The organism is Brevibacillus sp. SKDU10, from assembly GCF_001645205.1.
Classification (GTDB): domain Bacteria; phylum Bacillota; class Bacilli; order Brevibacillales; family Brevibacillaceae; genus Brevibacillus_B; species Brevibacillus_B halotolerans.
On sequence record NZ_LSSO01000141.1, the window covers coordinates 1 to 57671 of the forward strand.

The window sequence follows — 57671 nt, forward strand, 5'->3', positions numbered from 1 at the left end:
ACTGTTCAGTTTTCAAAGAACACAATCAGCTTCATCATTATAACATTTTCTTCTTTGTTTGTCAAGAAGTTTTTTGTTAAGTTTTTCAGAAGCAACTTTTTAATCATATCAGCTTAAACTTTTCTTGTCAACAACTTTTTTTAAAAGATAATTTCTTTAAGCAGTTGTTTTCTTTACTCAGTAACCGCTGTCTCAACCTTATGGACTTAGTCTAACACACAGACACAATAAAAATCAATAGTTTTTTTAAATAAAATTAAATTTTTTTCAGTATCAAATAAAAAAGATACTTATAACCTAATCGTTATAAATATCTTGGCTTCATAAAAGAATGATCTTAAACCAGTGCTTTTACAATCCAAACATTTCTCTTGTCAGCTAGATTAATGATGTTTTGATTGATTTCTACCATCGGTCGGGTTGGATAGTTTTGATTTATAAATACCACTTTCCCGACTGTTCCATCACTTAATTCTACTTTACTTCCTATAGAGAACTGCGTAATTCCATTAACAAAAACCCGAACTACCTTTGGATCTAACTTACCGAAACTATCCTGCAACAACTGCTCTACTACTAGAAATGGAGAAGTTGCCTTTTGATGTAAACGGTCAGAGCACATCGCATGATACATATCAGCCACAGCTATTATTTTACTGTAGGTATGTATTTTATCACCTTTTATACCAAATGGGTACCCACTTCCATCTTCTCGTTCATGATGCTGTAGTGCTGCTAATCCAACACCCTGTGTGAGGCCCTTTGCCGATTTAATTAACTCATAACCATAAACAGTATGTTTTTTCATCTCTTCGAATTCACTAGAAGTTAACTTGTCTGGCTTCCACAAAATTTTAGGGTCAATTTTTGTTTTTCCTATATCCATAAGCATCCCTGCTAAAGCTACCTGCATCCATTCTTTTTCCGGAAGCTTCATCCACTTTGCCATAATATAGCTAAGTAGCCCCACACCTACACAATGCTCATACAAGTAGTTATTTGGATTATCTGCTTTTTTCAGGATAAATAGAAGATTAGATTGCTCCTCTACTTCTTTAATAAGTGTAGTCATAACATTCCGAACTTCTAATACAGGAATGCTTTGTCCCCCTTGTACATGTTGGAAAAGGTTTTTAAAAGAAGAGACTGCCTTCTCTAAATGCTCCACAATTCCCGACTCTGATTGTCGCTTTCTTATCGGTTTACTTGTCTCTTTTCCTTCTGCGGATACCTGCTTTTTCCCATCGGCAAATCCTTCTGTAGTAACAGTTCCATCTACTGCAGCTTCAACAGAAACCTCTTCAATCATAAAAGCATCCAAAATTTCTAATTCTCTATCCTCTACAACGGTTCCTTTTGTAAAAAGCAATCCTCCTAACGGTGTATAAACATCTTCCGTTAAACGAGATCCTACCGGTATGTGTTTAATCTGACAAACAGGCATATCGATCCCCCTATATATCACTAAGAAATTAGACCTATATCTTTAGAATTATCTTCTATTATAAAAGCGATGCACACAAAAGGATAGGGAAAACTTGATTATATTTCCAAAGGAATTTATGTAAAAAGGTGATCCCATCATGGAATCACCTTTTTACTTATTACTTATTCTTCAGATGTATCATCAGCTACATCTACATCGGCATCTGCTTCTGTAGCATCTGCTTCTGTAGCCTCGTTAACGTTGTCCGTCTCAATCGCTTCGGCTTCTGCAGAAGGATTATTCTCAGAGTCCTCCTCGGAAGCTTCTACCGTTGCAATTGAAACAACTTCCTCTTCATCACCTAGACGAATTAATTTTACACCTTGCGTATAGCGTCCCATAACGGAAATCCCTTTTATCTCCATGCGAATAATGATGCCAGTTATTGTGACAATCATTAAGTCTTCATCAGCCTGCACAACTTTTAAGCCAACAACCTGACCGCTTCGCTCTGTAACATTATGGGTTTTAATTCCTTTACCTCCACGCGTCTGAATACGATATTCAGACACAGGTGTACGTTTACCGTAGCCTTTTGCAGTTACAATCAATACCTCAGCATCATCACGGATGACATCCATACCAATTACTACGTCGTTAGAATCTAGGGTTATCCCCTTAACGCCTGTAGCAGTACGTCCCATGGTTCGTACGTCGCCTTCGTTAAAACGAACGGACATTCCTTGTTTTGTACCCATGATGATTTGTTGGTTGCCATCTGTCAAACGAACATTAATCAGCTCATCATCTTCCCGTAGATTTACAGCAAAGAGACCGCCGCGTCGAATATTCTCGAACGATTTTAAGTCCGTCTTCTTAACAATACCCTGTTTAGTGGCAAAGAAGATAAACTGATCTTCTCTAAATTCCTTCACAGGAATTACAGCACTGACTGTCTCACCCTTTTCAATTTGAATCAAATTGATAATTGGTGTTCCTTTAGCTGTACGACTCAGATCAGGAATTTCGAATCCTCTTAAGCGATACACTTTTCCCTTACTTGTAAAGAACAAGAGCGTATCGTGGGAATTCGTGATGCAAAGATGCTCGACGAAATCGTCGTCTTTGGTTCCAATTCCTTGAATACCACGACCTCCGCGCTTCTGGCTACGATAGGTGGTTACAGGCAAACGTTTCACGTAACCGCTATGAGTTAAGGAAATAACAACTTCCTCTTCTGGAATCAGATCTGCATCCTCAATCATATCTTCGCCAATCGTTATTGCCGTGCGACGGTCATCTCCGAATTTCTCTTTGATGGCATTCATCTCTTCACGAATGATCGAGTAAATTTTATTATCATCAGCAAGAATGGATTTTAATTCAGCAATCTTGATTAAAAGCTCTTGGTATTCCGCTTCAATTTTTTCGCGTTCCAGACCAGTAAGACGTTGGAGACGCATGTCCAAAATCGCTTGAGCCTGTTCATGACTCAATCCAAATCGCTCGATCAAAGCATTGCGCGCTTCTTCTGCCATGCGAGATGAACGAATGAGACTGATGATCTCGTCAATATGATCAAGTGCAATGCGTAATCCCTCTAAGATATGCGCACGCGCTTCAGCCTGACGCAATTCGTATTCAGTGCGTCTGCGAACAATGACGCGTTGATGCTCCAAGTAATGGTAGATCATTTCGCGTAAATTCAATGTTTTTGGACGTGAATTAACAAGCGCCAGCATATTAACCCCAAAGGTTGATTGCATTTGGGTATGCTTAAACAAATTATTTAACACTACTTTTGGAACAATATCTCGACGAAGTTCAATGACAATACGCATTCCTTTGCGGTCAGATTCATCACGCAAATCAGTTATGCCATCAATCTTTTTCTCACGTACTAATTCTGCAATTTTTTCAACAAGTCTAGCTTTGTTCACCTGATACGGAATTTCCGTTACAATAATGCGGGCTTTCCCATTGTTCTCTTCAATATTGGTTTTGGCACGCATAACAATGGAACCGCGTCCTGTTTCATAAGCACGGCGAATACCAGAGTAGCCTAAAATTTCACCCGCTGTTGGGAAATCCGGCCCCTTAATGATTTTCATCAGTTCTGCAACAGTAATCTCAGGATTATCAATCATGGCACTAACACCATCAATGACCTCCCTCAGATTATGCGGTGGTATATTAGTCGCCATCCCAACCGCGATACCTGCTGAACCATTTACTAACAAATTCGGAAAACGAGAAGGGAGAACGGTAGGTTCTTCCTCGTGTCCATCGTAGTTTGGTATAAAGTCTACTGTATCTTTATCAATATCCCGAAGCATTTCTAAAGCAATTTTTGAAAAACGGGACTCAGTATAACGCATAGCTGCCGCCCGATCGCCGTCCACAGAACCAAAGTTCCCTTGGCCTTCAACGAGCATATATCTCATATTGAAATCTTGTGCCAACCGAACCATGGTCTCATAAATTGCCGTGTCACCATGAGGATGATACTTAGCCATTACTTGACCGACAACGTTTGCGGATTTACGGAAAGCCTTATCAGGAGTAAGCCCCATATCATGCATGGCATATAAGATACGGCGATGAACTGGCTTTAGTCCGTCCCTTACATCAGGTAAAGCGCGACTAACGATGACACTCATCGCGTAATCAATGAACGAGTCACGCATCTCTTGGCTAATGTCAATTTTTGGAAACCGAGATGTTTGTTCTGCCATTTTAGGTTACCCTCCAACTCGAAATTACAACGCTTTATTATAACATATAAGTGCGATTTACGTCCAAACGGCTAGAGTGAAAAGGCGATTTATTATATAAATCCCTCTGTTTTCCTCTGAAAGTTCTTCATGAGTTTTTGCAGGTAGGGGGATACTTTTACATATCAAAATTTCGCACACGATACGTACATCTTGTTCCATAACCTAAGGAGGAGAAGTGTATGCGGTGGTTGAAGGTAGCCTTGGTAGGCTTGCTGTTGATGGGCCTTCTCCCTACTGATGCCAGAGCAATTAGCTCCGAGCATATACCAATAGAAATCATTATTGATGCAGGACACGGCGGCATAGATGGAGGAACCTCTTATCAAGGAATTTTAGAAAAGGATATTAATTTGCAAATTGCCAAGCTATTGTATAAAGAATTATTGATAAAAGGCTATCAGGTTTTGCTAAATCGCACAGGTGATTACGCTCTTAGCGATGAAAATAAATGGCTGCGTTCTCCCTCACGTCATATTCGTGATTTAGCCCAGAGACGACATTTGGCTAAGGAAATTCATCCACAAATGCTAGTTAGCCTCCATGTTAATTGGTCAAATAGCAAATCTATCCGAGGCCCGCTAGTCCTTTATCAAAAAAATAATCAAAGCTATATTCTAGCTGATATCATCCAGCACCATTTAGATCAGTTGTATAAAACCAAAGGTGAGCCATTGCCTGGCAAGACCTATTATCTGCTTAAGCAATCTATATGTCCGTCAGTTATTGTAGAGATGGGCTATCTAAGTAACTCGCGTGACCGCCATTTTCTAGTAAATGAAAAAAAGCAAAAACAAATTGCTAGATCCATTCAAGAGGCTATTTCTGAATATATGCTTATTATGAACCAAATTCAAGACCAGGAAACCTGGGATGTGATCGAAAGACCCGGAAAAAAACATAAATGAGCAAAAAAACAGGGGAACAGAAAGTGCTGCTCCACTAATCAGTAGCCTTCCCGTTTCCCCTACATTTGTCAGCCTTACATCATGAATTTCTTATGCCTGCGTTTCTCCTTATATTGCTACGTAAAGGAGATCGTAGACAATGCCTGCTTCAACACGTCCGCAGAATGCTTTAGTTTAGCCTTTTCTTCCTCATTTAACGTGATCTCAACAACCTCACGTACACCGCTGCGATTTACTACAGCCGGAACTCCTAAATATGTATCGTGCAAACCAAACTCCCCCTGTAAAAGAGTGGAGATGGTCAAAATAGAATTTTGATTATATAAAATCGCTTTGGTTAAACGAGCCAAGCTCATTCCAATTCCGTAGTATGTCGCACCCTTTTTCTCGATAATGTGATAAGCCGCATCCCGGACATTAATAAAAATCTGGTCTAATTCCTCTTTGGTAGGCCCTACCCCTTGCTTTAAGCATTCTGTAATCGTCTTGCCTCCGATACTGGCCTGGCTCCAAACAGGCAATTCCGTATCTCCGTGCTCTCCCATGATATAAGCATGGACACTGCGGGAATCCACCTCAAAAGCTCTGCTAAGCAAGTAACGAAAACGTGCAGTATCAAGCAATGTGCCGGAGCCGATTACCTTTTCATGAGGTAACCCTGAAATTTTCCACGTTGCATAGGTCAGAACATCTACTGGATTACTAGCTACGACAAAAATACCCTGAAATCCACTCTCCATGATGCTCGTTACGATCTTGTTAAAAATCCTAACATTCTTTTCAATCAAATCTAAACGTGTCTCGCCAGGCAATTGATTTGCCCCTGCTGTAATGACCACAAGATCAGCATCCTTACAATCTGAGTAGTCACCTGCCCAAATCTTCATCGGAGAAGTAAACGGTAGACCATGACTTAAATCCATGGCATCGCCTTCTGCTTTGTCCTTATTAACGTCAATAATAACTAACTCGTTAACAATACCTTGATTCAATAGCGCATAAGCATAGCTGGATCCAACAAATCCAGAACCAATCAACGCCACCCGTGAAACCTTACGTGTTAACATACATTTCCCTCCCACTACACAATAGAAATATTTTCTCTATTCTATCCTTACTTTATTCATTCTCATTTTTCATCTTCTAGCTATTCTGTTATATTTGTCAAATTTTAATGTGCATCCTTAATCGTTTACAGGAAAAAAAAGCTATGCTATATTTCTAACTATATTTGTAAACTAAATAATAAATTAGGTTTACAAAAAAGAAGAAAGGAGATCCTACATGATTTCAACACCCAGCTATGCTGAATTAGCCAGTAAAAATAAAAAATATTTGTGGCATCCCTTTACTCAAATGAAAGACTACTGTGAGAATGATCCTTTAATCATCGAGCGAGGAGAGGGCGTTACATTAATCGACGTGAACAACAAAAAATACTACGATGGATTTTCCTCTGTCTGGCTTAATGTACACGGGCACTGCGTACCTGAATTAAATCAAGCCATAACCAAACAATTAGAACTCATCGCCCATTCAACCTTGCTGGGTATGGCCAATGTACCAGCGATTCAATTAGCAGAAAAACTAGTCGAGATCACCCCAGAGGGGCTTACGAAGGTTTTCTATTCAGACTGTGGAGCTACAGGTGTAGAAATTGCTCTAAAAATGGCCTTTCAATATTGGCAAAATAAAGGGATTAGCGGGAAGACTCGCTTTATTACGATGAATCAGGCATACCATGGAGATACAATTGGGGCCGTTAGTGTAGGCGCAATCCCCCTTTATCATCAGGTGTACAAACCACTGTTATTCTCTCCCTACACCATTCCTTATCCAAATACATACAGGGAAGAAAAGGATGGAGCGGCACTGGAGCAAACACTTCAATCTTTGGAGAAGCTGCTACAAGAAAAATCGAGTGAAATCGCTGCGATTATTGTTGAACCAATCGTGCAAGGCGCTGGTGGCATGATTGTAATGCCAGAAGGTTGTCTAAAAAAGATCGCTGAGCTAGCTTCTGCACACCAGGTTCTTTTTATTGCTGACGAGGTTGCTACTGGTTTTGGGCGCACAGGTAAGATGTTCGCTTGTGAACACGAGGAGGTTATGCCTGACATCATGGTCATTGCTAAAGGGATTACCGGTGGATATCTCCCCTTGGCGGCCACTCTTGCAACAGATGAAATCTATCAAGGTTTTTATGCGAATTACGAGGAACAAAAAACATTTTTCCATGGACATTCCTATACCGGGAATCCGCTAGGCTGTGCTGTTGCTCTTGCCAATTTAGAGCTATTTGAATCAAAAGGACTGGTAGATAAAGTAGCTGCTGATGCAAAGTGGCTCACACAAAAATGGCCTGCATTTTTAGAGAGAAAGCATGTAGGAGACATTCGCCAGAAAGGTCTGATGATTGGTATAGAGCTGGTGGTAGATAAACAGAAGCGAACTCCTTATCACTGGAATGACAGAATTGGAGTAAAAGTAAGCCAACGCTGCAGAGAACTAGGCTTATTAACACGTCCACTCGGAAATGTACTTGTATTTATGCCTCCACTCTCAAGTACACGCGATGAACTAACTGAAATGATTCAAATTTTATATCAAGCGATTGTCGAAGTTACAGAGGATAGAGAAGCATGAGACATACCAACGGCATTTTTATTGCGGGAACTGATACAGAGATAGGTAAAACCATTATTACAGCTAGTTTAGCCGCAACACTTCTTCAGAAAAATTTGGACATGGGAGTATGGAAGCCTGTGCAATCAGGAGCGCGGGCAGATGACATAGATAGTGACTCCTCACGTATAAAAGCTCTGGCTGGCTTAGAGGATGCTCCACATGAAATTGCTCCCCTGTCCTTTGTAGAACCAGTTACACCACACCTAGCGGCAATTCGAGAAGGTACCATCTTAACACTCCCCGGCATTATACAGGCTGGTCAGCTTCTTTTTGCTAGACATAAAAATCTGCTGGTAGAAGGTGCCGGTGGATTATTAGCTCCCTTGACAGACACAAAGCTAGGGATTGATCTCATTAAACAGCTTGGCTTCTCTGTTCTACTGGTTGCGCGCGGGGGCTTAGGAACGATTAATCATACTCTTCTCTCCATAGAAGCCTTGCGCACAAGAGCAATTCCTATCTTAGGCGTTATTCTAAATCAAACAGAAGCCGCACTCTCTATGACAGCAATCAGGAAAAATGCTGACTACATTGAGGATTTTGGTAAAGTTCCCGTTCTGGGGCTGTTTCCTTACCTTGCGGAGCCAATCACTAAAAATCAACTTATCGAAGTGATAGAAAAGCATATTCAGCTAACACCCATTCTACGCGAATTTCAAGATTAGTTCCTGCTTTATGAAAATGATGAAGTAATACTCTTGAGGGGGATTTGTGCTATGAGTATATCAGCTATTGGCTCTATATATGATTGGTCTATTTTGGCTCAAAAATCTATAGCTGGCGAGCTTCTCACCAAGGAAGAAGCTCTAAGAGTTTTACAAGCGACCGACGATGAATTATTGCCTATCCTGCAAGCTGCCTATCAGGTACGCTATCGCTTTTTTGCCAAACGAGTGAAGTTAAACATGATCATGAATGCGAAAAGCGGGCATTGTCGGGAGGATTGCGGATATTGCTCTCAATCAAGTCGTTCGTCAGCACCTATTGAAAAGCACACAATGTTAGACAAAGAAACTCTGTTAAAAGGGGCACAGGAAGCGATCACGCGAAAAGCGGGAACCTATTGCATCGTGGCCTCTGGTCGTGGGCCAACCGAGAGAGAATTACAACAAGTAATCGATGCAGTAACAGAGATTAAACAAACCTCATCATTAAAAATTTGTGCCTGTTTAGGATTGTTAACATCAGAACAAGCAAGTCGTTTAGCGGCCGCTGGGGTAGATCGCTACAACCACAACATCAATACAAGCAAAGAGAATTATGCTGCCATCACTACTACTCATACCTACGATCAACGGACCGAAACAATCGAACATGCAAAAACAGCCGGAATGTCTCCTTGCTCAGGAGTCATCATTGGGATGGGAGAAACACTGGAGGAAATTGTAGAGATGGCTTATACTCTGCGGGCAATCCATGCTGATTCTATTCCCATTAATTTTTTAAATCCGATACTGGGGACTCCATTAGCTCATATGGAACGAAATACACCACGTTTTTGTCTGAAAGTAATCGCCTTGTTCCGTTTTATTTGTCCGACCAAAGAAGTTCGGATCGCGGGTGGGCGCGAGCTAAACCTTGGACACCTACAGCCTCTGGCATTATACGCCGCTAATTCTGTATTTGTTGGTGATTATTTAACCACTGCTGGACAATCGATACATGCCGACCATCAAATGATAGCAGACATGGGCTTTGAAATTGAAGAAAATGCATTTGCTAACGACCACGTACATGAATAGATATCCCCAGTTGCGGCATGAATTAGATGAATTGCATCGTATGGGGCTTACACGCAGTCTTCGTCAAACCGAATATGTGGCTAAAAGCCAAGGAACATGGATTGTAGCAAACGGTCAAAAATTACTGAACCTCTCTTCTAACAATTACTTAGGATTATCATATGATCCTCGGATACTACATTCATGGGAAATGACATCACAAGCCTTTGGAGCAGGAGGAACCTCATCCCGTTTGGTCGTTGGTAACTTTTCATGTTATGACCATACGGAGAAAATGATAAGCCGCTGGAAGGAACGGGAGGCAACCCTGTTATTTGCAAATGGCTACATGGCTAATTTGGGCTGTCTTACTGCACTGCTAGATCGTCATGGAGCTGTTTATAGCGATCGTCTTAACCATGCCAGCATAGTAGATGGTACGATTTTAAGCCGGGCCGACCATTATCGTTACCGTCATAACGATTATGAGCACCTACAGTATCTTCTGCGAAAACATAAGGGAAACCACCGGCGGAATGTAATTGTTACTGATACCGTCTTTTCGATGGATGGCGATAAGGCTGATGTAGAAGAGCTGGTAAGAATCAAACATGATCATGGTGTATTTTTAATGGTGGACGAAGCACATGCAGGCGGTGTTTACGGAAAATCAGGTGCTGGTTTATGTCATCAATACGGCGTTCATCAAGAGGTAGATATCCTGATGGGAACATGCAGCAAAGCCCTTGGTTTGTATGGGGCATATGTATGTGCTGATCAAGTAGTAATTGATTACTTGGTACATACCTGCCGTCCGCTCATTTATTCAACCTCGCTACCACCTGCTCTAATCTCAGCCATTGGTCAATCTGTTGCCATTGTTCAACAAGAGGATTGGCGCAGAAAGGAGCTTTACAGAAAGAGCAAACAATTCCGCATGGAGCTACAACAGGCTGGTTTGCTTGTCCCTGCTGGAGATTCTCCCATTGTCCCTCTGCTACTTGGCGATAATCAGACAGCCATTCAATATAGCAAGCTTTTAGAGCAAGAGGGGATTTTAGCTGTAGCAATACGTCCTCCTACTGTTCCCGAAAATTCGGCACGCATCCGTTTTTCCCTAATGGCAACGCATTCAGATGAAGATTTAGCTAGGGCAACGCAAAAAATCATTCGGACAGCAATAGAACTTGGAGTGATTACATGAGAACCAATGAAACGATACTTTGGGTACCAGGTTGGGGAATGCCGTCTTTCATCTGGGATAACTGGCAACAAAGCTTACCCGAGTATCATCATGTTTCCGTCGATTTCTCTCAATCGGACTCTCCCTCTGCTTTTTATCAAAAAGTGGAAGAAGCCTATTTTCAAAATCAGCGAAAACACTCTTCTCCTGTCTCAGTTGTTGGCTGGTCATTAGGCGGAATGTTAGCACAGCATCTAGCTACTATCTTCCCTGTCCAAAGTCTTGTCCTCATAAATACAACAGCGCGTTTTGTCCGTGATCAAACAGAGAACCAGCTAGGCTGGCCAGCGACCTCTCTTGTTCGTATGAAACGATTGGTTAGAAAAAATCGACATGAGGTGCTAGAACGCTTTTATCAAAGTATGTTTCCCTCATCAGAGAAAGGGCTTGGCCTTGAAAAAAGCCGTATCTTGCTTCAGCAATGTAATTGGACAGAAGAAGCTTTGGTAGCCGGGCTGGAAATTTTACTCTCAGCAGACTGCCGTCCACTTTTAGCTGACATACATTGTCCTTGTCTACTCTTCCATTCCTTGTATGACCCGGTTATTCCCTATGCAGCAGGGCTGAAACTAGCAGAGTCTTTACCAAACGCTACAACTCTTTCCCCTGACTACCAAGGTCATTATCCATTTGTAGCAGATTCTTCTTATCTAAGTAACGAAATAAGGAGGTTTCTTCGTGCCAAATAAACTGCACATCCAACAGCGATTTAATCGAAAAGCCAGCTCGTATAACCAGCATGCAATTGTGCAAAAGCAGATGGCCGATCAACTCCTTCAATCGTTTCAAAGTGAATTTTCCTTCTCCCAAGCACTTGAGATTGGTTGTGGAACAGGCTATCTCACTCAGAAGATGCTGGCTCACTCCCCCTCACTACGAAGCTATACTGCTCTCGATCTGGCAGATAAAATGCTAAGGCAAACAGAGCAAGCCATTCGAGAAAGCCAGCAATTCATGATTCCAACAGCTCTTCAATTCATATGTGCTGATATTGAAGAGTGGGCTAAGACTGCGCCTGAATCAAGCCATGACCTGATTCTCTCGAATGCTTGCTTTCAGTGGCTCCACTATCCACAAAAAACCCTCTCTTTCTTGCACAGAATTTTGCAGCCTGAGGGACATCTGTTATTCTCAACATTTGGTCCTCTTACTTTCCATGAGCTACACGATTCCTATGCTGCAACGTATGCTAATCTGGGAGAAAAAGCTCGCCGGCATATTCTTCGTTTTGAAAGTTGTTCCACATGGACTTCTTTTTTAAAGAACGCTGGTTTTCAAAATATAAAGGTCCACGCTTATTCCATCACTCTTTATTACTCAACTGTCCTTGATTTTTTACGCTCGATTAAAGAAATAGGAGCCACTGTTTCTTCCCCTACGCACGGCTTAGGAGACAGACGATTTCTATTGCCGATGATGAATTATTACAAAGATACGTTTCATCAGGACCAGGGGATACCAGCTACCTATGAGATTTTCTTATTTACGGCTCAAAGGTAATACACAGCACTATCATATCCAGCATACAAGTAAAAAAGCAGAACCTCAGGATCATCCCCCTGAAGTTCTGCTTTTCGCATGAAAAATAGCTTATTGTTACGAATTATTGTGATCCAAGACAATATTACTGTAGGAACGAACAGTCATAAAGTAGTATCCAACATAGATAACCAGATACACTCCCATACTCACCAATACAGGCATCAAGATGTTCATTCTAAACATTGCCGACATCGTATTAAGTGCAAACAAGCTATGACTAATTCCCAACAGAAGCGGCCCTCCAAAAATAAAAGCTATTTGTTTACTAATGGCCTCTTTGCTCTCACGTTTCGTAGCACCAATCTTGTGTAGAATTGTATAGTACTTCTTATCGTTATGAGCTTCTGTAAGTTGTTTGAAATAAATGATTGAGCCTGTCGCAAGCATGAAGACTAACCCAATGAATCCACCAATAAAGACCATGACCCCTGTTGATTCCATCAGAGCTTGGTATTGGGTATAAAAATCCTGTAGCTCCTCGCGCTCCGGCATCACTTTATGCAGGTTTGCAGACAACTCACTTGCTTTATACTGATTTTCAACATTTATATTTTTAATCAAGTAAGGCTTTCCATACTCCTGAGCTGCTTGATAGTCAGCGTCAGATACTACAAAGGTCGTTTTCCTTAAATTACTTACTGCCACTTTCTTAGCATCTACTAAGGTCAAGGTTTTGACTTGATCTCCTAGCCTGTAAGACACCTGCTTGTTAAGGACATCGCTATGAAACATTTTGTCATAAAAACCATCCATCATTACCATTTCACCGGGTTTAACCTCTACAGACTCCCGATTCAAAGCTTTAGCCAATTCATTATATTTCGATTGCCCTAATAAAAACATTCCCTCTGAGGTGCGATATTGTAAGGAGAAGCCTGCTTTCTTCTCATCCTGCGTTTTTACAACGATATAAGGCACTTCTGTTTCCAATTGGATTGGATTCTTATCCTTAGCATTTGCGAAGGTTTTCTCTACTTCGTTATTCCACTCCTTACCGTCCTTATGATAGGAATAACTATACGGATTACTCTGCGCCGTTACATCATTGACATTGAAATAGAAGGTCGCTGCCGTTCCAACTGCACAGATCGTAATCGTACTTACCACAGTAATAGTAGCAAGCGCAGTGGCATTTCCTTTAATGCGATACAGCAATTGACCTTTACTTACCATGTTTAATCCATTGTAGAAGGAACGCTTGTTTTTACGTGCCCGTTTAAAGTAAAAGATCATGAAGTAATGGAACAATATATAAGTTCCTAGCACAGTACCACCAATGATATAAAAAGCTACTAAAACATCAAAGTAATTCATGAAGTTAGCCGCTAGGAAATAGGCAGATCCAATCAGAAATACAGAGAAGAGTGCTAGAATTACTGAACCTTTTGGAACGGTTTCCCCTTCTTGCTCAGCACGGAATAGCTCAATTAATTTAAAACGGTAAATTAATATATATCCCTGTAGCGACGTAAAGAGAATCAAAACAAAAAACACGGTAGCTGTTTGCTTGATTGCCTCTAACGGAATTTCGAAGTTTACCTGCATATCAATATTCATGAGATAAACGAGTAAGGACAAGAAAGCTTTCGATAAAAAACCACCCAGAATAATTCCTAGAATTAAAGCTCCGATTCCTAGGAAGAGGTTCTCAAAAAAGAGCATCATTCCAACCTGTCTTTTTCTAACCCCTAGTAATGAATAAAGACCGACTTCCTTTTTCCGTTTGCGAGTAAAAAAGCTGTTTGAATACACCATAAATATAGCGACAAACAATAAGAGCAAACCACTAGAAAATTCAAATGCTTTTTTTACATATGCATCTCCACCGCTTACTTCAGCAATTTGCGCATTAAATTGCAAGGACATAAACGTATAGTAAATAACAATACTAAAGATCATGGAGACGAAATAGATCAGATAGCTTTTCATGTTTCGTCTCATATTGCGTAAAACGAGATTAAATAGCGTCACTCATATCACCCCCAAGCTCAGCCAGCACATCCATAATGCGTTGGAAGAACTCTTTTCGAGTTTGTGTACCCTTTTTTAATTCAATTGAAATTTTTCCGTCTGTAATAAACAAAATACGTTCACAGTAGCTTCCTGCATTTGCATCATGTGTAACCATTAAAATCGTCGCTTGTTCCTCTTGATTTAATGTCTGTAAGCATTGCAACAGGTCAGCCGAGGACTTGGAATCAAGAGCCCCGGTAGGTTCGTCTCCAAAAATCAGACTTGGATTAGTGACAATCGCCCGAGAAGCTGCACAACGCTGTTTTTGTCCCCCGGAAATTTGGTATGGATACTGCTCTAAAATGTGTTCAATTCCAAATCTTTTAGCAATATCCTCTACGCGTTTATCAATTTCCTTTGCCTTCACCTTTGTCAGGGCTAATGGCAGTGCTATATTCTCACGTACTGTTAACGAGTCTAGCAGATTGTAGTCTTGAAAAATAAAGCCTAGCTTCGTGCGACGGAACATTGCCAATTTGTCTTCCTTCATTTTGACAACATCACTTCCATCAATCAGGATCTCCCCGGATGTAGGCGAATCAATCGTAGAAATAATATTAAGCAGCGTAGTTTTACCTGCGCCTGATGGTCCCATGATTCCAACAAATTCACCCTGCTGTACGTCGAAACTAACATGGTCTAATGCTGTATAGCTATTTGTCTTTCCTCCGTATATTTTGGAAGCATTCTTTACTTGCAACACTTTTTGCATGTCATATCGTCCCTTTCCAATGATTATGTGAACAGTCGTTGGTATTGCTCATACTTTTTCAAAATCGCTTCATATGCTGTTTGAAATGTTCTATCTTGTTTAAACTGGCCATCTTTGTTTCGTAATAAAAAAGCACGAATAATCTCTTGCTGTGTTTTACCTGCCTTTTCCCAATGGCTTATCATAAAAGCCCCCATATGGATCGCATGATCGGGATTGGCTAGCATATCTGGTGTGAATCCTTTCCAATCCATAATCTCAGCGAATACCTGAGCCGTAGTATCTTTCAAAAGGATCAATCCATTTAACTGGCTTGGCTGGTATTCTTTATTTTTAAAATTTGTTTCATAAGAGATTAAAGCAGCTAGTAATGCTGGATCAGTTCCATATTGTTTGGAATAGGCTAGTATCTCTTTTTCATAAGGAACATTGTATTTCAAAGTTTGATACTTATAAAAGCTAGCACCTGAACCAATGATTGCAGCAAGTACAACAAAAAAAATAATGGATATAAGACCCATCCTTCTCTTTCTGTGTTCTTGTCTCATTATGTCTCACCCTCGCTTCCTTTCATAAGCTCATAGGTGAATGCGAATGATTGCTTCGCGATATAGGTTTATTTTATAAATCACTTGATTTCATTCCCATCGGTTTAGCTTTCATCAATCTTACATTTTTGTAAGGGATCAATCTGATTCACATAGGCAAAATCGAATGTCGTCGAAGACTCGGATAAATTGCGCTTTTTATTGCTTTTGTTTAGTTTTAATTAAATTGTTTCACGTGAAACTTACTTTATCTTCTCTAAGCTTTCACGAAATATCATGCTTCGACAAACATGAAAAAGAGCCATTCTCAATTAAGAGTAATGGCTCTTCTCCTGTATTTCCCAGTTATATACGCAATAACCCCATCGCATCTTTTACACGATTGCACGTCTGTTCTGCAATCACACTGGCCTTTTCAGCACCAGCTCGCAGAATTTTGTCCAGCTCTGCTACGTCGTTATACTCATTAAAACGTTGCTGAATCTTACTAAGCTGCTCGGTTACAACCTCTACTAGATCTTTTTTCAATGTACCGTATCCTTGCCCCTGATAACGTTCTACTAGCGATTCAATAGATTCATCAGCAAACATACTATAGATTGTTAGCAAATTAGAGATACCAGGCTTATTTGTTTCATCAAAAGCAATGGAATTCTCGGTATCGGTTACTGCTCGCATAATCTTTTTCTTAAATACCTCTGGGGTTTCCAAAATCGCAATGCGACTCGCTTCACTCTCTGCTGATTTGGACATTTTTTTCGTCGGTTCGTCGAGAGCCATGATGCGTGCCCCAAATTCCTGGATTTTTGGCTCTGGAATGACAAAGGTCTCGCCATATTTATTATTAAATCGTTCTGCGATATCACGAGTTAACTCAATATGTTGCTTTTGGTCGTTCCCTACAGGTACGTGGGTCGTATCATACAATAAGATGTCAGCAGCCATTAAGACTGGATACGTAAACAGACCAACATTGACGTTCGCTTTTCCTTCTGCTTTATCCTTAAATTGTGTCATACGATTTAGTTCGCCCATGTAGCTAGCGCATTGCAATAACCAGCCAAGCTCAGCGTGTTCTTTTACATGTGACTGAATAAATACAGTAGCTTTCGCAGGATCAACACCGCATGCTAGATAGATTTGAGCAATTTCACGTGTACGTCTGCGCAGCTCTTCTGGATCTTGAGCAACTGTAATCGCATGCATATCTACTACGCAATAAAAGGCTTCTGCATCTGGCTCATGCTGTAATTCTACAAATTGCTTAATTGCACCTAAATAGTTACCTATTGTTAGGTTACCAGATGGTTGCACCCCTGAAAAAAAACGTTTCAATGTATCCACCTCTCTACTTTTGACAGAAATAAGTCTTATCCTGATTTTATTTTCGTTTTTCTTTACATAAATTATAGCATGAGAGGGTTTTCTTCCGATAGTTGCGTCTTGGTTTAACACCAATTAGCATCATTTCAATAATAAGATACTACTTATCCTTTCAAGCCAAGATAATAGGCTAGGACTGGTTAGAATCCCAAGCTCGAAGGACAATGACTGCATTATGTCCACCAAATCCAAAGGAATTGGACATTCCTATTCTCATTTCTGCCTTGCGAGCTTCATTAGGAACATAGTCTAAGTCACAAATAGGGTCTTGGTTATCCTGGTTAATGGTAGGTGGGATAATTCCTTCTTGCAGAGTCTTTACCAATGCGATAGCCTCAACAGCACTGGCTGCCCCTAGCATGTGTCCGGTCATGGATTTATTTGCTGTCACAGGAATTTCATATGCTTTTTCTCCAAAAAGCCGTTTGATTGCCGCTGTTTCTGATCGATCCCCAACCTCGGTACTGGTAGCGTGTGCGCTAATCACATCGACCTGCTCCGGTTGTACTCCAGCCTCTTGTAAAGCTAGCTTCATAGCCTGATAAGCACCTTTTCCTTCTGGATGAGTAGCTACAATATGATACGCGTCCGAGCTTGCTCCATAGCCCAGCACCTCAGCATAGATACAAGCATTTCTTTTTTTCGCATGCGCTAAGGATTCAAGAATCAGGATACCTGCCCCTTCAGCCATAACAAACCCATCACGATCAGCATCAAATGGCCTGCTTGCCAATTCTGGCTGATCATTTCGGGTAGATAGTGCCGTTGCATTTCCAAAACTAGCGACAGCTAATTCTGTAATAGCCGCTTCTGTCCCTCCCGCAAAAACTACATCAGCGCCACCAGATTTGATCAGGCGCATCGCTTCGCCAATAGCTGTATTTCCTATTGAACAAGCTGTTACGGGAGACATACTTGGCCCCATCGCTCCATATTTAATGCTAATCATAGAGGACGCCATATTGGCAATCATCATGGGAACTAATAATGGACTCACACGATCTGGACCTCTCTCCTTTCGTATTTGCTCTTGTCCCATCATGGTTTGAATGCCGCCAATGCCAGAGCCAACATATACGCCTAAACGCTCTAAATCAATTTCATCAAGTACAAGGCCAGAATCTATTAGGGCCTGCTCAGCAGCTACCAAAGCAAACTGACTGAAGCGATCCATGCGCCGTGCCTCTTTACGTCCAAAAATGGAATCTGCATCAAAGTCCTTAACTACCCCAGCAAACTTGGTTTTATACTTGCTAGTATCAAATGTATCTATATATGAAATTCCGGATGTACCTTGTACTAAATTACTCCAAAAGCTCTCTACATGATTTCCCATTGGTGATACAACACCCATACCAGTAATTACTACTCTTTCCATAGGCACTCTCCTTTACTTACATATTTGGAAATGTTTCAATTTCTTCTTATTTCTATCTTGGCAAAGCCTCTATCCTATTACAAGTTGTTATTTATCCTAGTATAATTAGTACCAGTATAAGCAGACAGTAAGGAGGGATCATAGAATGAATAAAAATGCCCGACTTCAAGCACTTTCTACCTTTTTAAAAAATCAAAGAGCAAAGATTTCTCCCGAGTCGGTTGGCCTCGTAGCAGGTGTCCGCAGAAGAACGCCAGGGTTACGCAGAGAAGAAGTAGCCCAGCTAGCTGGCGTTAGCACCACCTGGTACACCTGGCTGGAGCAAGGACGTGACATCACCGTCTCCAAATCAGTAGTCGATGCTATCGCTACTGCCTTACAGCTAACAGTGGATGAGCAGAAATACCTACATTCGTTAGCACTTGGAGCTGGACCCGTTATCTCAAAAAATACGGGGGAAATCACGGAAATTCCGCCTTCTTTGCAAAAAATTTTACAAGAGCTGCATTTTTGCCCCACGATCGTCTCGAACAGCAGAAGTCATATTTTGGGCTGGAATGCAGCAGCTTCCCATGTATTTTTGGATTTTAACCAGATTCCCTACGAGGAGCGTAACTTATTAGGCCTGATATTTACCAGAAAGGAATTGCAACGGTTAGCTGTTAATTGGGAGCATTTTGCTAGTGGCTTTTTATCTATCTTCCGGGCCTCTTATGGGCAATATGTCGAGGATGAATGGTATAGTCAATTCGTAGAGAAAATGAAAACCGTCCATCCTGATTTTCAGCGGTTGTGGGAACAGAGCGAGGTCAGCTCTGCGCCGGAGGTTTACATTGAATTTAGACATGCTAAAGCGGGAAAGATGTTATTCCATCTTACCTCCTTGCAGGTTCATGGCAGCGGGGACTTACGCTGTAGTATTTACACCCCTGTGCCACAGTCTACGACGGAAGCTAAGTTAAGGAAGCTGATGGAGGAAGTGCTATAAAATTTATCAAATAATGATAGCGCTAGCTTTAGGGGTAAATAATCGGGAAAAGGGGAAGCTTAACCAATAAGTACAAAAGCAAATAGAGATGGATCAAATTCCTTTTTCCTGCAAAAAAAAGCTTGCCCCGTAAAGGACAAGCTTTTTGTCTTCTTATTGAATGAATTGAATTCTGGTGCTTCACTCCGAGATAGACGGAGCCCACCTTAAATATCCAAATTGCGTACGTTACGAGAGTAGCTTTCAATAAAGTCACGACGCGGCTCTACTTCATCACCCATTAGAGTTTGGAAGACCATATCTGCATCAATAGCATCTTCTAGGTCTACCTGTAGCAAAGTACGAACTGAAGGGTCCATTGTTGTTTCCCACAATTGCTCTGCATTCATTTCCCCTAGCCCTTTGTAACGCTGAACGTTAGGCTTAGGAGTCTCTTTTAGCTGGCTTAAGATTTGGTCGCGTTGACGATCATTAAAGGCATACTGAATTGTTTTTCCTTGCTTAATACTAAAGAGTGGCGGCTGTGCAATATACACAAATCCAGCTTCAATTAGTTGACGCATATAGCGATAGAAGAAGGTTAACAATAGCGTACGGATGTGAGCACCATCGACGTCGGCATCTGTCATGATGACGATTTTATGATAACGCGCTTTGCTGATATCAAAATCCTCACCAATACCGGTTCCAAGTGCAGTGATGATCGTCCGAATCTCGTTGTTACCTAAAATTTTATCTAGTCGGGATTTCTCTACGTTCAATACTTTACCACGCAACGGTAAGATCGCCTGGAAATGACGATCGCGTCCCATTTTGGCAGAACCACCCGCAGAGTCCCCCTCTACAATAAACAATTCGCTCTCGGATGCATCTTTGGAGGAACAATCCGCTAGCTTACCGGGCAGGGCACTTACTTCCAAGGCATTTTTACGGCGAGTAAGCTCACGTGCCTTACGAGCCGCTTCACGCGCTCTGGCAGCCATCAGGGACTTCTCTACAACCTTTTTGGCTACAGCAGGGTTCTGTTCCATAAATTCCTGGAATCGCTCAACAAAGACCGATTCTGTGATGCTGCGAGCTTCAGAGTTCCCTAGCTTGGTTTTGGTTTGTCCTTCAAACTGCGGTTCAGGAATCTTAACGGAAATAATCGCTGTAATTCCCTCACGTACATCATCACCAGACAAGTTTTGATCTTTTTCTTTCAGGAAATTAAATTTACGGCTGTAATCGTTAATTACGCGAGTTAAGCCTGCTTTAAAACCAGCCTCGTGTGTACCACCCTCATGCGTATTAATATTATTGGCGAAAGAATAGATATTGCTTACATAGCTATCATTGTATTGAATGGCTACCTCTACCTGCAATCCATCTTTTTCGCCTTCACAGTAGATCACTTCATCATGCAGGCTTTCACGGTTTTTATTCAGAAACTCCACGTAGGATTTAATTCCGCCCTCATAATAAAAATCATCACGGCGTTCTTGACCCTCGCGTTGATCCTCTAACGTAATCCGCAAGCCTTTATTTAGGAAAGCTAATTCACGTATCCGCTTTTGTAGCAATTCATACTCGTATACGGTTGTTTCCGTAAAGATAGTTGGATCTGGTTTAAAGGTAATGGTGGTACCAGTTGTATCTGTTTCACCAATGATTTTCAGTTCTTCCTCCGGCGCACCAACATTAAAGCGCATGGAATAAATGTTTCCGTTTTGTTTAACAGTAACAGTCATCCATTCTGAAAGAGCATTAACAACAGAGCTACCTACTCCGTGCAATCCCCCAGAAACCTTATATCCGCCACCCCCGAATTTACCTCCGGCATGTAGAACGGTTAGAACTGTTTCTACTGTGGATTTCCCCGTTTTTTCATGAATCCCTGTAGGAATACCACGCCCATTATCAACAACGGTGATCGTATTATCTTTATGAATCAATACGTTAATTTCCGTACAATAACCTGCCAGTGATTCGTCGATAGAGTTGTCTACGATCTCCCATACCAAGTGATGTAGACCTCGACTGCTAGTAGAGCCAATGTACATACCTGGGCGTTTGCGTACCGCTTCTAAACCCTCCAGTACCTGTATCTGACTAGCATCATAGTTTTGATCTTTAGTTGTTACATCCACTACTCAGTCAACTCCTTACTATCAGTTTGTACAGAGGGAAACAGCTCACTGTGCTGTATAAACTGCGCACGTTTTTTCAAGGTAAGCGAAGAAATGGGCGAACAGTAAATAGCACGATCCGTAATTACGTAGGATTTAATCTCTTCCGACTGCTGATCAATCAGGCGTTTTTCTTTCTTCTGATCTCCCATAAATGTGAGGGATATCTTCGAGTGCTTGACCGTTTGATGATCGATGATAGAGATAACCTCCTTCATACTAACAACCGTATCTCCTCCCACGTGCAGAAACATACACTTCACCTTACCCTTCTTTGGAAATGGACCCCTCTTGCACATTGAAGCGAGTTGCTTGCTGTAAGACCTGATGCTTTAATCCTTCCACACCTGTTGTCGTTACAAACGTTTGAATTTTATCTTGTATCGTTTCAAGTAATAATGTTTGTCTATGCTCATCCAGTTCTGACAAGACGTCATCAAGCAAAAGAATCGGATATTCCCCAACTTCTTGCTTAATCAACTCAATTTCGGCTAATTTCAAAGATAAAGCCGTTGTTCGCTGCTGACCTTGTGAGCCAAATGATTGTACATCCATCTCGTTTACCAAAAGAGAGAAATCATCACGATGAGGTCCGATTAGTGTGCTACCTCTCATCTTTTCCCGTTCAAATATCTCTTCATAAGCAGCCAGTAGCGCTTGAAGAGCTTCTTCCTCTTTCATCTCTTTGGTAACAGGAGAACTATTCACATAATGCAAACTCAGCTTCTCTTTACCATCTGTAATTCCAGCGTGGATTTCTTGAGCCCATTGCTCTAATTTAGTGATAAACTCAAAACGCTTCCTTAGTAATTTTACAGTTAAATCAGCTAATTGTGTATTCCAAATTGCCATAAGGTCAATCTGACTACTCTTTTTCATGGCAAGGTCTTTCAATAGCTGATTTCTCTGAGCTAACACTTTATTGTAATTGCTCAAGTGGTAGATATATGTTGGAGAAACCTGACCAATTTCCATGTCTAGAAAGCGTCTGCGTTGGGCTGGAGCGCCCTTTACGATTGCTAAATCCTCTGGCGCAAATAACACAACATTTAAAGAACCGATATAATTACTCAATTTTTTCTGCTCTAAACTATTAATTTTAGCCTTTTTACCTTTATTGGTCAACTGCATCTCTAAACGAACAGATCCGTAGCGTCGATTGACTTCACTACGGATCGCCGCATAATCTGCATTCCACTTAATCAGTTCTTTATCCTTGGAGGTTCGGTGGGATTTGGCCAGAGCAAGTACATAGATAGATTCTAATGCATTAGTCTTGCCCTGCGCATTATTCCCAATGAATAAATTAATCGGTCCTGTAAAATCCAGTGAAAGCTCTCTGTAATTTCGATAGTTAGTCAAAAACAGATTACGTAAGAACAAAGGGCTTACTCCTCTCAGCGTACAGCCACTTGATAAGAGCCGTACCCTTCAATAACCACTAGATCATCTGGATATAGCTTACGACCACGGCGGTTTTCTTTTTCTCCATTTACCATAATGGGAACCTCAGCTAAAAAAGGCTTAGCCATTCCACCCGTATCAATTACTGAACTTAGTTTTAAAAACTGTCCAAGCGTAATATATTCTGTAGAAATGTAAACTTTATCTGCCATGTGGGAAAACTCCTTTAGGGGTGGCTACCTCTTAATACGTACGAACTGGCAAGATTAGATGTAGACTCCAATCATGATCAGTAGGCTGAATAATAAATGGGCTCATTGCCCCAGTAAAGCTAGTTACAATCTCAGAGCTGTCAATGGAACGAAGGGCATCAATCATAAACTTTGCGTTGAAGGAGATTTTTAACTCCTCCCCAGTGCATTGTTTTGGCTGAATGGTTTCCGTTACTTTTCCGATCTCTGGTGCATTCGATGAAATTTCTACATTTCCATCTGGCAATGTTACCAATTTTACCACATTGGTTTTTCCTTCACGGCTTAATAAGGAAGCACGCTCAATGGATTGTAAAAATTCTTTGGTTGATAAAACAATCTCAGTTTTACAGCCCTGTGGAATAATACGATTTGTATCTGGATAAGTTCCCTCCAACAGTCTGGAATAGAATAAGATATGATTTGATTTTACTAAAATTTGATTGTCGGCTACAACGATATCAACCAAATTCTGATCATCATCTATAATCTTTACCAATTCATTACAACTTTTACCCGGTACAACAATATTATAGAATCGCAGGGATTCAGAACACTCTACTTTTGCATTGCGAGAAGCAAAACGATGGCTATCTGTCGCTACAAATTTTAGTATTCCCTCTTCTAATGTCCACATAATCCCTGTTAAGATGGGACGCATTTCAGAAGTGGCAACTGCAAAGGATGTTTGGCGAATCATTGTTTTTAATAAATCGCTTGGAATGCTGAAAACCTTATCCTCTTCTAATTGAGGTAATTGAGGATACTCATTAGCATTTAGACCGTTGATTGTAAACTCGGCTTGACCTGAACGAATCAACGTAAGTAAACGATCATCTACGCTAATATCAATTTCATTAGCTGGCAATTTACGTACAATTTCACTAAAAATACGTGATGGCAGCACGATGCTACCTGGTTCGTGTACAGTAACTCCCCAATTTTCTCCCTCTTCTAATGGAACATGCACCTCAATAGAAATATCTGAATCACTACCAGTTAATGTTAAGCCTTCTTCATTTGCTGTTAGCTTAATACCTGTCAAAATTGGAATCGTTGTTCTAGTTGAAACAGCTTTAGCCACATGTGAAACAGCAGTTGATAGTTTGTCACGTTGGACTGTAATTTTCATTATACCTTACCCCCGTATACAAGGATTTGTTCTATAAAAGAATTATGCATAGTTCCGTATGCTGTATGCATATATAGTAAGTAATCTTTTATATTAAAAAAATAATAGTAGTAATAGGAACTGTGGATTTGTGGATATCCGCCAAAAACGCTGAAAAGTAAAGCCTATACACATGTGGATAAGTTGTGTATAGGCTTTTTAGGTTATTCACAAATGTACACAGGAATAATAGTTTAATGGCCAGCCTTCAATTTTTCAATAAGGTTTTGGATGGTGGCCTGCAATTGAGGATCAACTGCTAATGATTTCGAGATTTTTTCATGGGCATGGATAACCGTTGTATGATCTCGTCCGCCAAATTCGTCCCCGATTTTAGGGAGTGAGGCATCAGTAAGCTCACGAGATAGATACATGGCTATTTGTCTTGGAAAAGCAACCGATTTTGTGCGTTTTTTTGCTTTAAAATCCTCTAATTTTAACGTGTAAGCTTCACCAACTGCACGTTGAATATCAATAATTGTAATGATTTTTGGCTTAGAGGAAGGAATGATATCCTTGAGCGCCTCTGCTGCCAATTGTGTATCAATATCGCGATTAATCAGAGAAGAATAAGCAACAACGCGAATCAAAGCACCTTCTAACTCACGAATGTTGCTATCAATCTGGTTGGCAATATAAATCATAACCTCATTCGGAATATCCAGATTCTCGGCTTTGGCCTTCTTACGCAGAATGGCAATTCGAGTTTCCAGATCAGGTGGTGAAATATCTGTAATCAAGCCCCATTCAAAACGGGAACGCAATCGATCCTCCAAAGTAGGAATTTCCTTTGGCGGTCGATCGGATGAAATGATGATTTGTTTGCTTTCTTCATGCAGGGCGTTAAAAGTATGGAAAAATTCTTCCTGCGTTGATTCTTTTCCAGCCAAGAATTGAATATCATCTATAAGCAAAACATCTACACTACGATATTTATTGCGGAATTCAACCGCTTTATTATCGCGAATGGAGTTAATAAACTCATTCGTAAATTTTTCAGATGATAAATAGACCACTTTCGCAGATGGATTATGCTGAACGACATAATGGCCAATCGCATGCATTAAGTGTGTTTTACCAAGACCTACACCACCATAAATAAACAGTGGATTGTATGCTTTCGCAGGTGCTTCAGCTACGGCTAGTGAAGCTGCATGGGCAAAACGGTTCCCCGAACCAATTACAAATGTGTCGAATGTATACTTCGGATTTAAGATACTAGGCGGTTGATCGTCGCCAGCTAGAGGTTGAGATACTAATTTTGCTTTCGCCATAGGTAACTCATCAGTAAGACCGAAGTCGGGATTTTGGGGAACGACAAACTTCACCTTCATATGGATGCCTGTCGTTTCATAAAGCGTTTCTATGATAAGTGGTGAATAGCGAGATTCGAGCCAATCACGAGCAAATTCATTTGGAGCGACCACAATCAAAGAGTCTTCCTCTAATGCAGTTGCCTTTGTCGCCTTCAACCAGGTGTCGAAGCTAGGCTTGCTTAATGTTTTCTCGATTTTAGCTAAAACTTTTCGCCATAATTCAATAATAGTTGCGTCCACCTAGTAAATCCCTCCTTTCAGCGCTACACAGGCATTGTGGATAATTAAACATGCTAAATCATATGTCATCACGGACTCCCGTACCTTCTGAGAAAAAAATAAGACAATTATCCGCATAGCTGTGAGTATCTTATTCACAATGCGGAATATCTGTCCACAACCTTATCCACATGCTGTGGAAAAGTAAAAATCTGATTTCACTTATCAACGGATCAAAACAAAAACATGATATCAAATAAAAGCCATGATATCAATGGTTTTTTAATAGTTATCCACAAACACAACAAATAGTAGCCTTATTCTATCAACACCCCTATATTTTGTGTGCAACCTGTAGATAAATTTGTAGAAAACTTTTCTGTGGATAAAAAAGATATACACAGGGGCGGGAAATAATCTTTTGTGGATAGTTATTTATAGTAGAAAATAGACGATGAATAGAAAAAAGATAGATGTAGGAAGAAGAGAATGTAAAAGTAGAGGGATTAATTTGGCAAAAGGGATTAGATAACGAGTAACTTGACTTTTTGATTATTTCTTTATATAATTCCAAAGAATGCTTGGAGGACGGAGGTGTAACTTCAATATGAGACCTACATTTAATCCTAACAACCGTAAACGTAAGAAAGATCACGGGTTCCGCAAACGTATGAGCACAAAAAATGGCCGTAAGGTTTTAGCTGCCCGTCGTCGTAAAGGTAGAAAGGTGCTTTCCGCTTAGGCCACATTTTAAAGTGGCCTTTTTCTATAGATACTACTTAAGAGTACTTCTATAGAAAAAGGTGAGAGAATATATGTGAGGAGCCAGCCCTGTCTGGCTTCTTCCTTTGTTTCTTGGTAATACTAGAAGCAGTGGAATGCGCCCTTTTTTTCCACTATAATGTTGATGGTAGGGGTGTCCACCAATGCATCGCTCGCATCGATTGCGAAAAAATGAAGAGTTTCAGAAGGTTTTTCAAAAGGGAAAATCGGCTGCTAACAAACAATTTGTTATTTATACATTAGAAAATCAGGGACAAGCCACTTTTCGAATCGGGATCTCTGCTAGTAAAAAAATTGGCAACGCTGTCACGCGCAATAAAGTTAAGCGACTTTTAAAAGAAGCGATTGCTGCGATTGAGGATCGAATCAAGCCTCATTTGGATATCATTGTAATTGTGAGACCAGGGGTAGAAGAGATGCCGCTTGCTTCCATACAAGGCTCTTTAATGCATGCTTTAAAAAGAGTAAAAGCAATAAAGGCGGTTGAGATACATAACGAAAAAAGAGGTTAGATGATAATGAAGAAATTTTTGATTGGGTTTATCCGCTTTTATCAGAAATTTATTTCACCATTAAAGCCTCCAACCTGTCGATTTGCGCCTACGTGTTCCTTTTATGCGATTGAAGCCATACGCCGTTTTGGTGTATGGAAGGGTGGGTGGTTAGCTATTGTGCGAATTGCTAAATGTCATCCCTTTCATCCAGGAGGAATTGATCCAGTACCAGAGAAACATAAATAATATAACTTTCCTTAACTAAAGGAGGAACATGTCTTTGAGTAGTCGTATTCGCTATGTCCTTCTGCTTGGATTGCTTATGGTAATTCTGGCAGGATGTGGGACTGATATTGCACATCCTCCGCCAATTGGTCCTGAATCAACTGGAATCTGGGATAAATTCTTCGTTTATCCGCTATCTTGGCTGATCAAGGAATCCGCACTTTTACTTGGCGGTAGCTTCGGGCTTGGAATTTTGGTTGCGACGATTTTAATTCGTACGTTGACATTGCCACTTAACGTGAAGCAAATTAAATCTTCCAAGGCAATGCAGGTCATTCAACCGGAACTTCAAAAAATCCGAGATAAGTACAAAAATGATCCACAAAGAGTACAGCAAGAAACCATGTTATTATTCCAAAAAAATAACATTAACCCACTGGCAGGATGTTTACCATTATTGGTTCAAATGCCTATTCTTATTGCTTTTTATAATGCGATTATTCGCACGAGCGAAATCCGGGAGCAATCGTTTTTATGGATGCAGCTAGGTGAAAAGGATCCGTTCTTTATCTTGCCTGTTTTAGCTGCTCTGACAACATTCCTGCAACAAAAAATGATGGGTTCTGCCATGCAAAACAACCCTCAAATGCAAATGATGTTGTACATGATGCCTATCATGATTTTGGTAATTTCTATGACGTTACCTTCTGCCCTTGCTTTGTATTGGGTATACGGTAACATCTATATGATTATCCAAACGTATTTCTTATACAAAGATAACCGTACTACTCAGAAAAGTCCCAAGGGGGGAGCTTCCAAGTGAAAAAAGCGCTAGCTTCAGCCAAAACGATTGATGAAGCTGTTGAAAAGGCACTGCGAGAACTTGGAGTATCAAAAGACAGAGTAAATGTTCGCGTACTAGAAGAGCCAAGTAAAGGATTTCTTGGTTTGATAGGTACGAGAGATGCAAAAGTAGAAGTGGAAGTGCAGTATGATCCGATTGAAGAGGGACGCGGATTTTTAGCTGATGTGTTAAAGCAAATGAACCTCAATGTGAAAATCGATTCCCAAAAACAATCAGAAGGTACCGTTTTCCACATGATTGGTGAAGATCTGGGCATGGTAATTGGTCGACGTGGTCAGACATTGGATTCCTTGCAATATTTGGTTAACGTTGTAGCCAATAAACATGCAGAAAAGCACGTTCGCATTATTTTAGATGCAGAAAATTATCGAGCAAAGCGCAGAGAGGCACTAGAGAAATTAGCTTATCGTCTTGCTCAAAAAGCGATTCATACCAAACGAAACGTACGTTTGGAACCAATGACAGCGGCAGAACGAAAAGTGATTCACGCCTTTTTGCAAACACGTACGGATGTCATTACATTTAGTGAAGGTGAAGAACCGCATCGCTACATTGTGGTTGCACCGAAAACAAAGGAAAAAGAAGCCTCACGCTAGGCTTCTTTTTTTTGTGCGTTTTACTTGATTTGATTTTGCCAATACTGTGGATAAGTCTCAATGGCAGGCGCTCTATTCATTGTGGGAAAAATGTGATATGCTAAGGCGTTAGGAAAAGAATGCCTACTTCATAGTTTTGAGGTGAAATATAGTGAATATGGATACGATTGCAGGTGTGGCCACGCCCATGGGGGAAGGTGGAATTGCAGTCATTCGTGTGAGTGGCGATGATGCAATTTCGATTGTGGATAAAATCTATCGAGGCAAAAATAAGTTATCCACTGTGGATAGTCATACGATACATTATGGTGCGCTGGTAGATCCAGTTGCTAATGAGCAAGTAGAGGAAGTACTAGTTTCTGTTATGAAGGCACCACGTACTTTTACACGGGAGGATGTAGTGGAAATCAATTGCCATGGAGGTTTGATTTCTGTAGAGAAGGTCCTCGATCTGGTGCTGGAGCATGGAGCAAGATTGGCAGAACCGGGGGAATTTACGAAAAGGGCCTTCTTAAACGGCCGTATTGATTTATCACAAGCGGAAGCCGTTATTGACCTGATTCGGGCTAAAACGGATAAAGCTTTAAAGGTAGCCTTATCACAAGTAGAGGGAAAGCTGTCCAAGCTAATTAAGGGCTTGCGTCAGGAGTTAATAGAAGCAATGGCTCATATTGAGGTAACGCTTGATTATCCTGAGCATGATGTAGAAGAGTTTACCCAGAATTTCCTCCTAGGTAAGTGTGAGGAGGTAAAACAACAAGTAGCTCGTTTACTACAAACGGCTAAACAAGGTAAAATCCTGCGCGAGGGATTATCTACTGCGATCATCGGAAGGCCTAACGTTGGAAAATCGTCATTATTAAATAGCTTTGTACAGGAAGATAAAGCGATTGTAACAGAGATTGCTGGGACGACTCGCGACGTTATCGAGGAATATGTAAATGTAAGAGGGGTTCCTCTTCGTCTAATTGATACAGCTGGAATTCGGGAGACAGATGACATTGTTGAAAAAATCGGTGTAGAAAAGTCTCGCCAAATTCTTCAACAAGTCGATTTAGTGCTGCTTATGGTAAACTATAATGAGTTTTTAAACGATGATGATCTAGCTATTTTTGAGGCTGCTAAAGGCTTGCAGGTAATCATTATCGTCAATAAAACTGATTTACCGCAAAAGCTGGATATAGATAAGGTAAAAGAGGCTTTTCCGAGTGCGCCTTTGATTTTAACGTCCATCAAGGAAGAGAAGGGAATCGATCAGCTAGAGCAAGCTATCGCCCATCTATTCTTTACAGGTCGTGTCCAACAGGAAGATATGACATATGTCAGTAACGCTCGCCATATTAATTTGCTGCGTCAGGCCGAACAGGCTATGGCAGATGCTATTGACGGCGTTCATCAACAAATGCCGGTAGATATGGTGCAGATAGATATTAAAAAGGCATGGGAGTTATTAGGAGAAGTAATCGGAGAGAGTGTTGGCGAGGACTTAATTGATCAGATTTTCTCCCAATTCTGTCTCGGTAAATAGGAGGTAGAAACATGAGCACAACATACAACGGCGGGGAGTTTGACGTAATTGTTATCGGAGCAGGTCATGCAGGGTGTGAATCTGCGTTGGCGGCTGCTCGTATGGGATGTCAAACCCTGCTTATCACGATCAATCTAGACGCTGTAGCCTTCATGCCTTGTAACCCATCAGTAGGTGGCCCTGCAAAAGGCCACGTTGTTCGTGAAATTGATGCTTTAGGCGGCGAGATGGGTAAAAATACAGATAAAACCTATATCCAAATGCGGATGCTTAATACAGGAAAAGGCCCGGCTGTTCATGCCTTGCGTGCGCAAGCGGATAAGTTTGCATACCAGCATGAAATGAAGAAAACGATTGAAAATACGCCAAATCTCATTTTGCGTCAAGCGATGGTTGAGGAGCTAATTGTAAATAACGGCGTGTGTGAAGGGGTTATTACGAACACTGGGGCACAATATAAAGCGAAGGCAGTCGTCGTTACCACAGGAACATACTTACGTGGAAAGATTATTATTGGTGATCTTCAGTATGAAAGTGGACCAAATAACATGCGTCCTTCCGTGCGTTTGGCTGAGCATTTAAAAGAATTGGGCTTTGAGCTTGTTCGTTTTAAAACCGGGACACCGCCTCGCGTGCATAAAAGCAGCGTTGATTTCTCCAAGATGGAAATTCAGCCAGGTGATGAGGAGCCACGTGCATTTTCATATGAAACAACAGCTTCGATTCCTGATCAATTACCATGCTGGTTAACATATACGAATTTGGAAACTCATGAAGTGATCCAGGATAATCTGCATCGTGCTCCGATGTATTCTGGTGCAATTGAAGGAACCGGGCCACGTTATTGCCCTTCTATAGAAGATAAAGTAGTACGTTTCAACGACAAACCGCGTCATCAAATCTTCCTGGAGCCAGAGGGTCGTCATACAGAAGAGATGTACGTACAAGGTTTGTCAACCAGTCTGCCTGAGGATGTTCAGTTAAGCATGCTTCGTTCTATGGACGGTATGGAAAATGCTAAAATGATGCGTCCTGGTTATGCCATTGAGTATGATTCCATTGTGCCTACACAATTGTGGCCTTCATTGGAAACCAAATTGATAGAAGGTCTGTTTACAGCAGGACAGATTAATGGTACATCAGGCTATGAAGAGGCAGCAGGGCAAGGTCTAATGGCAGGGATAAATGCAGCGCGCAAGGTACAGGGAAAACCTCCAGTGATTCTAGGTCGAGAAGAAGCATATATGGGTGTTCTTATTGATGATCTAGTTACCAAGGGGACGAATGAACCTTACCGTCTGTTAACCTCTCGTGCGGAATACCGTCTCTTGCTTCGTCATGATAATGCAGATATGCGTTTAACTGACATTGGTTACGAAATTGGTTTAATCAGTGAAGAACGCTACAACAAATTTCAACAAAAACGCGAGCTAGTAGCAAAGGAAAAGGAACGTTTGCATTCAACTCGGATTCGTCCAGAAAACGAATTGGCTCAGGAGGTACTTCGAGAAGCAGGTACTCCTGAACTGGCAGAGGTGATTGATCTAGCTCAATTATTACGTCGTCCAGAGGTAACGTATGAGCATATCCACCGCATTTCTCCTGCTCCAGAAGAGTTAGATATAGATGTTCGCGAGCAAGTAGAAATTCAAGTCAAATACGACGGATATATTCGTAAATCGTTAGCTCAAGTAGAAAAAATGAAAAAGGTGGAGGAAAAGCTCATTCCGAAAAGTATCGACTATACCGTTATTTCCGGTATGTCGAAGGAAGCGCGTGAAAAGCTACAAAAAATTCGTCCACTAAACATTGGTCAAGCATCACGTATTTCCGGTGTAACGCCAGCTGATATCTCTGTATTGATGATTTATATGGAGCAATTTCATCGCATGCTAAACCAAGCCGCTGAATAGAGGAGACTGGAATGAGCAAACAGGATTTTTCTGCACGCCTACAAGAAAAAGGGATTGTGCTTACTTCCGAACAATTGGACCAGTTTGATCAATATTATCGTCTATTGGTCGAATGGAACGAAAAAATGAATTTAACGGGCATTACCGAAGAGGATGAGGTATATAATAAGCACTTTTACGACTCCATTTCTTTAGCGTTTTATGTTCCGTTGCAGGATATGAAGAAAATGGCCGATGTAGGAGGAGGTGCTGGTTTTCCAAGCATTCCGCTGAAGATTTGCTTCCCTCATTTACAGATGACCATCATTGATTCCTTGCAAAAACGCATGAATTTCCTAAGTCATGTAGGTACAGAACTAGGCCTGACGGATTTGTACCCTGTGCATGGAAGAGCAGAAGAGGTTGGACAGGATAAAAAGTACCGTGAACAGTTCGATATCGTATCAGCCAGAGCAGTGGCGCGATTGAATTTATTAGCAGAGTTTTGTCTGCCTTTGGTTAAGCAAAACGGCTTGTTCGCTTCCATGAAGGGGCCAGACGTTACGCTTGAACTAAATGAGGCGAAACGGGCTATTAAGCTACTTGGTGGTAAAACCCGTAAGGTAGAGAGTTTTGAGCTACCTGACGAAGCGGGGGAGAGAAATATCATTCTTATCAACAAAATAGAGACAACTCCCAAAACATATCCGCGTCGTCCAGGCATTCCGGCTAAAAAACCATTGCTATAGTAGCTAGTTAAAGCATGTATATCACGGAGAAGTTGGTCCCAATGGGGCTAACTTCTTTTTATATGTGAGCATAGGAAGGATAAATGACTCTATTTTCCATATAAAAAATAAAAGAAAACAGGAAAAGTTTTAGCCCAATTAGCCGTTATACAAAGAGAGATATTTCATCCAGATTTTGTTACTCCCCAATGCGAACTAAATTCCTGTGTCTGTAGGAGAGGGCGAAAGAAGTGCATGGATGCTATTATGCAAGAAATAGTTCCACCTGAGCTACCTGGATTAACAACAGCGGCCGGAATGTGGGTAGCTTTTGCTATTGGATGATTATTTAGTGCTGGCATGTATATAACTGCTATTGTTGCTGCTTTTTTTGCCTATCTGGCTTTGGATTTTCATTGAATTTTTCCTGGACTGTTTCAGTACTTTAGAAATGAACGAACAGAAAAAGATGAAGTGGAAAAAGAAGAGAAAATATTTGTATCAAAGGTAAAGCGTAGGAAGAGAAAAAGACGTAATGAAGAGAAATAAGACATCGCCATGTTTCACGTGAAACACAAAGATTATCTGTTTCGTTGGCAGGATTTAAGCTTATGATGAAGAATACTTTGAAGCATAGAGGTGCCGGTTCTATCCGACATCGTCCTGTGCGAAATGTATAGTAACAAAAGCCTTAAGCCAGAGAAGAGATGTTCATATTCTTCTCTCTTTGCTTGTAAAGCGATAAATGTTGGGGAAATGATAAACCTAAGGCTCTATCATCGCTGAATTTTGGCCATCAATAAAGAATTGGCCACCAAGAGTTTTTCTAACAGTGTGTAAAGAAGTGGGGGATTTCAGAATGACAGTAAAAAATCAATTTTCACGTTTGTTTGGTCTCTCGGATAAAGCGGAAAACGAGGAGATTAAGCAAATTCCAGTTGATGAGATTGTCCCCAATCCTTATCAGCCTAGAACTGTGTTTGATGATGAAAAAATTGAAGAATTGTGCCAAACCATTAAGACACATGGTATTATTCAACCGATTGTGGTTCGTGTTCGTAATAACCAGTTTGAGATCATTGCGGGAGAGCGCAGATGGCGTGCATCAAAGAAAATCGGTATGGAACGGATACCCGCTATTGTAAAAGATTTTAATGATACACAGACAGCTTCTATTGCTTTAATCGAGAATTTACAACGTGAAGGATTAACGGCCATTGAAGAAGCCTATGCTTATCAAAAACTTATTGATCTTCATAATCTAACGCAGGAGAGCTTAGCGCAACGATTGGGCAAAGGGCAATCCACCATTGCTAATAAATTACGGCTTTTACACTTGCCTCAACAGATTCAGGAAGCTCTCATGGCAAGACGGATTACAGAGCGACACGCACGAGCTTTGATACCGTTAAAGGATGCAGAGCTACAAATTAAGCTGCTAGAAGAGATTTCTCTGCGTGAGCTTAATGTGAAGCAAACGGAAATCAGAGTGAAGCAATTATTAGAAATGATGGAAAATCCTAAGCCTGAGAAGGAAAAACGAGGAAGATTTAAGGCCTTTTCACGTGATTCGCGCATTGCTATCAATACTGTGCGTCAATCTATTGATATGGTTATTCAAACAGGGTTGCCTGTGGAAACCGATGAAGAGGATTACGATGAATATTATCAATTTACGATTCGTATCCCTAAAAATCAAAAACCTCAGTCATAAAGCGGCATGAGCCGCCTTTCTTTTTCTGTATGATTATGTATATATGGAATACGGGCATCATCTAAAATGTGTACTTTATCAACAAAATCGTTCTTACAAACAGCTAATTTTGCGCGAACAGCGTCAGGAATACGACAAGCTGCTCTCACAAGTAACATGTACAAATGAGGTGGAGATTTTGGGGAAAGTAATTGCAGTAGCCAATCAGAAAGGCGGCGTTGGTAAAACAACCACTGCTGTGAATCTAAGCGCTTGCTTGGCTAGTATAGGCAAAAAGGTTTTATTGGTGGATATCGATCCGCAAGGGAATGCTACAAGTGGTGTTGGTATTAATAAAGCCGATGTACGTTATTGCGTATACGATGTACTAATTAATGATATCAGCCCAATCGAAACAACTCTGCCTACTGAGATTGAGGGGTTATCTATTATCCCTGCTACGATACAATTAGCAGGTGCAGAAATAGAGCTAGTACCTACCATTTCACGAGAAATTCGCTTAAAAAAGGCACTAGAGGTCGTGAAAGATAACTATGATTTTGTTATTATAGATTGCCCTCCGTCTTTGGGGATTCTTACAGTCAATTCGCTGACAGCCTCCGACTCGGTCATCATTCCCATTCAATGTGAATATTATGCGCTCGAGGGGCTTAGTCAGCTTTTAAATACAGTTCGATTAGTTCAAAAGCATTTAAATGCTAATCTAGCTATTGAAGGAGTATTGTTAACGATGCTAGATGCGCGTACGAATTTAGGCATTCAAGTAATTGATGAGGTAAAGAAATATTTCCAAGATAAAGTGTATCAAACAATTATTCCACGCAATGTGCGACTAAGTGAAGCACCATCGCATGGACAAGCAATTATCAGCTATGATCCACGTTCGAGAGGGGCCGAAGTTTATACTGAATTGGCTAAGGAAGTGGTCGGTATATGAGTAAACGCTTGGGAAAAGGGTTAGGCGCCTTAATAACCTCTAATTTGATTGAAGAGAGTGAGCAAGTTACAGACGTCGAAATCAGTGAGATCCGTCCCAATCCATACCAGCCTCGTAAAGAATTTGAACCAAAAGCTCTGCAAGAACTAGGAGAATCTATCAAGATTCATGGCATCATTCAGCCTTTAATCGTCCGAAAGAGTATTAAAGGATATGAGTTAGTGGCGGGAGAACGACGTCTGCGTGCTGCTAAATTGGCAGACTTAAAGAAAGTCCCTGTAGTTATTAAAAGCTATACAGACCAACAGATTATGGAGCTTGCTCTTATTGAAAATTTGCAGCGGGAAAACTTAAATCCGATGGAAGAAGCCGAGGCATATTTTAAATTAATGGAGCATTGTTCCTATACCCAAGAGGAATTAGCGCAAAAAGTAGGGAAAAGTCGTCCCCATGTAACCAATATCATGCGATTGTTACAGTTGCCTGATAAAATAAAAGAACTAGTCGCTATGTCTTCCTTATCCATGGGACATGCGAGAGCGTTGATTCCTGTAGAAGATACAGATTTACAATGGAAACTGGCTTGCGAAGTGATTAAGTACGAGTGGACAGTACGCCAATTGGAGGAAACGGTGAAACAACTGCATGTTTCACGTGAAACCAAAAAGAAAAAGCCTGCTACAAAAGAAAAGGTATACGTTCAATGGGAGCAACGTCTACAGAATCGTTTTGGAACGGGTGTTCAAATCAATAAAACGAATAAAAAGGGAAAGATAGAAATAGAATTTTACTCCGACGACGATCTGCAACGCATTCTTGATATTTTGCAAATAGAAGAGTAAAGGAGCTTTTCCTATGTCAGTGACTTATTTGGATAATGCCGCATCTTCTTGGCCAAAGCCATCCCAGGTAAAAGAAGCAATGATAGAAGTAATAGACGATTACGCAGCTAATCCTGGTCGTGGAGGACATGCACTGGCGATGAAGGCCAGTAAAGCGTTGTTTCGGACGCGTATACAACTTGCTAGGTTGTTCGGGATCGAGAACCCGAATAACCTCTTTTTTTACCAAAATGCAACTCAAGCGCTCAATCAGGCGATAAAAGGCTTTCTACAGCCGGGGGATCATGTAGTAACCTCATCGATTGAACACAATTCTGTACGCAGGCCACTTGAATATTTGCGCGCGAAGCTTGGAATTGAAATTACATATGTCAGGCCGCGTGAAGATCAGTTATTTTATGCTGAGGATTTTGCCCAAGCATTTCGGAAAGAGACTAAATTGCTTGTGGTTAGCCACGCTTCTAATCTAACAGGTATGATCTTACCCATTAAGGAGCTAGGTCAACTGTGTAATCATCATCGGCTTACTTTCTTGGTGGATGCTTCGCAGACAGCAGGTGTTCTGCCTATAGATGTTGCCGATATGAAGATTGATATGTTAGCTTTTCCTGGTCATAAGGGGCTATACGGACCACAAGGAACAGGATGCTTATTTGTCAGAGATGAGATTAATCTGGAGCCATTACTACATGGTGGGACAGGAAGTCAATCCGAGGCTATTGAGCAGCCAACGACCAGACCAGACCGCTATGAAAGCGGAACAGCTAATACGGTTGGTATTGCGGGGCTAGGTGCTGGTGTATCATTCGTCCTGGAAACTGGAATTGAGAAAATTCATCAACAGGAATGGGCGTTAGCAAAAATGACCCTCGAGGAATTAATGAAGATAGACGGGGTAGAGGTATATGGACCTGACCTGTCAATCGAACGGGTTGGGCTGGTTGCGTTTAATATAAAGGGAGCAGATGCTTCTGAGATTGCCTTCATTTTAGACCAACAATACCAAATCGCTGTGAGGGCTGGTTATCATTGCACGCCGCTGGGCCATGAGACAGTTGGAACTGAAAAAAGAGGCGCTGTGAGAGCCAGCTTTGGGGTATTTAACGACGAAAATGACGTGAGGCGACTGATTTCGGCAATCAGGGAGATTTCCGAGGCATTTTATGTCGGATAAAAGAGGATGAAGATGAAAAAGGCAACCTTACTAGTGTGAGGTCGCCTTTTTTACTATCAACTACCGTCTCGTATAAACGGTATATCTTGATATGTGTAATCAAACGGGGAAAACAATTGAGCTGTTGCTTTGTGAATAGCTGAGGCAATAATATCAGCCATACTGACTACAACATGTAGCCGAGTGTTTTGTAGGACGAAATACTCCATAAAGCCACCTACATTGACAATTCCGGTGATATGGAAGTGTCCAACAGCGGGCAACTCTTTTTTTACTCCGGCTCCTGGTTTCACTGGACCATCAGCGACGTTAATACATCCTACATGCTGGTATTGCCCTAAACAAGCATCAATGGCTACGATGAGAGCATTAGGATGCTTTTCTGTTATCAGCGCGATCTGATCCGCAAGATTAACAGCATGCACAGGTTGTTCAAGCGTCCCATATACGAAAATATCGTCAAGAAAATATGTGTGTAGTCGAGAGCCAACTAAGGGACCTAAGGCATCACCGGTAGAGCGATCTGTTCCGATGCATAGAACTACTAGATCCTGATCTGCTGACTTTTGAAGGAAACGTTCATAAAGATGCTCAGACAATTTTCTCGTAGCTGACTCATGCGTGTGGTCAACCCTAAAGGGAGGATAAGAAACATCCCGATTCTCTTCAAATCGTTTCATAGATACCTCCACGAAATAAAAGTATTCCTAGTATATGGAGATTTAGGATGTTTTATACCTGAGGAGGGGATTGAGATTAGAAATTGATTAAAAACTGCAAGAGAAAGTAGAAGAGAGAGTCATCTCCGGGTAAAATAGATAATGCTTTACGAATGAGCTGGTGGGTAAGTGTGATAGAGGCTGGAGGAAAAGGAGAGAGCACAAAGATGGAAAATACCGTCTTGATCGCTTTTGATTCAACACAGCAAGCATTACGGGCAGAAATGTTATTAGAATATGAGGATATCGAAATCGATACCCGACCGACGCCTAAGGAAATTACGGCTGGATGTGCACTATCTATTGAATTTCCCCGCGAGTCATTTGAACGCGCACTGGCTATTATCACTTCACAGCACGTAGTCATACGTGGATTTTTTCATTATGAAAATGGAACTTACGTAGAGATAGGTTTGTAAAAAGAAAGGGGTTAAAGAGACTTGGAGGAAATACAACAGGACTTGAATGCTAACTTAACTGCATTTCAAAAGATGTGGAATCAGGTATATGGAGTACTATCAAATCCAGATTTTTGGGTGGATAAAGGGTTTGCTTTGATTGGGATTATTCTCATTATTGTGTTAGCCCGGATTTTAGTAACCATTATTGGAAAATCAGTTGATCGCATTTTTACTAATCGAGAGAAAAGTATGATTCAATTTGACAGACGTCGAGTAGATACGATGCGCATACTGGTTAAAAATGTGGCTAGATACACAATCTATTTCGTTACTCTATTGGTGGTACTAAGACAGGTAGGACTAGATTTGCAGCCGGTATTAGTAAGTGCGGGTGTATTGAGTCTTGCTGTAGGTTTTGGAGCGCAGAGCTTAGTAAAAGACGTCATTACAGGATTTTTCATTATTTTTGAAGATCAATTTGCTGTAGGAGATATGGTAACGATCAATGGAGTGACAGGGACCGTCATGGTTATTGGTTTGCGTATCACCAAAATTAAAAGCTGGACGGGAGAAGTGCATATCTTTCCGAATGGTACGATTAATCAAGTAACTAATTTCTCGGTTCAGAATTCAGTGGCTTTTGTTGATGTGTCTGTCGCTTATGAGGAAGATTTGACACATGTAGAAGAGGTTTTAAAGGAAATCGTAGAGAAAATGGGGAAAGAAGAAGAGGATATTGTCAATCAACCGCAGGTATTGGGTGTTCAAGCGTTGGGACCGTCAGAGGTCATTATTCGTGTGACAGCAGAGTGTAAGCCTAATACGCATTTTGGCATTATGCGTAAGATGAGAGCACGAATTAAACAAGAATTTGTTCGTAGAGGTATTGAAATCCCATACCCTAAAACTGTTATGATGGGGAAAGATAATAAAGTGATAAATCCAGGTGGGTGAATTCATGGAAAGAAAGAAATTTGATCTGGGGGACATTGTCCAGATGAAAAAACAGCATCCATGCGGCACAAATGCATGGAAGATTATTCGTATGGGGATGGATATTCGAATTAAATGTACGGGATGCGATCACAGTGTGATGATTCCGAGATTGGAATTTGAAAAGAAGATGAAAAAAGTATTGGTGCCAGCAGCGCCAAAAGAGTCCGCAGAAGAATAGTGTAGATATGCTGGATGCAAAAAAGATGCCTCGGTTATAGGGGCATCTTTTTTAGTATAGAAAAAACTTTCCACAAAAATAAATAAAAAAATGTGGATAACCCAAAAAGTGAAAACCTATATATAGCAAGGCTTTCACTTGTGTATAACTTTTTTTGAAAAAACTATCCACAAAGATATCCACAGGCTTATCCAGGATAGAATTGAATAATTTTGTGACAATTTATCACAATAAAAGAGATGAATACGATCCCATCCAATTTTCTTACATAAAAAATAACGAATCTAGCATGTTTAGAAATGATGATGGAAGTGTTACGTTATTAGAAAGGAGCAGGTTGCTATGATTTCTCTCAAGGGAAAGAATCTGGTATGTGCAGTTGTTGCATGCACATTTTTTATCCACAGCAGCTTCATGTCTATTTCCTTTGCCTATCCACAAGTGGGTAACAAAGAGACACAACGAACATCATATCAAAATCGCAAAGAAATTCCAACCATTTTTACATGGAATTTATCAGATATTTATCCAAATGTATCAGCGTGGGAAAAAGATAAGCAGGAGACAAAGCGATTAGCCGACGCTTTTGCAACTCAACAGGGCAAATGGAGAAAATCAGCAAAGGCGCTTGCTCAAGGGATGGAAGCGTATAGTCAATTGATGCGGCTACTCGATAAGGTGAATGTGTATGCCACATTGAATTTTGATATACAAACGGCTAACCCAAGTGCTCAGGCAATTGTCAACCAAGCCGAAAAAATCCGAGTATATGTTAAGGAACGAACCTCTTGGGTAGGTCCAGAGCTTGTTTCTATTCCCGATCAAAAGATGAAACAGTTTTTACAGGCACCAGAATTAGCCCCTTATAAACCATTTATTCAAGAAACAATACGTGCAAAACAGCACATGCTCCCAAGAGAACAGGAGCAATTATTGGCTTCCTTTTCTTCGTTGGGGGAAACGCCAGAAAATATTTATAAGATGATTTCCAAAGACATCCCACTGCCTCTGATAAAAGATGAAACAGGTAAGATGGTGCCGTTGACCAGAACAAACTATGCCACTTATTTGGATAGCAAGGATCGGCAAGTAAGAAAAGCCGCCTATCAAGCCATGTATCGAACACTAGAGAAATATCAGGATACCTTGGCTCAGACGCTGGCAGGACAAATTAAAGCAAATAACCTATATGCATCAAATAGAAAGTATAAGAATGCTTTGGAAGCTAGTCTTACACCAAATCAGGTGCCTGTAGAGGTATACGATCAACTCATTTCCACTGTGAATAAGAACATACCGCTCTTGGAGCGTTATCTTAAGCTACGTAAAGAGATGCTTTCATTACCAGAGCTTCATATGTATGACTTATATGTACCCCTTGTAGATCAAAAAAATGATTATATCCCCTATGAACAAGCAAAGGACTTGGTTATAAACGGGCTTGCACCACTTGGTGAGGAGTATGTATCTGTGATTAAAAAAGCGTTTGATAATCGATGGATAGATGTATATTCTACACCTGATAAAAGAACAGGGGCTTACCAATGGGGGGCTTACGATACCCATCCTTATGTTTTATTAAATTATCAAGGCTTAAAAGGAGATGTCTCAACTATTGCCCATGAATTGGGACATGCTATGCAATCGTATTACACAAACAAGGCACAGCCTTATATAACATCGGGTTACCCGATTTTCACGGCCGAGGTTGCTTCCACTATGAATGAAAATCTGCTATTTGCGAGCCAATATAAAAAGGCAAAGACAAAAAAAGAGAAAATGGCATTACTCGTGCAAAACTTAGAAAATTTCCGTACCACCTTATTCCGTCAAACTCAATTTGCTGAATTTGAGAAAGCCATGTATGAAGCTGATCAACGCGGTGAAGCACTACAAGCGGACTCCCTTAAGAAAATGTATCTGGATATCAATAAAAAATATTATGGCAAGCAGGTAGTTATGGATCAGGAGATCGCCATGGAATGGGCCCGCGTCCCTCATTTTTTTTATAACTTTTATGTCTATCAATATGCTACAAGCTTTGCGGCATCCGTAGCTCTTGCTAAACAAGTAGAAGAGGGCGGGAAACCAGAAGCTGAACGTTTTATCAAGACGTTACTTTCGTTGGGCAGCTCTAAGCCGCCGCTTACTGTTTTGAAGGAGGCGGGGGTAGATATGACCACAGCTAAACCAATAGAGGATGCGATGAAGGTATTTAAAGAGAGACTAGATGAATTGGAAGGATTGCTGAAGGAAGCTAAGAAGAAAACCTAGATAAGCTGGGTTTTCTTTTTTTATTGCTTTGATTAGGAATATGTACGCAGGTTCGAGCGTTGGAATTGTAGGACTGGCAAATGTCTTGTTAAGAAAACATCTCGTAAAGAAAACGAAGCAAACCCTTAATAATAAAGGTTTTTTTCTATAAATAGCTTACAGGAAATAGTCTATTAATCCAATTTTGGCATGAAGAGAAAAAGACCGCCTATGATATTGTTATGGCGATCTCCGTTATAAAAAATTACGTCGATTTGCAGTTCGTAGCACCTTATTACTTAGGCTCCTTTTTTATGAAGAAAGAGAGTAGAATTATTACCGCACTTATCGCCAGTTCCCAATAGAAAAGCGTATAGAAAGAATCTAAAGGGTGATTGTAGTATGCTTTAGTAAATTTATATTCTTCTAACGCGAACCATTCACCCCAAACCATCGCCAAAAATAACTGAAAAAACGCTCCAAAAAGAAAAGCAACACCTATCTTAAACATAAAATCTGAATCCCTCCTAAATACGGAATATATTTAAAATACTACAAATGATATGGAATATCCAATTATTGTATGCTAATATAAAAATGCCTAAATTTTACAATAATGGAGGAATTAGTATTGTGAAAAAGCTAGTAAGTTTATCATTAGTGGCAGCATTATCAATTGGAATTACGATGCCTTGGATGGGTAATAATGTCCAAGCCAATGAGTTACCAGCTACATTGAGCGAAAGCAGCATTGTACCAGACAAGATTGAATACATCACAAGTGAAAAAGGGGAAAGAGTACCTGTTATTTACATCGCTGATCCTGATAAAGCACAAAAATTCATGGAACAAAATGGATTTAAAAAAGAATCCGCCATTAAGGATCAAACTGCTAAAGACAGTGAAAAAAGAAAAGGTATCCAGCCAGCGCTTTTTGATACTTATGAATATGTAGATTACGTTGGGCCTATGAAATACGATTATAGAGTGGACTATACAGAAAATAGGACAAAAAAGGATTTTGAATGGGTACGTACAGTGGAGAGAGATGCATTCTCCGAAACGTCAATAACTGTGGGCGGGGATTTTGAAAAGGTTTTTAAGGCAGAGGTAGGAAAGAAATGGGCAGAAAAATTCACCTATAAAGATACATTCACAGTGGAAATTCCTCCCAAAAAACAAGGGGAAATTTGGACATGGAATAATGCTAGGGTGTATAAATTTAAAGAAATTGGTACGTTCAGTACAGTCAATTTCACTGCCACTCTAGTAACCAATTATTTTGGTAATAGTATCATTATTACAGACTTTAGAGATCCTCATGGCAAACCTCCTAGAAAATAAAAAGAGTACATAGCAATCACTCATGAAACTCCTTCTCCATTGTTCCAGTTTGGTAGCTTCCTTGTGGCCTTGCCGGGATTAGTCGTGACAAGAGTCGCCGTTGCCTCGGCCCAAAAAAGTAAGACCGCCACTAAGCCTTCCAAAGCTTGACGATCTTACCCTATGCTAGTCAATCCTATTGAGAGATGGTCTATTGTATAAAATCGTAGGTGCGCCAGCATCTACGTTTTTTTATTTACTCAATACTTAAACCTTGTAGGATATAAATATAATTTTTAAGCAACAAAATGTACTGCATACAATAAAACTTTACAGTCTGTGAAGCGATATAAAATTGCAATAGGCATTAAGAAATGCAACAATGAGTGTATTGACAAGATAGGCGCTATATTACCTAAAAAAAGTATTAATCTATGAAGGAAAGTTATTACTTGCACACTGAATGCGGATATTATTGTTTTGGAAAAAGCGGTATTATAACTGACTGTAAAATTAAGGCTGAACTTATTTAAAAAACGACGACTTTTTATTAGGATATGAAACAAATATGAAAAAGCAATTTTAGGTCAAGTTGTGGGAACCATTTCTATTAAAGATTGGGAACTGTGTGATTGTATTATAACCAGTAAGTCTTTATACTAAAGAGCATGTTCTATTTCGGAAAATAAGGAGTGTATATATACATGGGTTCGAGCGTTGGAATTGTAGGTCTTCCGAATGTTGGGAAATCTACCTTATTTAATGCAATTACGCAAGCGGGAGCAGAATCCGCAAACTATCCTTTCTGTACCATTGATCCTAACGTGGGTATCGTAGAAGTACCTGATCCGCGTCTAAACAAATTAACAGAGATCGTTGTTCCAAACAAAGTTGTACCTACGGCTTTTGAATTCGTGGATATTGCTGGTTTGGTTAAAGGAGCGAGCAAAGGGGAAGGATTGGGCAACCAATTTTTGGCCCATATTCGTGAAGTAGATGCGATTGCACAGGTGGTACGTTGCTTTGAAGATCAGAACATTGTACACGTTGCAGGTAAAGTAGACCCTCTAAGCGATATTGAAACCATTAACCTGGAATTGGTATTTGCTGATTTAGATTCCGTTACTCGCCGTATTGATCGTATGGGGCGTAAAGCGAAATCAGGTGATAAAGAGGCAAAGGTAGAGCTTGAGGTATTAGAAAAACTAAAGGCAGCCTTTGAAGAAGGACAAGCAGCACGTGGTGTTGAGCTAACAGAAGATGAGCTTAAAATCATTCGTGACCTGCACCTGTTAACCATTAAACCAATGCTGTATGTTTGTAATGTAGCAGAAGACGGCATCCACACTGCTGATGAGAATCCGCATGTACAAGCAGTTCGCAAGCATGCTGAAGCTGAAGGCGCTGAGGTAGTTATTATCAGTGCAAAAGTAGAATCTGAAATTGCTGAATTAGAAGGCGAAGACAAGGAAATGTTCCTAGAAGAGCTAGGACTGCAAGAATCAGGTCTTGACCGCTTGATCCGCGCTGCTTATTCCTTGCTTGGTTTGATTACGTACTTCACGGCTGGGGTTCAAGAGGTGCGTGCATGGACAATTCGTCGAGAAACCAAGGCTCCTCAGGCTGCTGGTGTTATTCACACAGACTTTGAGCGTGGATTTATTCGTGCCGAAGTGGTAGCTTATAATGATTTGGTAGAGGCGGGCAATGTGAATGCCGCTCGTGAAAAAGGGAAATACCGCTTGGAAGGTAAAGAATACGTGGTAAAAGATGGCGACGTTATTCATTTCCGTTTCAACGTGTAATCTCTTGATTTGTCCTTAATGGTTTGTTATAATGCTTAAATGCGAGTATGGAAATGGGTGCCTCTAGTAGGTTTCATTAGCACTCGCTCCTTGCCCTTTTTTAAAGGGCCGCTAGTCCAAAAGGAGGTGAAGAAGGTATGCGTCAATATGAAGTAATGTACGTATTGCGTCCAGACCTTGAAGAAGAGAAAGTGAAAGCGAATGTAGCTCGTTATAGCGAAGTCGTTACTAACAATGGTGGAGAAATCACCAAGCTTCAAGAAATGGGTAAGCGTCGTCTTGCTTATGAAATCCAAAAGTTCAAGGATGGTTTCTACGTTTTGATGAACTTTAAAGCTAACGCTGAGGTTGTTTCTGAAACTGAGCGTTTGATGAAAATTAACGACGACGTTATTCGTTTCCTTTTCGTAAGAGAAGATCAGTAATCGTTGTCGCGGGGAGGGAGTCTTATGCTAAATCGTGTTATTCTAATTGGAAACTTAACAAAGGACCCTGAATTGCGTTATACGCCCAATGGTGTTGCGGTAACGACCTTTACCTTGGCGATAAATCGTCCTTATTCTGGAGCCGGTGGCGAAAGAGAAACGGACTTTATCAATATTGTAGCATGGCGTCAATTGGCTGATCTATGTGCAAACTATCTTCGTAAAGGTAGAAAAGCTGCTGTAGAAGGCCGTTTACAAACCAGAAGCTATGATAATAAAGAGGGTAAAAGAGTATACGTAACAGAAGTTGTCGCAGATAACGTGCAATTCCTAAGCTCACGTGAAGCGAGTGAAGGAAACACCGGCTATGACCCTGGTCCAGGCTATGGTGGCACGCGTCCGGCTTCCAAAGGTAATAACGATTCATTTAATGACCCCTTCGCCGATTCTGGAAAGCCGATTAACATCTCAGATGATGATCTGCCTTTCTAGTTAAGTTCTAGATCGTATGTAAACTATCATAACTTGAAAAGGAGGGACTCTCATGGCACGTAAAGGACGTCCTAATAAACGCCGTAAAGTTTGCTACTTTACTGTTAATAAGATTAAAAAGATCGATTATAAAGATATTGATCTTCTTAAGAAGTTCATCAGTGAGCGTGGTAAAATCTTACCTCGTCGTGTAACTGGTACTTCTGCTAAATATCAACGTAGATTGACAATCGCTATTAAACGCGCTCGTCAAGTAGCGTTGCTGCCATATACGGCTGAATAGAATCAATAAAGTCAAAGGGGGGCACAGAGCGTGGCCCCTCTTTTTCCATATTTATAAGAGGGGAGTCGCTCCTGTTTGCCTAATCGAACAAAACAACTAGCAGAAAGTGCTTTGTTACTGGGAATTGCAGGCGTGTTTCTCTTTGTAAGCCTTGCAACTCCTCTATCTGGCGTATTCTCTTTCTTGTTGCCTATTCCGTTCATCATTTTAGCCATGAGACGTACTGGCAAACAAATGATTATCATAGCAATAGCATATGCTGTACTTGGGCTGATCATTAGCTCGATTGCTGGTGTTATTTTTGCACTATCTGCCGTATTGCTGGGCTGGGTGATGGGCTTTGCGTATAAGAATACCAATCGGGCATTTCCAAGTATTTTTGCAGGTTCTATTGTTAAAGCGCTGTCTTATGTATTTTTAGTGTATGTATCATCGAAGCTGATGGGCATTGATATTGTTCAGCAATTCCATCAAGGAAAAGAATTAGCTTTAAATAATCCGCAGCTTTTGGAGTTAAGACCTCCAGAGTTTACCGCAGAGGCGTGGAAAAAATTATTAATTGACATATTTGAGATGTTGACCATGTTGTTGCCGTTTATCATTATGTTTGGTAGCTTTATATCTACCACGTTCATTCATTGGATGGCACGACTGATCAGTAAAAGACTGTCCATTCAAATTCCAGCTTTGCCGCCTATACGACAATGGCAATTACCGAGATCACTTCTGTTTTTTTATGTGGTAACATTGCTGTTCATGCTCTTCAATAGGAATACAATGGGTCAAACAACGAGTGGTTCTTTGTTATTTAACTTGTTTTATGCACTGCAATTCCTGTTTTTTATTCAGGGATTAGGGTTTGTTGCATTCGTTGTTGATAAATATAAGAGCAAATGGCGTTTTCCATATGTCTTTGCTGGAGTATTTATTTTTCTCATCCTAGCTACTATACTTAATATAGGCGGGGTAGTATTATTGTTGGCTACCGTATTAGGATTCGTGGGATTGCTTGATTTGGGCATACGATTACGTACTAGACTTGAGAGTAGAAAGTGAAGAGGAGCTGAGTAAATGCCCAAGTTCCTGTTTAAACGTTGGTATGGCTTACATATGGTTTTAGCTTTAAGTTTTAGCTTAGTGCTTGTCGCCATCTTAACGTTATATCACTGGATATATGGCGCGATAGGGATAGTGTGCATTATCGGTCTCATATTAGCCACGCTTCAAATTGAAAAGAGATTTCAGCAAGACTTAAAAATGTATATTGCCACTATTAATCATCGAGTTAAGAAGGCAAGTGAAGGCGTATTGCAGGAAATGCCGATTGGGATACTGCTGTTTAATGAGGATCGAGAAGTGGAGTGGACGAATCCTTATATGCAACAAATGACCAATATGGAGAATTTGATCGGAAAAGAACTAGCTGAAGTATTTCCTGCCCTTGAATGGAAAGCAGAACAGAAAAAGCTTGATTTCACCTTTGGCGAGCGGATTTATGAGGTTTTAATTCGCCCCGAGGAACGTTTGCTGTATTTTACCGATGTAACCGAATATAAAGAGCTAGCTATTCGGTACCAGCAAGAAAAAACCATTGTGGGTATCATTCATCTCGATAACCTTGATGAACTGAGTCAGGTAATGGATGACCAAAGCCGTACATTACTTACGACCAGTGTATCTGGTGTGATACTCGAATGGGCACAGAAGCATGAGATTTTACTTCGTCGCATGAGTTCTGATAAGTTTTTAGCGGTTATGGATCGCGCTACCTTGGATCGGTTAGAAGAAACACGTTTTGATATCTTGGATGTCGTGCGCGAAATGACGGCTGACAACAAGATTCCTATTACGTTATCCATTGGGGTAGGTGCAGCAATGCCAAGCCTAGTGGAAGTGGGCAAAAATGCTCAGTCCAGTCTAGATATTGCTCTTGGACGCGGTGGTGACCAAGCAGCAGTGAAGGTTGGAAATAAATTAACCTTCTATGGTGGCAAGTCGAATGCCGTTGAAAAACGGACGCGTGTTCGTGCGCGGGTTATTGCTCATGCGCTACGTGATTTAATCCACGAAGCTGAGCAAGTTATTGTCATGGGACATAAGAATGCCGATATGGATTCTATCGGTGCTTGTCTTGGTGTGATAAAAACCGTACAAATACACAACAAACCAGGCTTTATTGTGTTGGACGAGGTTAATCCAGCGATTGAACGACTTATGAAGGAAGTGAATCAATCCCCGCTAGCGGAAGCATTCATTTCACCAGATCAAGCCCTACAGATTGTATCTTCAAGAACTTTATTAGTGATTGTAGATACACATCGTCCGTCACTTGTGGTTGAATCCCGTCTGTTGCAAGAAACCAGCCGCATTGTGGTTATTGATCACCATCGCCGTTCTGAGGAATTTATTAATGATCCAGTTCTGTTGTATTTGGAGCCTTACGCTTCCTCTACAGCAGAGCTAGTTACGGAGCTTCTACAGTACCAGACTGATCGTGTTAGCCTAGATAGCGTGACTGCTACGGGGCTATTAGCAGGGATTGTAGTTGATACCAAAAGCTTTGCATTCCGTACAGGTTCACGTACCTTTGAGGCAGCCTCCTTCTTGCGGAGGAACGGTGCCGATACTGCAATGGTGCAGCGTTTCTTGAAAGAGGACATCCAACAGTTTGTCAAACGCGCACGCGTAGTTATGAATACAGAGGTGTATCGTGACAAGATGGCAATCGCTGTGGGTGATCCTAAGGAAACCTACACTCAGGTGCAGGTAGCGCAAGCAGCAGAGGCTCTATTAACACTTGAAGGAGTCCAGGCTTCGTTTGTCATTGCTATGCGAGCTGATGAAGTAGTTTTAATTAGTGCCCGTTCCTTAGGCGATATAAATGTACAGTCCATCATGGAAAAAATGGGTGGAGGCGGTCATTTAAATGGAGCCGCTACTCAGATGAAAGATATTGCCATTCCTGACGCTGTACGATTGTTAAAAGATGTTATAGACACAGAATTGTAAAGGAGGACGTTTCAAATGAAAGTAATCTTTTTGAAGGATGTAAAAGGACAAGGAAAAAAAGGTGAAATCAAGGAATTGTCTGAGGGCTACGTACGCAATTTCTTACTTCCTAGAGGCTTAGTAAAAGAAGCAACAGAGGGAAACGTTAAGAATTTAGAGGCACAAAAAAAGAGCGAAGATAAAAGAAAAGAGCAAGAAAAATTAGAAGCCCAACAATTGGCTGAGAAAATGAATGAAATGACCGTTAAAATAAAAGGGAAAGCCGGTGAGGGCGGACGTCTTTTTGGTGCGATTTCCAGCAAGCAGGTAGTAGAAGCGTTGGAAGAGCAATTTAACGTAAAAGTGGATAAACGCAAATTAGATATGGAGCCTATTCGTTCTTTAGGTGTTACACAAGTAAAAACAAAGCTCCATCATGATGTTGTAGCGATTTTAAAAGTACATGTAGTAGAAGAGTAAAATTTGAACAGAAGTTGAGGGGTGTGAAGTGAGCGATTTATATTTGGACCGAGTGCCGCCGCAAAATATAGAGGCGGAAGAATCGGTGTTGGGTGCGATTTTCTTATCCAAAGAAGCGCTTATTACTGCGATGGAACTCCTTCGCCCAGAAGACTTCTATAAAACTTCTCACCAGCGTATCTTCAATACCATGCTTGCTCTTTATGAAAGAGGAGAGCCAGTTGACCTTGTAACCGTCACAGCAGATTTACAGGATCAAAAGGTCTTGGAAGAAACGGGTGGTGTTGTCTATTTAACATCCCTCGCTAGCTCTGTTCCTACAGCGGCTAATATTGAGTATTATGCCAAGATCGTAGAAGAGAAATCATTACTTCGTCGATTAATTCGTACAGCAACTAAAATTGCTAATGATGGCTACTCACGTGAGGATGAAGTAGGCGAAATCATTGCGGATGCGGAAAAATATATCCTAGAGATCGCACAAAACCGCAATAGCGGAGGGTTTATTCCTATTCGTGATGCTTTGATGGAAACCTATGAGCGCATTGAATTTTTAAGCCAAAGAAAAGGCGATATAACAGGTATTCCATCTGGTTATCCTGATTTAGATAAAATGACGGCAGGTTTTCAACGATCTGACCTGATTATTTTAGCTGCCCGTCCTTCTGTAGGTAAAACAGCGTTTGCTTTGAACGTAGCGCAGAACGTTGCCGCGAGGGCGAATGAAACAGTAGCTATCTTTTCTCTTGAGATGTCAGCGTCTCAGCTCGTACAACGTATGATTTGTGCGGAAGGGAACCTAGATGCTTCCCGTATGCGCTCTGGTGGATTGGAAGAAGACGATTGGCAAAAGCTAACGATGGCCATTGGCACTTTAGCGAAGGCCCCCGTCTATATTGATGATACACCAGGTATTACGGTACAGGATATTCGCGCAAAATGCCGACGTCTTCAAACGGAAAAAGGATTAGGTCTCATTCTAATTGACTACTTACAGTTGATTCAGGGACGAGGAAAAGGTGACAACCGACAGCAGGAAGTATCTGAGATCTCACGTACGTTAAAAGGGATTGCCCGTGAGTTAAATGTACCTATCATTGCTTTGTCACAGTTAAGCCGTTCTGTTGAGCAGCGGCAAGATAAACGTCCAATGATGTCAGATATCCGTGAATCAGGTTCCATTGAGCAGGATGCTGATATTGTTGCCTTCCTGTATCGTGATGACTACTACGATAAGGAAACTGAGGCCAAAAATATTATTGAGATTATCATTGCCAAGCAACGTAATGGTCCTACCGGAACCGTTGAGCTTGTTTTCTTAAAGGAATTTAATAAATTCGTCAGCTTAGATCATCGTTATCGGGATGTAGGCTAACGAAAAAAAGCCATCTTCCATTTCAAGAAGATGGCTTTTTTGTGTTATGACCGGCAGAAAATACGTATTTCTTATTTTTACTAGGTACAACAAGAGCTTATTTTCGCCTGTTTTTCTTTTTTTGACATATACTAAGAAAAATAGGTAAAAGGACAGGGGAGCCTGCATTTTATTGGCATAGAATGAATATGTATTTACGAACATATAGTAATAAGGATTATAAAATGTTCGTGATTTGGTTGACATCTGTTCGTTGCTTTAGTAAAATGAGTTTGTTTTTCTGATTATTAATCAGGAGGTGTGTTCATTGTCAACAGTCGTGGTTGTAGGAACCCAATGGGGCGATGAAGGAAAAGGAAAAATTACAGATTACTTAGCAGAAACAGCAGAGGTAGTAGCACGTTACCAGGGTGGTAACAATGCTGGTCATACAATTATTTTTGATGGGAATAAATATAAGCTCCATTTGATTCCATCCGGGATCTTTTATAAGGATAAAATCTGCGTAATTGGAAACGGCATGGTTATTGATCCTAAGGCATTGGTAGCAGAGTTAGAATATCTGCATGGCCATGGATTCACTACGAATAATTTAAAAATTAGCGATCGTGCTCATGTTATTCTGCCATACCATATTAAGCTGGATGGAGTAGAAGAAGAGAGCAGAGGCCAAAACAAAATCGGCACTACTCGTAAAGGTATCGGTCCTGCTTACATGGATAAAGCAGCGCGCATTGGTATTCGTATCGCTGATTTGATGGACAAAGAAGAGTTTAAGGAAAAGTTAGCTCGGAACCTAGTTGAGAAAAACCGCGTTCTTGAGAAGCTTTATAACGAAGAAGGCTTTAAACTAGAAGATATCTATGAAGAATATCTGAAGTATGCTGAAATCATTCGTCCATACGTAGCTGATACATCAGTCGTGTTAAATGACGTTATTGATAATGGAAACCGTGTGCTATTTGAAGGTGCCCAAGGGGTACTATTAGATATTGACCAAGGTACTTATCCATATGTAACATCGTCTAACCCGATCGCTGGTGGGGTGACTATCGGTTCTGGTGTAGGACCATCCAAAATTCATCAAGTAATTGGCGTGGCGAAAGCATATACAACACGTGTAGGAGACGGTCCATTCCCTACAGAATTACACGATGCAACAGGAGATCACATCCGTGAGGTCGGCTTTGAATTCGGTACAACAACAGGAAGACCTCGCCGTATCGGCTGGTTTGATGCTGTGGTGGTTCGTCATGCCCGTCGCGTGAGTGGTATCACTGGTTTAGCAATTACGAAGCTAGATACACTATCTGGCATTGACAAACTTCGAATTTGTACGGCTTATAAGTACAAAGGTGAGATTCTGAACGAATTCCCGGCAAGCCTAAAGGTACTGGCTGAATGTGAGCCAGTATATGAAGAGCTTGAGGGTTGGAGTGAAGATATCACGGGCGTACGTGATTTAAATGATCTGCCTGCTACTGCTCGTCACTATATCGAGCGTATCACACAGCTAACAGGAGTACCTATGTCTATCTTCTCCGTTGGGCCTGACCGTGAACAGACAAACGTAGTAAGAGGCATTTACGTATAGGCTCTTGCCAAATGAAACAAGCGGTTCTTATGCTTATAACTAGCATAGGAGCCGCTTTTTTATGAACGGAAATAATGATTTTCTACCTCTTCGCAAAAAAGTTGTTTTGGGACAGTCACCAGTACCCACCATCTGGGCATATCGTATCGTATACCAAATGAAAACGGGGTGCTTGATAATGGGATTCGATCAAAAAGCAATGACATTGGTTGGCAAAGATGTGGAAGTTAAAATGTTCAATGGTGCAATCATCAGCGGGACCATGACTCATGTAAGCAAGGGATATGTTTGCTTCGTACTTGGCAAAAGAGAGAATGATACAAACAAAAAGAAAGAAATTCGCAGATTATCCATACGTGACATTACCTCAATGGTAGCTATTAAATAGGTTATGCAGAATTCATGTACATTGGAATAGCAGGGGATATTGATTAAAAAAGCACGATAAGTCATGTAATACGTTTGATTTGACTGCACCACAAAAAAACAGGGGTGACAGGAAAAGGACTGTTTTCTACGTCTATATGACTACATGTAGACGTTTCAAAACAGTCTCTTTTCCTTTTCCTAAGAGGTCCAGATAGGTTAAATCAGCCCGCCATGGGATTGAATAATCTGATTGGCTTTACTACTAATGGCATCATCCACTAGGCAGGTTAGCAGCAGGTTTGGCATATTAGCCTCAGCACCTCGATCAGCCATGCCGCTAGCAGAAGGGTCAGAAGCTGCTAGCACACTAGCATCACGACCAGAAGGAAAGTCTCCGCTTAACGTCATACTTCCCAAATTGGGTATTTCCCCAGTAATGGGATTCATTATGCGGTCTACACCTGTTCCCGGATAGCTACTTACCTCATCAATCTGAACTGTGGAGCATCCTAGCTGCCGTAATTCGTTTGCTGCCTGTTGAGCGCTCTGAAGGGATGAAAATCCTGCTAAAATACTAATTTCTTTCATAGAAATTTCCTCCAGTCGTTTGGAAGTATGTAACGAACTGACTTATTTTTTGATTAGTGACGACCGCTCTTGCTTTTACATGTTGTGGGTATTATTTCCTATGAGAATCATCATTCATATACAGGTAAATAGTACCTTGTTATTCTTTTACAATCTTGTGACTTTATTATTACTCGACACATTACTATTTATTCGACCGGATTTTACACTTGATGTCGATTGCTGTGATGTGATACAGTTTAATAAGTTGGCTTAATTAGGAAATTTGACAGGTATAATTTAACTCCAGACACAATGTGCTGGAACATTTTGTTTTTTCAACTTTTGCGCGAGTAATGTTGATGTTGGAAAGGCTTATAGGAGGTATTAATGATGCGACCGGCCGAATGGAAAGACTGGTTGGTTCAGCGTGTCAAGCCATTGCTTGATACATGTAATCAAAGTTCCAGACGAATTGCAGACCGTGCTTGGGCATATATCCTTAGCCATAAGAAACAATCTGTTACTGTAGCTGTGACACTTGTAATGGGTGCTACTAGCGTAACCTATGCGAATTATTACTACACTTCTAATATGACTCCCCTTTATCATGTCATGCTAAATGGTAAAGAGATGGGTGTGGTGGACAACCCTGAAGTAGTGAGGCAATGGACGGAAGAACGCTTAAAGGAACAGGAACAGAAACATCATGCCCCGCTTACGCTAAGTGATAATATCACCTTTGCAGAAGAAAAGGTGTTTAAAGGGCAGGTAAACAATCAAGAAACACTTCAAACACTTGAAAAGGAAGCAAATCTTCAGGTTGAAGCCATCAAGGTCATGGTTGGGGACAAACTTGTGGGATATGCGGCTAATCAAGAACAAGCGGATAAAGTTTTAGCTGATATCAAGGAACGATTCAGTGGCGTTCCGACGAATAAAACGAAGAAACCAGAAGTTATGGCGGCTTCTCTATCGACTGACAAACAGATTAAGTCAGTTTCATTCAAGGAAAAGATCTCTCTGGATACAGAAACTGTACCGGCCGATAAGATTATGCCGGCTAACAAGCTAGAGGAAGTATTGGTTAAAGGTACGGCACAAGAGGCAATACATTCTGTTAAGCCTGGTGATACAGTTAGCGGAATTGCTAAACAATATGGAATTACCCAAAAAGAGATATTTAAAAACAATCCTGGTGTTACTGAGAATACGTTGCTTCAATTGGATCAAAAATTAAATGTTACAGAGATTCGCCCTTATGTGACGGTTAAAGTGGTGGAAAACGCGACTAAGGACGAAAATATTTTTTATCAAATTGAAACAAAATCGAATGCCAAAATGCCTAAAGGTGAAACGAAAGTAGTTCGCGAGGGTAAGAATGGTTTAAAACGTGTTCAGTACGAATATGTAAAAGAAAATGGTCAGCTTGTAGCAACAAAGATGATCAATGAAGATATGATTCAACAACCTGTTTCAAAAATTATTGAAAAAGGTACGAAGGTCATTGCAGACCGTGGTACCGGTCGTATTGCTTGGCCAGCTAGGGGCTATATCAGCAGTGGGTTTGGAACTCGCTGGGGACGTATGCATAAAGGTATTGATATTGCGGGATCAGGTACGGTGAAAGCAGCAGATAACGGTCGCGTTGTCCAAGCTGGCTGGAATGGAGACTATGGTATTTCCGTAACGATTAATCATGGAAATGGCACGCAAACCCTTTATGGACATTTGCGCAGTGCAAAGGTAAAAGTTGGACAAGTTGTCAGCAAAGGTGGAGCCATTGGTATTATGGGATCTACAGGTGACTCTACAGGTGTCCATCTTCATTTTGAAGTGCACAAAAACGGGCGTTTGGTAAACCCGCTTTCTGTGTTACGCTAACTATAGACAATTCAACAGACCAATTCTGACTAGATGTCAGGGTGGTCTGTTTTCTTTTTCTCTGCTAGTTATGTGAGGCTCTGTAGATTGCTTGAAAGGGAATTATTCGTTAAAGTGGAATGGATAGAGTACACGAATAGATTGAGTAGTCGAAAGGAGTGAATCCATTGGCGAAACTCCTCGTAGTGGATGATGAAAAACCAATTGCTGATATATTAAAATTTGCTTTAGAAAAAGAGGGCTATCAAGTGGTGTGCGCATACGATGGTGAGGAAGCTCTTCGGTTGGTACATCAAGAAAAGCCTGATTTGATTTTATTAGATATTATGTTGCCTGGCCGAGATGGGATGGATGTGTGTCGAATTGTCCGGCAGGAGTACGAGATGCCGATCATCATGCTTACGGCTAAGGATTCGGAATTGGATAAGGTATTAGGCTTAGAATTAGGAGCCGATGATTATGTGACGAAACCATTTGGTACACGTGAGCTATTAGCCCGTGTCAAAGCCCATTTACGCAGGCAAAAACCAAAGCAAGGGGAGAAGAACAAGCATTTTTTCCGCATTGGGGATTTAGAGATAGACTTGCATTCTTATACCGTAAAGAAACAAGGTGAGACTGTCGAATTAACCCATCGGGAATTTGAATTGCTTGTTTATTTGGCAAAGCATCAAGGACAGGTTATGGTACGAGAGCATTTGCTACAGGCGGTATGGGGCTATGATTATTTCGGTGATGTGCGAACAGTCGATGTCACCATTAGACGCCTTAGAGAAAAGATTGAGGATGACCCGAGTCAGCCTACTTATATCATTACGCGGCGTGGACTAGGCTATATCATGAAACAGCCTTCCGCGGGGGGATCACTTCATGGGTAAGCTGAAGCTGTTCAAAACAGTTCAGTGGAAGGTAGTCGTCATCTATATGCTGTTACTGCTAATGGCCATGCAGGTCATTGGGGCCTATTTTACTCGTGAAGTAGAAAAGTACTATACCAACAACTTTTCAGAAGGCTTAAATGGACAGGCTACCTTATTGTCTACTCTATTAGAGAAATATTTTAGTCAGCCACGCAGTCCTGATGACCATAACGGACAGGATGTCAAAACCGATATAGATAATTTGATTCGTAACATGTCCTTTAAGGAGGCGCATGTACAGGTAGTCGATGCGAACGGAACGGTGATTAGTACCTCTGAGGATAATCCGGCGATCATCGGGCAACGTACTGCCCAGAAAGAGATTACGATCGCGCTTCTTGGAACGCGCAATGAATCAATGCGTATTGATCCTGTTACGGAAGGGCGAGTAAAAGTGCTAGCCGTCCCCATCAAAAAGGGGAATGTGGTATACGGAGCCGTGTACATGGTTGCCTCGATTGAGAGCCTGTATACGACCATTCGTCAAACCACTAATATTTTTGCTACAGGAACGTTTATCGCTTTAGTAGTAACGGCAGTGCTGGGATATTTATTAGCCCAAACCATCACCAAGCCAGTCAAAGAAATGACTCGTCAGGCCAAGGCCGTAGCTAACGGGGATTTTAACCGATCGGTGCACATATACAGCGATGATGAGATTGGTCAGCTTGGCAGTACCTTCAACTATATGACAGCCCGCTTAAAAGAGGCGGTTTTACTAGAGGAGGAGGAGCGGGAAAAACTATCGCAAATCTTAGCAAATATGAGCGATGGTGTTATGGCGACTGACCGGGATGGCACGATCATTTTAATGAATCGATCAGCAGAAGAAATGCTTGAGGTAAAGGAAGCAGATGTGTTAGAACAAAAACGCAGTATCTATGATGTGCTGCGGCTGCCACCAGAGGAAGAAATGCCTTTGTTTCAGGAGGTGGAGCCTCTGCTCCTAGAGATGATGGTATCCAATCGTGAAGTGATTATGCTGCGA

Annotated in this window: 55 protein-coding genes (1 of these 55 running past the window's edge); 38 read left to right on the forward strand and 17 right to left on the reverse strand. The window is 41.0% G+C overall.

The genetic code is table 11. The features are described 5' to 3' along the window. Positions 1-337 precede the first annotated feature (337 nt). Both AYJ08_RS09060 and gyrA read right to left on the reverse strand, forming a co-directional pair. Positions 338-1444, reverse strand: a complete 1107-nt coding sequence (locus tag AYJ08_RS09060) for an HD-GYP domain-containing protein (protein ID WP_064017445.1) — start codon at positions 1442-1444, stop codon at positions 338-340. A gap of 164 nt (positions 1445-1608) precedes the next feature. Continuing rightward, positions 1609-4161 (reverse strand): DNA gyrase subunit A, encoded by a 2553-nt coding sequence (gyrA, locus tag AYJ08_RS09065; protein WP_064017446.1) that lies wholly within the window; start codon positions 4159-4161, stop codon positions 1609-1611. Between the two features lie 221 nt (positions 4162-4382). On the opposite strand from gyrA, the gene AYJ08_RS09070 reads away from it, so the two are divergent. Further along, complete coding sequence (locus AYJ08_RS09070) at positions 4383-5108, forward strand: N-acetylmuramoyl-L-alanine amidase family protein (protein ID WP_064017447.1); 726 nt, start codon at positions 4383-4385, stop codon at positions 5106-5108. Positions 5109-5224: 116 nt separating this feature from the next. Here AYJ08_RS09070 and AYJ08_RS09075 read toward each other — a convergent pair whose 3' ends face one another. Next, positions 5225-6175 (reverse strand): L-lactate dehydrogenase, encoded by a 951-nt coding sequence (locus tag AYJ08_RS09075; RefSeq protein ID WP_064017448.1) that lies wholly within the window; start codon positions 6173-6175, stop codon positions 5225-5227. A 217-nt stretch (positions 6176-6392) separates the two neighbouring features. Between AYJ08_RS09075 and bioA the strand changes: the two genes are divergently transcribed. From bioA to bioC, 6 genes are read left to right on the forward strand one after another with little or no spacing between them, the layout of a single operon-like run. Continuing rightward, complete coding sequence (gene bioA / locus AYJ08_RS09080; RefSeq protein ID WP_064017449.1) at positions 6393-7754, forward strand: adenosylmethionine--8-amino-7-oxononanoate transaminase; 1362 nt, start codon at positions 6393-6395, stop codon at positions 7752-7754. Continuing rightward, positions 7751-8461 carry a dethiobiotin synthase gene (gene bioD / locus AYJ08_RS09085; protein ID WP_064017450.1) on the forward strand — a complete coding sequence of 237 codons (711 nt, stop codon included), beginning with the start codon at positions 7751-7753 and terminating at the stop codon, positions 8459-8461. The genes bioA and bioD overlap by 4 nt, the downstream gene beginning before the upstream one ends. Before the next feature lie 51 nt (positions 8462-8512). Beyond that, on the forward strand, positions 8513-9538 hold the full coding sequence (gene bioB, locus AYJ08_RS09090) for a biotin synthase BioB (RefSeq protein ID WP_064017451.1): 1026 nt from the start codon (positions 8513-8515) through the stop codon (positions 9536-9538). Next, positions 9531-10721, forward strand: coding sequence for an 8-amino-7-oxononanoate synthase (bioF, locus tag AYJ08_RS09095; protein WP_064017498.1), 1191 nt, complete (start codon positions 9531-9533; stop codon positions 10719-10721). The genes bioB and bioF overlap by 8 nt, the downstream gene beginning before the upstream one ends. Further along, entirely contained in the window at positions 10718-11449 is a 732-nt protein-coding gene (locus AYJ08_RS09100; RefSeq protein ID WP_064017452.1) for an alpha/beta fold hydrolase, read from the forward strand. The genes bioF and AYJ08_RS09100 overlap by 4 nt, the downstream gene beginning before the upstream one ends. After that, complete coding sequence (gene bioC / locus AYJ08_RS09105) at positions 11439-12260, forward strand: malonyl-ACP O-methyltransferase BioC (protein ID WP_064017453.1); 822 nt, start codon at positions 11439-11441, stop codon at positions 12258-12260. The genes AYJ08_RS09100 and bioC overlap by 11 nt, the downstream gene beginning before the upstream one ends. A 96-nt stretch (positions 12261-12356) precedes the next feature. Here the strand turns inward: bioC and AYJ08_RS09110 are convergent, their stop codons facing one another. From AYJ08_RS09110 to fabF, 5 genes are all read right to left on the reverse strand, one after another. Next, positions 12357-14273, reverse strand: coding sequence for an FtsX-like permease family protein (locus AYJ08_RS09110; RefSeq protein WP_064017454.1), 1917 nt, complete (start codon positions 14271-14273; stop codon positions 12357-12359). Further along, the gene (locus AYJ08_RS09115) at positions 14260-15027 is read right to left on the reverse strand and encodes an ABC transporter ATP-binding protein (RefSeq protein WP_064017455.1); all 768 of its coding nucleotides are present in this window, start codon (positions 15025-15027) and stop codon (positions 14260-14262) included. Before AYJ08_RS09115 ends, AYJ08_RS09110 begins: the two co-directional genes overlap by 14 nt. A 23-nt stretch (positions 15028-15050) precedes the next feature. Next, positions 15051-15575: a transglycosylase SLT domain-containing protein gene (locus tag AYJ08_RS09120; protein ID WP_064017456.1), complete on the reverse strand. Its 525-nt coding sequence runs from the start codon at positions 15573-15575 to the stop codon at positions 15051-15053. Between the two features lie 345 nt (positions 15576-15920). Then, entirely contained in the window at positions 15921-16910 is a 990-nt protein-coding gene (gene trpS / locus AYJ08_RS09125) for a tryptophan--tRNA ligase (RefSeq protein ID WP_064017457.1), read from the reverse strand. A 178-nt stretch (positions 16911-17088) separates the two neighbouring features. After that, on the reverse strand, positions 17089-18336 hold the full coding sequence (gene fabF / locus AYJ08_RS09130) for a beta-ketoacyl-ACP synthase II (RefSeq protein ID WP_064017458.1): 1248 nt from the start codon (positions 18334-18336) through the stop codon (positions 17089-17091). A 145-nt stretch (positions 18337-18481) separates the two neighbouring features. Between fabF and AYJ08_RS09135 the strand changes: the two genes are divergently transcribed. After that, positions 18482-19324 carry a helix-turn-helix transcriptional regulator gene (locus tag AYJ08_RS09135; RefSeq protein ID WP_064017459.1) on the forward strand — a complete coding sequence of 281 codons (843 nt, stop codon included), beginning with the start codon at positions 18482-18484 and terminating at the stop codon, positions 19322-19324. Positions 19325-19530: 206 nt separating this feature from the next. On the opposite strand, the gene gyrB is transcribed toward AYJ08_RS09135, so the two are convergent. The 6 genes from gyrB to dnaA form a co-directional block, all read right to left on the reverse strand. Next, on the reverse strand, positions 19531-21453 hold the full coding sequence (gene gyrB, locus AYJ08_RS09140; protein ID WP_064017460.1) for a DNA topoisomerase (ATP-hydrolyzing) subunit B: 1923 nt from the start codon (positions 21451-21453) through the stop codon (positions 19531-19533). Next, the gene (gene remB / locus AYJ08_RS09145) at positions 21453-21746 is read right to left on the reverse strand and encodes an extracellular matrix regulator RemB (protein WP_031412603.1); all 294 of its coding nucleotides are present in this window, start codon (positions 21744-21746) and stop codon (positions 21453-21455) included. Before remB ends, gyrB begins: the two co-directional genes overlap by 1 nt. Before the next feature lie 10 nt (positions 21747-21756). Next, positions 21757-22875, reverse strand: a complete 1119-nt coding sequence (gene recF / locus AYJ08_RS09150) for a DNA replication/repair protein RecF (RefSeq protein WP_064017461.1) — start codon at positions 22873-22875, stop codon at positions 21757-21759. 14 nt (positions 22876-22889) lie between these two features. Continuing rightward, positions 22890-23108 (reverse strand): S4 domain-containing protein YaaA, encoded by a 219-nt coding sequence (gene yaaA, locus AYJ08_RS09155; RefSeq protein WP_003333982.1) that lies wholly within the window; start codon positions 23106-23108, stop codon positions 22890-22892. Between the two features lie 31 nt (positions 23109-23139). Continuing rightward, entirely contained in the window at positions 23140-24279 is a 1140-nt protein-coding gene (gene dnaN / locus AYJ08_RS09160; protein WP_064017462.1) for a DNA polymerase III subunit beta, read from the reverse strand. 233 nt (positions 24280-24512) lie between these two features. Then, a complete protein-coding gene (gene dnaA, locus AYJ08_RS09165; RefSeq protein ID WP_003333984.1) occupies positions 24513-25874 on the reverse strand; it encodes a chromosomal replication initiator protein DnaA in 1362 nt (453 codons plus the stop codon). Between the two features lie 586 nt (positions 25875-26460). Here dnaA and rpmH point away from each other — a divergent pair. The 12 genes from rpmH (at position 26461) to AYJ08_RS09225 (ending at position 37631) form a co-directional block, all read left to right on the forward strand. After that, positions 26461-26595, forward strand: coding sequence for a 50S ribosomal protein L34 (gene rpmH / locus AYJ08_RS09170; RefSeq protein WP_003333985.1), 135 nt, complete (start codon positions 26461-26463; stop codon positions 26593-26595). A 184-nt stretch (positions 26596-26779) separates the two neighbouring features. Then, positions 26780-27148: a ribonuclease P protein component gene (gene rnpA, locus AYJ08_RS09175; protein ID WP_064017463.1), complete on the forward strand. Its 369-nt coding sequence runs from the start codon at positions 26780-26782 to the stop codon at positions 27146-27148. Between the two features lie 6 nt (positions 27149-27154). Then, entirely contained in the window at positions 27155-27376 is a 222-nt protein-coding gene (yidD, locus tag AYJ08_RS09180) for a membrane protein insertion efficiency factor YidD (protein ID WP_004432969.1), read from the forward strand. A gap of 34 nt (positions 27377-27410) precedes the next feature. Continuing rightward, positions 27411-28178: a membrane protein insertase YidC gene (yidC, locus tag AYJ08_RS09185; RefSeq protein WP_081873098.1), complete on the forward strand. Its 768-nt coding sequence runs from the start codon at positions 27411-27413 to the stop codon at positions 28176-28178. Continuing rightward, the gene (gene jag / locus AYJ08_RS09190) at positions 28175-28816 is read left to right on the forward strand and encodes an RNA-binding cell elongation regulator Jag/EloR (protein ID WP_064017464.1); all 642 of its coding nucleotides are present in this window, start codon (positions 28175-28177) and stop codon (positions 28814-28816) included. Before yidC ends, jag begins: the two co-directional genes overlap by 4 nt. 151 nt (positions 28817-28967) lie before the next feature. Further along, the gene (gene mnmE, locus AYJ08_RS09195; protein ID WP_157452842.1) at positions 28968-30344 is read left to right on the forward strand and encodes a tRNA uridine-5-carboxymethylaminomethyl(34) synthesis GTPase MnmE; all 1377 of its coding nucleotides are present in this window, start codon (positions 28968-28970) and stop codon (positions 30342-30344) included. A gap of 11 nt (positions 30345-30355) precedes the next feature. Continuing rightward, entirely contained in the window at positions 30356-32257 is a 1902-nt protein-coding gene (gene mnmG / locus AYJ08_RS09200) for a tRNA uridine-5-carboxymethylaminomethyl(34) synthesis enzyme MnmG (protein ID WP_064017466.1), read from the forward strand. 11 nt (positions 32258-32268) lie between these two features. Next, complete coding sequence (gene rsmG / locus AYJ08_RS09205) at positions 32269-32985, forward strand: 16S rRNA (guanine(527)-N(7))-methyltransferase RsmG (protein WP_031412613.1); 717 nt, start codon at positions 32269-32271, stop codon at positions 32983-32985. Positions 32986-33823: 838 nt separating this feature from the next. After that, positions 33824-34678 carry a nucleoid occlusion protein gene (gene noc / locus AYJ08_RS09210; RefSeq protein WP_031412615.1) on the forward strand — a complete coding sequence of 285 codons (855 nt, stop codon included), beginning with the start codon at positions 33824-33826 and terminating at the stop codon, positions 34676-34678. A 178-nt stretch (positions 34679-34856) separates the two neighbouring features. Then, a complete protein-coding gene (locus AYJ08_RS09215) occupies positions 34857-35615 on the forward strand; it encodes a ParA family protein (RefSeq protein ID WP_003344627.1) in 759 nt (252 codons plus the stop codon). Next, on the forward strand, positions 35612-36457 hold the full coding sequence (locus AYJ08_RS09220) for a ParB/RepB/Spo0J family partition protein (RefSeq protein WP_064017467.1): 846 nt from the start codon (positions 35612-35614) through the stop codon (positions 36455-36457). The genes AYJ08_RS09215 and AYJ08_RS09220 overlap by 4 nt, the downstream gene beginning before the upstream one ends. A 13-nt stretch (positions 36458-36470) precedes the next feature. Next, entirely contained in the window at positions 36471-37631 is a 1161-nt protein-coding gene (locus AYJ08_RS09225) for an aminotransferase class V-fold PLP-dependent enzyme (protein ID WP_064017468.1), read from the forward strand. A gap of 56 nt (positions 37632-37687) precedes the next feature. Here AYJ08_RS09225 and yyaC read toward each other — a convergent pair whose 3' ends face one another. Further along, positions 37688-38311, reverse strand: a complete 624-nt coding sequence (gene yyaC, locus AYJ08_RS09230; protein ID WP_064017469.1) for a spore protease YyaC — start codon at positions 38309-38311, stop codon at positions 37688-37690. Positions 38312-38517: 206 nt separating this feature from the next. Between yyaC and AYJ08_RS09235 the strand changes: the two genes are divergently transcribed. The 4 genes from AYJ08_RS09235 to pepF all read left to right on the forward strand — a co-directional run bounded on the left by AYJ08_RS09235 (position 38518) and on the right by pepF (position 42199). Then, entirely contained in the window at positions 38518-38769 is a 252-nt protein-coding gene (locus AYJ08_RS09235) for a putative Se/S carrier protein (protein ID WP_022586014.1), read from the forward strand. A gap of 21 nt (positions 38770-38790) precedes the next feature. After that, complete coding sequence (locus tag AYJ08_RS09240) at positions 38791-39705, forward strand: mechanosensitive ion channel family protein (protein ID WP_064017470.1); 915 nt, start codon at positions 38791-38793, stop codon at positions 39703-39705. Between the two features lie 4 nt (positions 39706-39709). Continuing rightward, complete coding sequence (locus AYJ08_RS09245) at positions 39710-39925, forward strand: DUF951 domain-containing protein (RefSeq protein ID WP_064017471.1); 216 nt, start codon at positions 39710-39712, stop codon at positions 39923-39925. A gap of 342 nt (positions 39926-40267) precedes the next feature. Further along, positions 40268-42199, forward strand: a complete 1932-nt coding sequence (gene pepF, locus AYJ08_RS09250) for an oligoendopeptidase F (protein ID WP_064017472.1) — start codon at positions 40268-40270, stop codon at positions 42197-42199. 274 nt (positions 42200-42473) lie between these two features. Here pepF and AYJ08_RS23950 read toward each other — a convergent pair whose 3' ends face one another. Further along, positions 42474-42689 carry a hypothetical protein gene (locus AYJ08_RS23950; RefSeq protein ID WP_064017473.1) on the reverse strand — a complete coding sequence of 72 codons (216 nt, stop codon included), beginning with the start codon at positions 42687-42689 and terminating at the stop codon, positions 42474-42476. A gap of 122 nt (positions 42690-42811) precedes the next feature. Between AYJ08_RS23950 and AYJ08_RS09260 the strand changes: the two genes are divergently transcribed. From AYJ08_RS09260 to AYJ08_RS24900, 11 genes are all read left to right on the forward strand, one after another. Next, the gene (locus AYJ08_RS09260; protein ID WP_231929066.1) at positions 42812-43522 is read left to right on the forward strand and encodes a hypothetical protein; all 711 of its coding nucleotides are present in this window, start codon (positions 42812-42814) and stop codon (positions 43520-43522) included. A gap of 683 nt (positions 43523-44205) precedes the next feature. After that, entirely contained in the window at positions 44206-45306 is a 1101-nt protein-coding gene (ychF, locus tag AYJ08_RS09265; RefSeq protein WP_031412624.1) for a redox-regulated ATPase YchF, read from the forward strand. A gap of 137 nt (positions 45307-45443) precedes the next feature. After that, positions 45444-45731, forward strand: a complete 288-nt coding sequence (gene rpsF, locus AYJ08_RS09270) for a 30S ribosomal protein S6 (RefSeq protein ID WP_064017474.1) — start codon at positions 45444-45446, stop codon at positions 45729-45731. Positions 45732-45755: 24 nt separating this feature from the next. Next, positions 45756-46223: a single-stranded DNA-binding protein gene (locus tag AYJ08_RS09275; RefSeq protein ID WP_031412625.1), complete on the forward strand. Its 468-nt coding sequence runs from the start codon at positions 45756-45758 to the stop codon at positions 46221-46223. Positions 46224-46275: 52 nt separating this feature from the next. Beyond that, entirely contained in the window at positions 46276-46506 is a 231-nt protein-coding gene (rpsR, locus tag AYJ08_RS09280) for a 30S ribosomal protein S18 (RefSeq protein WP_003334009.1), read from the forward strand. Positions 46507-46581: 75 nt separating this feature from the next. Then, positions 46582-47562, forward strand: coding sequence for a DUF2232 domain-containing protein (locus AYJ08_RS09285; RefSeq protein WP_064017475.1), 981 nt, complete (start codon positions 46582-46584; stop codon positions 47560-47562). Positions 47563-47577: 15 nt separating this feature from the next. Then, a complete protein-coding gene (locus tag AYJ08_RS09290; RefSeq protein ID WP_064017476.1) occupies positions 47578-49515 on the forward strand; it encodes a DHH family phosphoesterase in 1938 nt (645 codons plus the stop codon). Between the two features lie 15 nt (positions 49516-49530). After that, positions 49531-49974: a 50S ribosomal protein L9 gene (rplI, locus tag AYJ08_RS09295; RefSeq protein WP_003334013.1), complete on the forward strand. Its 444-nt coding sequence runs from the start codon at positions 49531-49533 to the stop codon at positions 49972-49974. Between the two features lie 28 nt (positions 49975-50002). Beyond that, entirely contained in the window at positions 50003-51349 is a 1347-nt protein-coding gene (gene dnaB, locus AYJ08_RS09300) for a replicative DNA helicase (RefSeq protein ID WP_003334014.1), read from the forward strand. A gap of 307 nt (positions 51350-51656) precedes the next feature. Next, complete coding sequence (locus tag AYJ08_RS09305; protein ID WP_064017477.1) at positions 51657-52943, forward strand: adenylosuccinate synthase; 1287 nt, start codon at positions 51657-51659, stop codon at positions 52941-52943. A gap of 61 nt (positions 52944-53004) precedes the next feature. Next, positions 53005-53331 carry a hypothetical protein gene (locus AYJ08_RS24900; RefSeq protein WP_369799675.1) on the forward strand — a complete coding sequence of 109 codons (327 nt, stop codon included), beginning with the start codon at positions 53005-53007 and terminating at the stop codon, positions 53329-53331. Positions 53332-53528: 197 nt separating this feature from the next. Here AYJ08_RS24900 and AYJ08_RS09315 read toward each other — a convergent pair whose 3' ends face one another. Next, on the reverse strand, positions 53529-53900 hold the full coding sequence (locus AYJ08_RS09315) for a hypothetical protein (RefSeq protein ID WP_064017478.1): 372 nt from the start codon (positions 53898-53900) through the stop codon (positions 53529-53531). Positions 53901-54269: 369 nt separating this feature from the next. On the opposite strand from AYJ08_RS09315, the gene AYJ08_RS09320 reads away from it, so the two are divergent. The 3 genes from AYJ08_RS09320 to walK all read left to right on the forward strand — a co-directional run. Further along, on the forward strand, positions 54270-55763 hold the full coding sequence (locus tag AYJ08_RS09320; RefSeq protein WP_082890904.1) for a peptidoglycan DD-metalloendopeptidase family protein: 1494 nt from the start codon (positions 54270-54272) through the stop codon (positions 55761-55763). Positions 55764-55930: 167 nt separating this feature from the next. Beyond that, a complete protein-coding gene (gene yycF, locus AYJ08_RS09325; RefSeq protein WP_064017480.1) occupies positions 55931-56641 on the forward strand; it encodes a response regulator YycF in 711 nt (236 codons plus the stop codon). Next, a protein-coding gene (gene walK / locus AYJ08_RS09330; protein WP_064017481.1) for a cell wall metabolism sensor histidine kinase WalK crosses the window boundary here: on the forward strand, positions 56634-57671 show its 5' portion. It continues 795 nt past the right edge of the window; only the first 1038 of its 1833 coding nucleotides appear in the window; the start codon lies at positions 56634-56636; its stop codon lies beyond the right edge, outside the window. The genes yycF and walK overlap by 8 nt, the downstream gene beginning before the upstream one ends.

Bases quoted from the DNA above. Each gene is read 5' to 3' on its own strand.
- AYJ08_RS09060 (WP_064017445.1), bottom strand. From the start codon at position 1,444: ATGCCTGTTTGTCAGATTAAACACATACCGGTAGGATCTCGTTTAACG.
- gyrA (WP_064017446.1), bottom strand. From the start codon at position 4,161: ATGGCAGAACAAACATCTCGGTTTCCAAAAATTGACATTAGCCAAGAG.
- AYJ08_RS09070 (WP_064017447.1), top strand. From the start codon at position 4,383: ATGCGGTGGTTGAAGGTAGCCTTGGTAGGCTTGCTGTTGATGGGCCTT.
- AYJ08_RS09075 (WP_064017448.1), bottom strand. From the start codon at position 6,175: ATGTTAACACGTAAGGTTTCACGGGTGGCGTTGATTGGTTCTGGATTT.
- bioA (WP_064017449.1), top strand. From the start codon at position 6,393: ATGATTTCAACACCCAGCTATGCTGAATTAGCCAGTAAAAATAAAAAA.
- bioD (WP_064017450.1), top strand. From the start codon at position 7,751: ATGAGACATACCAACGGCATTTTTATTGCGGGAACTGATACAGAGATA.
- bioB (WP_064017451.1), top strand. From the start codon at position 8,513: ATGAGTATATCAGCTATTGGCTCTATATATGATTGGTCTATTTTGGCT.
- bioF (WP_064017498.1), top strand. From the start codon at position 9,531: ATGAATAGATATCCCCAGTTGCGGCATGAATTAGATGAATTGCATCGT.
- AYJ08_RS09100 (WP_064017452.1), top strand. From the start codon at position 10,718: ATGAGAACCAATGAAACGATACTTTGGGTACCAGGTTGGGGAATGCCG.
- AYJ08_RS09115 (WP_064017455.1), bottom strand. From the start codon at position 15,027: ATGCAAAAAGTGTTGCAAGTAAAGAATGCTTCCAAAATATACGGAGGA.
- AYJ08_RS09120 (WP_064017456.1), bottom strand. From the start codon at position 15,575: ATGAGACAAGAACACAGAAAGAGAAGGATGGGTCTTATATCCATTATT.
- fabF (WP_064017458.1), bottom strand. From the start codon at position 18,336: ATGGAAAGAGTAGTAATTACTGGTATGGGTGTTGTATCACCAATGGGA.
- AYJ08_RS09135 (WP_064017459.1), top strand. From the start codon at position 18,482: ATGAATAAAAATGCCCGACTTCAAGCACTTTCTACCTTTTTAAAAAAT.
- remB (WP_031412603.1), bottom strand. From the start codon at position 21,746: ATGTTTCTGCACGTGGGAGGAGATACGGTTGTTAGTATGAAGGAGGTT.
- yaaA (WP_003333982.1), bottom strand. From the start codon at position 23,108: ATGGCAGATAAAGTTTACATTTCTACAGAATATATTACGCTTGGACAG.
- dnaN (WP_064017462.1), bottom strand. From the start codon at position 24,279: ATGAAAATTACAGTCCAACGTGACAAACTATCAACTGCTGTTTCACAT.
- rpmH (WP_003333985.1), top strand. From the start codon at position 26,461: ATGAGACCTACATTTAATCCTAACAACCGTAAACGTAAGAAAGATCAC.
- rnpA (WP_064017463.1), top strand. From the start codon at position 26,780: ATGCATCGCTCGCATCGATTGCGAAAAAATGAAGAGTTTCAGAAGGTT.
- yidD (WP_004432969.1), top strand. From the start codon at position 27,155: ATGAAGAAATTTTTGATTGGGTTTATCCGCTTTTATCAGAAATTTATT.
- mnmG (WP_064017466.1), top strand. From the start codon at position 30,356: ATGAGCACAACATACAACGGCGGGGAGTTTGACGTAATTGTTATCGGA.
- rsmG (WP_031412613.1), top strand. From the start codon at position 32,269: ATGAGCAAACAGGATTTTTCTGCACGCCTACAAGAAAAAGGGATTGTG.
- noc (WP_031412615.1), top strand. From the start codon at position 33,824: ATGACAGTAAAAAATCAATTTTCACGTTTGTTTGGTCTCTCGGATAAA.
- AYJ08_RS09220 (WP_064017467.1), top strand. From the start codon at position 35,612: ATGAGTAAACGCTTGGGAAAAGGGTTAGGCGCCTTAATAACCTCTAAT.
- AYJ08_RS09225 (WP_064017468.1), top strand. From the start codon at position 36,471: ATGTCAGTGACTTATTTGGATAATGCCGCATCTTCTTGGCCAAAGCCA.
- yyaC (WP_064017469.1), bottom strand. From the start codon at position 38,311: ATGAAACGATTTGAAGAGAATCGGGATGTTTCTTATCCTCCCTTTAGG.
- AYJ08_RS09235 (WP_022586014.1), top strand. From the start codon at position 38,518: ATGGAAAATACCGTCTTGATCGCTTTTGATTCAACACAGCAAGCATTA.
- AYJ08_RS09245 (WP_064017471.1), top strand. From the start codon at position 39,710: ATGGAAAGAAAGAAATTTGATCTGGGGGACATTGTCCAGATGAAAAAA.
- pepF (WP_064017472.1), top strand. From the start codon at position 40,268: ATGATTTCTCTCAAGGGAAAGAATCTGGTATGTGCAGTTGTTGCATGC.
- AYJ08_RS23950 (WP_064017473.1), bottom strand. From the start codon at position 42,689: ATGTTTAAGATAGGTGTTGCTTTTCTTTTTGGAGCGTTTTTTCAGTTA.
- ychF (WP_031412624.1), top strand. From the start codon at position 44,206: ATGGGTTCGAGCGTTGGAATTGTAGGTCTTCCGAATGTTGGGAAATCT.
- rpsF (WP_064017474.1), top strand. From the start codon at position 45,444: ATGCGTCAATATGAAGTAATGTACGTATTGCGTCCAGACCTTGAAGAA.
- AYJ08_RS09275 (WP_031412625.1), top strand. From the start codon at position 45,756: ATGCTAAATCGTGTTATTCTAATTGGAAACTTAACAAAGGACCCTGAA.
- rpsR (WP_003334009.1), top strand. From the start codon at position 46,276: ATGGCACGTAAAGGACGTCCTAATAAACGCCGTAAAGTTTGCTACTTT.
- AYJ08_RS09290 (WP_064017476.1), top strand. From the start codon at position 47,578: ATGCCCAAGTTCCTGTTTAAACGTTGGTATGGCTTACATATGGTTTTA.
- rplI (WP_003334013.1), top strand. From the start codon at position 49,531: ATGAAAGTAATCTTTTTGAAGGATGTAAAAGGACAAGGAAAAAAAGGT.
- AYJ08_RS24900 (WP_369799675.1), top strand. From the start codon at position 53,005: ATGAACGGAAATAATGATTTTCTACCTCTTCGCAAAAAAGTTGTTTTG.
- AYJ08_RS09315 (WP_064017478.1), bottom strand. From the start codon at position 53,900: ATGAAAGAAATTAGTATTTTAGCAGGATTTTCATCCCTTCAGAGCGCT.
- AYJ08_RS09320 (WP_082890904.1), top strand. From the start codon at position 54,270: ATGATGCGACCGGCCGAATGGAAAGACTGGTTGGTTCAGCGTGTCAAG.